At 62.1% G+C, this 57,671-nt stretch carries 40 protein-coding genes (2 of these 40 only partly in view); 21 read left to right on the forward strand and 19 right to left on the reverse strand.

What is annotated here, in order from left to right:
• The 7 genes in view from ablA to PLU72_02270 are tightly spaced (at most 32 nt apart) and all read right to left on the reverse strand, a layout consistent with a single transcriptional unit that may run on beyond the window.
• Positions 1-96, reverse strand: the start of a protein-coding gene (gene ablA, locus PLU72_02240; protein ID HOT26978.1) for a lysine 2,3-aminomutase. The gene continues 1,173 nt to the left of window position 1, outside the view; 96 of the gene's 1,269 nt are visible here — the first part of the coding sequence; the start codon lies at positions 94-96; the stop codon falls past the left edge of the window.
• Positions 97-109: 13 nt separating this feature from the next.
• Entirely contained in the window at positions 110-1,150 is a 1,041-nt protein-coding gene (locus PLU72_02245; protein ID HOT26979.1) for an L-erythro-3,5-diaminohexanoate dehydrogenase, read from the reverse strand.
• A gap of 32 nt (positions 1,151-1,182) precedes the next feature.
• Positions 1,183-1,848 (reverse strand): 3-oxoacid CoA-transferase subunit B, encoded by a 666-nt coding sequence (locus PLU72_02250; protein HOT26980.1) that lies wholly within the window; start codon positions 1,846-1,848, stop codon positions 1,183-1,185.
• The gene (locus tag PLU72_02255; protein ID HOT26981.1) at positions 1,845-2,504 is read right to left on the reverse strand and encodes a CoA transferase subunit A; all 660 of its coding nucleotides are present in this window, start codon (positions 2,502-2,504) and stop codon (positions 1,845-1,847) included. The genes PLU72_02250 and PLU72_02255 overlap by 4 nt, the downstream gene beginning before the upstream one ends.
• Positions 2,501-3,331 carry a 3-keto-5-aminohexanoate cleavage protein gene (locus tag PLU72_02260; GenBank protein ID HOT26982.1) on the reverse strand — a complete coding sequence of 277 codons (831 nt, stop codon included), beginning with the start codon at positions 3,329-3,331 and terminating at the stop codon, positions 2,501-2,503. The genes PLU72_02255 and PLU72_02260 overlap by 4 nt, the downstream gene beginning before the upstream one ends.
• 25 nt (positions 3,332-3,356) lie before the next feature.
• The gene (locus tag PLU72_02265; GenBank protein HOT26983.1) at positions 3,357-4,607 is read right to left on the reverse strand and encodes an aminotransferase class III-fold pyridoxal phosphate-dependent enzyme; all 1,251 of its coding nucleotides are present in this window, start codon (positions 4,605-4,607) and stop codon (positions 3,357-3,359) included.
• Positions 4,608-4,629: 22 nt separating this feature from the next.
• Entirely contained in the window at positions 4,630-5,814 is a 1,185-nt protein-coding gene (locus PLU72_02270; GenBank protein HOT26984.1) for an acetyl-CoA C-acetyltransferase, read from the reverse strand.
• Between the two features lie 267 nt (positions 5,815-6,081).
• Here PLU72_02270 and PLU72_02275 point away from each other — a divergent pair, with 267 nt between their 5' ends.
• From PLU72_02275 to hisS, 8 genes are all read left to right on the forward strand, one after another.
• Entirely contained in the window at positions 6,082-7,086 is a 1,005-nt protein-coding gene (locus PLU72_02275) for a L,D-transpeptidase family protein (GenBank protein HOT26985.1), read from the forward strand.
• 21 nt (positions 7,087-7,107) lie between these two features.
• On the forward strand, positions 7,108-7,932 hold the full coding sequence (locus tag PLU72_02280) for a tetratricopeptide repeat protein (GenBank protein ID HOT26986.1): 825 nt from the start codon (positions 7,108-7,110) through the stop codon (positions 7,930-7,932).
• A 242-nt stretch (positions 7,933-8,174) separates the two neighbouring features.
• Positions 8,175-10,382 (forward strand): alpha-amylase family glycosyl hydrolase, encoded by a 2,208-nt coding sequence (locus PLU72_02285; protein HOT26987.1) that lies wholly within the window; start codon positions 8,175-8,177, stop codon positions 10,380-10,382.
• A 166-nt stretch (positions 10,383-10,548) separates the two neighbouring features.
• Positions 10,549-10,869, forward strand: a complete 321-nt coding sequence (locus PLU72_02290; protein HOT26988.1) for a hypothetical protein — start codon at positions 10,549-10,551, stop codon at positions 10,867-10,869.
• A 125-nt stretch (positions 10,870-10,994) separates the two neighbouring features.
• On the forward strand, positions 10,995-11,882 hold the full coding sequence (locus PLU72_02295) for a hypothetical protein (GenBank protein ID HOT26989.1): 888 nt from the start codon (positions 10,995-10,997) through the stop codon (positions 11,880-11,882).
• Positions 11,879-12,160 carry a glutaredoxin family protein gene (locus PLU72_02300; protein HOT26990.1) on the forward strand — a complete coding sequence of 94 codons (282 nt, stop codon included), beginning with the start codon at positions 11,879-11,881 and terminating at the stop codon, positions 12,158-12,160. The genes PLU72_02295 and PLU72_02300 overlap by 4 nt, the downstream gene beginning before the upstream one ends.
• A 131-nt stretch (positions 12,161-12,291) precedes the next feature.
• The gene (locus PLU72_02305; protein HOT26991.1) at positions 12,292-12,426 is read left to right on the forward strand and encodes a hypothetical protein; all 135 of its coding nucleotides are present in this window, start codon (positions 12,292-12,294) and stop codon (positions 12,424-12,426) included.
• Positions 12,427-12,453: 27 nt separating this feature from the next.
• Positions 12,454-13,815, forward strand: a complete 1,362-nt coding sequence (gene hisS / locus PLU72_02310) for a histidine--tRNA ligase (GenBank protein ID HOT26992.1) — start codon at positions 12,454-12,456, stop codon at positions 13,813-13,815.
• A 130-nt stretch (positions 13,816-13,945) separates the two neighbouring features.
• On the opposite strand, the gene PLU72_02315 is transcribed toward hisS, so the two are convergent.
• From PLU72_02315 to PLU72_02325, 3 genes are read right to left on the reverse strand one after another with little or no spacing between them, the layout of a single operon-like run.
• A complete protein-coding gene (locus PLU72_02315; GenBank protein ID HOT26993.1) occupies positions 13,946-14,422 on the reverse strand; it encodes a GNAT family N-acetyltransferase in 477 nt (158 codons plus the stop codon).
• Positions 14,419-15,411: an ATP-grasp domain-containing protein gene (locus PLU72_02320; protein HOT26994.1), complete on the reverse strand. Its 993-nt coding sequence runs from the start codon at positions 15,409-15,411 to the stop codon at positions 14,419-14,421. The genes PLU72_02315 and PLU72_02320 overlap by 4 nt, the downstream gene beginning before the upstream one ends.
• On the reverse strand, positions 15,399-16,418 hold the full coding sequence (locus tag PLU72_02325; GenBank protein ID HOT26995.1) for a D-alanine--D-alanine ligase: 1,020 nt from the start codon (positions 16,416-16,418) through the stop codon (positions 15,399-15,401). Before PLU72_02325 ends, PLU72_02320 begins: the two co-directional genes overlap by 13 nt.
• A 785-nt stretch (positions 16,419-17,203) precedes the next feature.
• Between PLU72_02325 and PLU72_02330 the strand changes: the two genes are divergently transcribed.
• On the forward strand, positions 17,204-17,734 hold the full coding sequence (locus PLU72_02330; GenBank protein ID HOT26996.1) for a hypothetical protein: 531 nt from the start codon (positions 17,204-17,206) through the stop codon (positions 17,732-17,734).
• A 182-nt stretch (positions 17,735-17,916) separates the two neighbouring features.
• On the opposite strand, the gene PLU72_02335 is transcribed toward PLU72_02330, so the two are convergent.
• The 3 genes from PLU72_02335 to PLU72_02345 form a co-directional block, all read right to left on the reverse strand.
• Positions 17,917-18,372 carry a protein disulfide isomerase family protein gene (locus PLU72_02335; protein ID HOT26997.1) on the reverse strand — a complete coding sequence of 152 codons (456 nt, stop codon included), beginning with the start codon at positions 18,370-18,372 and terminating at the stop codon, positions 17,917-17,919.
• 330 nt (positions 18,373-18,702) lie between these two features.
• Complete coding sequence (yhbY, locus tag PLU72_02340; protein HOT26998.1) at positions 18,703-19,020, reverse strand: ribosome assembly RNA-binding protein YhbY; 318 nt, start codon at positions 19,018-19,020, stop codon at positions 18,703-18,705.
• Between the two features lie 66 nt (positions 19,021-19,086).
• Entirely contained in the window at positions 19,087-19,941 is an 855-nt protein-coding gene (locus PLU72_02345) for a DUF2877 domain-containing protein (protein ID HOT26999.1), read from the reverse strand.
• 183 nt (positions 19,942-20,124) lie between these two features.
• Here PLU72_02345 and PLU72_02350 point away from each other — a divergent pair, with 183 nt between their 5' ends.
• The 11 genes from PLU72_02350 to PLU72_02400 all read left to right on the forward strand — a co-directional run bounded on the left by PLU72_02350 (position 20,125) and on the right by PLU72_02400 (position 50,559).
• Complete coding sequence (locus PLU72_02350) at positions 20,125-31,941, forward strand: Ig-like domain-containing protein (GenBank protein ID HOT27000.1); 11,817 nt, start codon at positions 20,125-20,127, stop codon at positions 31,939-31,941.
• Between the two features lie 26 nt (positions 31,942-31,967).
• Positions 31,968-32,735, forward strand: a complete 768-nt coding sequence (locus PLU72_02355; protein ID HOT27001.1) for a hypothetical protein — start codon at positions 31,968-31,970, stop codon at positions 32,733-32,735.
• 374 nt (positions 32,736-33,109) lie between these two features.
• A complete protein-coding gene (locus PLU72_02360; protein ID HOT27002.1) occupies positions 33,110-43,012 on the forward strand; it encodes a hypothetical protein in 9,903 nt (3,300 codons plus the stop codon).
• A 14-nt stretch (positions 43,013-43,026) separates the two neighbouring features.
• Complete coding sequence (locus PLU72_02365; GenBank protein ID HOT27003.1) at positions 43,027-43,719, forward strand: hypothetical protein; 693 nt, start codon at positions 43,027-43,029, stop codon at positions 43,717-43,719.
• Between the two features lie 231 nt (positions 43,720-43,950).
• A complete protein-coding gene (locus PLU72_02370) occupies positions 43,951-44,904 on the forward strand; it encodes a PorV/PorQ family protein (protein HOT27004.1) in 954 nt (317 codons plus the stop codon).
• Positions 44,905-45,132: 228 nt separating this feature from the next.
• Complete coding sequence (locus PLU72_02375) at positions 45,133-45,477, forward strand: STAS domain-containing protein (protein HOT27005.1); 345 nt, start codon at positions 45,133-45,135, stop codon at positions 45,475-45,477.
• A gap of 41 nt (positions 45,478-45,518) precedes the next feature.
• The gene (locus PLU72_02380; GenBank protein ID HOT27006.1) at positions 45,519-46,355 is read left to right on the forward strand and encodes a shikimate dehydrogenase; all 837 of its coding nucleotides are present in this window, start codon (positions 45,519-45,521) and stop codon (positions 46,353-46,355) included.
• A 15-nt stretch (positions 46,356-46,370) separates the two neighbouring features.
• Positions 46,371-48,125, forward strand: a complete 1,755-nt coding sequence (pilB, locus tag PLU72_02385) for a type IV-A pilus assembly ATPase PilB (GenBank protein ID HOT27007.1) — start codon at positions 46,371-46,373, stop codon at positions 48,123-48,125.
• A gap of 64 nt (positions 48,126-48,189) precedes the next feature.
• Complete coding sequence (locus tag PLU72_02390; GenBank protein ID HOT27008.1) at positions 48,190-49,248, forward strand: type IV pilus twitching motility protein PilT; 1,059 nt, start codon at positions 48,190-48,192, stop codon at positions 49,246-49,248.
• Positions 49,249-49,348: 100 nt separating this feature from the next.
• Positions 49,349-49,702 (forward strand): prepilin-type N-terminal cleavage/methylation domain-containing protein, encoded by a 354-nt coding sequence (locus PLU72_02395; GenBank protein ID HOT27009.1) that lies wholly within the window; start codon positions 49,349-49,351, stop codon positions 49,700-49,702.
• A gap of 104 nt (positions 49,703-49,806) precedes the next feature.
• Positions 49,807-50,559 (forward strand): prepilin peptidase, encoded by a 753-nt coding sequence (locus tag PLU72_02400; protein ID HOT27010.1) that lies wholly within the window; start codon positions 49,807-49,809, stop codon positions 50,557-50,559.
• Here the strand turns inward: PLU72_02400 and PLU72_02405 are convergent, their stop codons facing one another.
• Positions 50,560-51,219, reverse strand: coding sequence for a HEAT repeat domain-containing protein (locus PLU72_02405; GenBank protein HOT27011.1), 660 nt, complete (start codon positions 51,217-51,219; stop codon positions 50,560-50,562).
• A gap of 195 nt (positions 51,220-51,414) precedes the next feature.
• On the opposite strand from PLU72_02405, the gene aroC reads away from it, so the two are divergent.
• The gene (gene aroC / locus PLU72_02410; protein HOT27012.1) at positions 51,415-52,491 is read left to right on the forward strand and encodes a chorismate synthase; all 1,077 of its coding nucleotides are present in this window, start codon (positions 51,415-51,417) and stop codon (positions 52,489-52,491) included.
• Positions 52,492-52,657: 166 nt separating this feature from the next.
• On the opposite strand, the gene PLU72_02415 is transcribed toward aroC, so the two are convergent.
• The 5 genes from PLU72_02415 to rlmN form a co-directional block, all read right to left on the reverse strand.
• Positions 52,658-54,007, reverse strand: a complete 1,350-nt coding sequence (locus tag PLU72_02415) for a tetratricopeptide repeat protein (GenBank protein ID HOT27013.1) — start codon at positions 54,005-54,007, stop codon at positions 52,658-52,660.
• Positions 54,008-54,082: 75 nt separating this feature from the next.
• On the reverse strand, positions 54,083-54,745 hold the full coding sequence (rpe, locus tag PLU72_02420; GenBank protein HOT27014.1) for a ribulose-phosphate 3-epimerase: 663 nt from the start codon (positions 54,743-54,745) through the stop codon (positions 54,083-54,085).
• A 7-nt stretch (positions 54,746-54,752) separates the two neighbouring features.
• Positions 54,753-56,102: a protein kinase gene (locus tag PLU72_02425; protein ID HOT27015.1), complete on the reverse strand. Its 1,350-nt coding sequence runs from the start codon at positions 56,100-56,102 to the stop codon at positions 54,753-54,755.
• Between the two features lie 48 nt (positions 56,103-56,150).
• Positions 56,151-57,374 (reverse strand): PASTA domain-containing protein, encoded by a 1,224-nt coding sequence (locus PLU72_02430; protein HOT27016.1) that lies wholly within the window; start codon positions 57,372-57,374, stop codon positions 56,151-56,153.
• A 3-nt stretch (positions 57,375-57,377) separates the two neighbouring features.
• Positions 57,378-57,671 carry the 3' portion of a 23S rRNA (adenine(2503)-C(2))-methyltransferase RlmN gene (rlmN, locus tag PLU72_02435; protein HOT27017.1) on the reverse strand. Its footprint extends 744 nt past the window's final position, so only the last 294 of its 1,038 coding nucleotides appear in the window; the start codon falls outside the window, past its right edge; the stop codon is at positions 57,378-57,380.

The following is a 57,671-nucleotide window of genomic DNA, read 5'->3' on the forward strand; positions in this document are numbered from 1 at the left end:
GACATCCGTCACCCGGTTCGCGAGTTGCCAGCGCCAGTCGTTCCACTGTTCGTCGGTAACGTCCTTGAACAGGATGTTTCTGCGGTTCACAGCCATGCGTCGCTCCCCGTCAGGCCGTGTAGGATTCGCAGAAGAGCTTCATCAAGGCCGGGCACTCGCGCAGGAGCTGGAGCGTGATCTCGGCGTGGTCCTTCGTGTAGCCGTTGCCGATGATCATGTCGACGTCCTTGCCGACGCCTTCCGCGCCGAGGGCGGCCTTCGTGAAGCTGGTCGCCATCGAGAAGAAGTAGACGATGCCGCCGTCGCGCACCGGCAGAATGCAGGACATCTCGGCGTTCGGCACGTTGAGGCAGTTGATCGTGATGTCGTATTCCGCGCCGCCCGAGGCTTCCATGGCCTTCGTCAGCACGTCGATCGGGTCCTGGGCGTTCGCCTTGATGACGTGGTGGCAGAAGCCGAGATCCTTGAGGCGCTGGATGTTCTTCTCGCTCTGTCCGACGCCGACGACGAGGCCGGTCGGGCCGACGCGCTTGCGGGCTTCGTAGGCGCAAAGGATGCCGGACTTGCCGGTTCCGCCGAGGATCAGGACCTTCTGGCCGGGCCGGACCAGCTTCGCCGCCTGGGCCGGGGCGCCGGCGACGTCGAGAGCGGCCATCGCGGCAGCTTCCGGTATATCGGTCGGTATTTTTGCATAGATGCCGGTCTCGAACAGGATCGCCTGGCCCTTGATGTCGACGCGGTCGATCTTCATGTGGACCCTGTCGATCGAATCGATGCGAAGCGGCGTCTGGGAAAGCGAAACCAGCGTCACGATCTTGTCGCCGACCTTGACCGGGATCTTCCCTTCCAGTTTGGGGCCGATCTTGGCGATCTTGCCGATCAGCACGCCGCCCGAGCCGGTGACCGGGTTTTTCATCTTGCCCTTCTGGCGCACGATCTCGCAGATGCTCGCCTTGAGCTTCTCCTCGTCGCCGCCCGCGGCTTCCTTCAGTTGGTGGAAACTGGCGGAATCGATATTCAACGCCTCGACATCGATCAGAATCTCGTTGTCGAAGATATTCATGTCATTGGAGACGACATCCGCCGCCTGCGGCAGAACGCCCTTGGGCTCGATCACGCGATGGGTCCCGAACTTGCAGCCTGTCTTCATAATCTCTCCTTATCCTGATGTCTGGCGCGCCGTCAGAGCGCCATGGGTTTGATGTGCTCGGAAATGATCAGGTCGGCTTCGGTCAGCGACCTGATCTCCTCGATCGTCACGTCGGGGTGGTGTTCGCGGAGGACCAGGCCGCTCGGCCGCACGTCCATGACGCCGAGCTCCGTAACGATCATATTGACCTCGTGATGCGCGGTCAAGGGCAGTTTGCACTTCTTCAGGATCTTCGGCCGCCCCTTCTCGGTATGCACCGTCGCGACGATCACCAGCTTCGCGCCGGACACGAGATCCATCGCTCCGCCCATGCCCGGAACCTTCTTACCCGGGATGATCCAGTTCGCGAGGTTGCCCTCCTGATCGACCTCGAGCGTGCCGAGAATCGTGGCGTCGACGTGGCCGCCGCGGATCAGCGAGAACGAGGTCAGGCTGTCGAAGAACGAGCCCCCCGGCAGGATCGAAACGATCTGGCCGCCCGCGTTCTGGATCAGCGGGTTCTCCTTGCCCGGCTCGGGAACGGGCCCCATGCCGGTCATGCCGTTCTCGGCCTGGAACGTTACGTGCACGCCTTCTGGAATATAGTTCGCGACAAGCGTGGGAAGCCCGATGCCGAGATTCACCAGCCAGCCGTCCTTCAGTTCGGCCGCGATGCGCTTCGCGATGATGGTTTTCGCCTGTTCGGGATTCGGAATCATTTCGAGCCTCCCTTCGCCACGACGTAATCGACGAGCACGCCGGGGGTCATCGCGTCTTCGGGCGCCATCTGCCCGATCTCGACGACCTCGTCGGCCTCGCAGACGACGGTCGCGCCGGCCATCGCCATGACAGGGTTGAAGTTACGAGTCGTGCCCTTGTAATACACGTTTCCGGCCTTGTCGGCCCGGCTGGCATACAGCAGGGTCACGTCGGCCTTCAGGGGAAGCTCCAGCAGGTATTCGTGGCCGTCCACGACGATCTTCTGCTTCTCCTCTTCGACGATCGTACCGACGCCGACGTGCGTCAGGATGCCGCCCAGGCCGGCGCCGCCGGCCCGGATCCGCTCAGCCAGCGTTCCCTGCGGCACGAGCTGGACTTCCATGACGCCGTCGTTCATCTGCTGGCCCGCTTCGGGGTTCAGGCCGATGTGCGATGCGATCAGCTTCTTGACCTGGTTGTTCTTCAGCAGTTTGCCGACGCCCTTCCCGGGAAGGCCGGCGTCGTTGCAGACGATCGTCAGGTCGCGCACGTTCATCTCCACCAGCAGGTCGACCAGCCCCTCGGGGGTGCCGCAGGTCATGAACCCGCCGACCATGATGGTCTGGCCGTCCCTGAACAGGTGCTTCAGATCGTTTTTCTGAGCGAGCTTGTTCATGCGTTTCCTCCGGTCAGGCCGAGGATCGCACGCGCCTCGGCCGGGGTCGCGACCTCGCGGCCCAGCTCATGGGCGATGCGGACGACCTTCGCGACGAGCTCCCCGTTCGACTTCGCGGGAACGCCCTTCGCGAGGTTCACGTTGTCCTCGAATCCCACGCGCACGTGACCGCCCAGCACGATCGAGACGGCCGCCGTCGTGAACGCGTTGCGCCCGATGCCGCTCGCCGTGAAGGTGCTGCCGGCCGGAATGCTCTGCGCCATGTAGAGCAGGTCGCGCGGCTCGGCGGCGATGGCACACGAGGTTCCGAGAACGAAGTTGAAGTGCATCGGGCCGGGAATGTGGCCCTTGCGGTTCAAGCGTATAGCGAGATCTATCATTCCCTTGTCGAACACCTCGATCTCGGGCTTGATATTGCTCGCCTTCATGCGCGCCGCGAACTCGATGATCGTGTTCTCGGTGTTGACGAAGATCTCGTCGCCGCCGAAGTTCACGGTGCCGCAGTCGAGCGTGGCCATCTCGGGCTTCAGCTGGAGCGGCTGCATGCGTTCCTCGTTCGTCATGCCGACCGCTCCGCCCGTCGAAGGCTGAATGATCACGTCGGGACAGACTTCGCGGATCGCCTTGATGGCGGCCTCGAACCGTTTCGCCGACTGGGTCGGCTTGCCGTCGTCCTCGCGCACGTGCAGGTGGATGATCGACGCGCCGGCGTCGCGGGCCGATTTGGCTTCGCGTGCGATCTCGGCGATCGTGTACGGCACGGCCGGGTTGTGTTTCTTGGTCACTTCCGCGCCGCAGATGGCGGCGGTGATGATCAGCTTATCCATATTTTTACGCTCTACCTCCACGCGCTCAGTATTTCGCCCGCACGTATGCGAGCGACTCGGCGATCATGTCGATGGTGTGCCTGAGGTCGGCCTCGGAGTGCCGGTGACAGATGTAACCATGATGATACGGCTGCATGAACACGCCGCGCCGGATCAACTGGGCGTAGAAGTCCTGGCGCTTCTTCTTGTAGGCGCCCGTCGCATCCTTGGCGAACGTAATGAACTGCATCATCGGAATGCCGGACACTTCCGCGCCGCAGTCTGCGTCGGCGACGACCTTGCGCATGTCGGCGATGAATTTCTCGCCCTTCTTCCACATCACGTCGAGAACCTTGTCGCGCTGCATGATCTCGATCGTCTTGAGAGCCGCGACCATGGCCAGGCTGTTCGGGAAGAACGTCGAGGAAACGAACGCCTCCTTCTCGAGCTTCTTCATGAACTGGGCCTTGCCGACGAGCGCGCTGATCTCGTAACCGTTCGCGAGCGCCTTTCCGAAGCAGGAAAGGTCGGGCGTGACGCCGTAGTGTTTCTGCGCGCCGCCGATCGAGACGCGGAAGCCGGAGCGGATTTCGTCGAAGATCAATACGCACCCATATGTATCGGCCAGCTTGCGGACGCTCTGCAGGAAGCCCGGTTTGGGTTCCTGGAGCGGCAGGGCGAGGGGGTGGCCGAACGGCGTGATGATGATCCCGGCGGTGTCGCCGCCGTGCTGTTTCAGCAGGGCCTCGAGCTCTTCGAGGTTGTTGTAGTGGAACTCGTGGATGTCCTCGTACAGTTTCTCGGGAATGCCGCCCTTTACCTCGACGCACCAGTCGTGCCAGCCGTGATACCCGCACCGCAGAATCTTCTTGCGACCGGTGTAGCATCGGGCGACGCGCGTGGCGAGGGTCGTCGCGTCGGAGCCGGTCTTCACGAACGCGGCCATCTCGCAGCTCGGGATAACCTCGCGCAGTTTCTCGACGAGCTTGTTCTGGATCGGCTGGGTCAGCGAGAAACAGAAACCGTGCTCCTGGATTTGCCGGATGACGGCGTCGTCGACCTCCTTCTCACGATACCCGAGGATGATCGGGCCGTAGGCGCACAGGTAGTCGATGTACTCGTTCCCGTCGACGTCGCGCACGCGGCAGCCCTGGCCGTCAGTGAAGTAGATCGGATACTCGCCCTCGACAAAGTTGTAGGGGCGCCGGATCCCCGCGACGCCGCCCGGAACGAGGGTCTTCGCCAGTTCGAACTCGGCGAGGCTCTTGTCGAGTTTCAGATGAGGTGCTTCTTTCATGACAATTCTCCTGTCGTCCGGTTCAGATGTTCGCGTTCTCGACGAGCATCGCGATACCCATGCCCGTGCCGATGCACAACGAGGCGATGCCGAGCTTTCTGTTGCTCCGCTTCATCTCGTACATGAGCGAGATCAGGATGCGGGCGCCGCTGGCGCCGATCGGATGGCCGAGGGCGATCGCGCCGCCGTTCACGTTCACCTTGTCGAGGCTGATGCCGAGCTCTTTGCGAACCGCGATCGACTGGGAGGCGAACGCCTCGTTCAGCTCGAACAGGTCAATGTCGGCAACCGCCAGTTTCTGCGCTTCGAGCAGTTTGCGGACCGCATAGACGGGGCCCATCCCCATGATCTCGGGGCGCAGGCCGACCAGGCTGTATCCGCGAATGTATGCCATCGGCGCCAGGTTGAGGGCCTTGCATTTTTCGTCGGAGGCGACGAGCATCGCGGCGGCGCCGTCGTTGAGACCGGAGGCGTTGCCGGCCGTGACGGTTCCGTCCTTTTTGAACGCAGGCTTGAGGCCCGCGAGTTTTTCGAGAGCCGTATCGGCCCTGATGTATTCGTCGTCCTTGAAGGTGACGTCGCCCTTCCTGTTTTTTATTATAACAGGCACTATTTCATCGGCGAACCGGCCGGCCTGGCGGGCGGCGGCGGCGCGCTGCTGGCTCAGCAGGGCGAACTCGTCCTGTTCCTGCCGCGAGACCTTGAACTCCTCGGCGACGTTCTCGGCGGTAATGCCCATGTGATAATTGTTGAACGGGCAGGTGAGACCGTCCAGCACCATGGTGTCGAGAATCTCGCCGTGGCCGAGACGCAGCCCGTTGCGGGCGCCCTTCATCGCGTAAGGAGCGTTCGACATGCTCTCCATGCCTCCCGCGAGCGCAAGTCCGATCTGCCCCGCGCGAATCGCGTTGAACGCGAGCCCAACCGCGTGCAGTCCCGATCCGCAGACGGTGTTGATCGTGGTCGCCGGAATCTGCTGCGGGATTCCGCCCTTCATCGCCGCCTGGCGGGCCGGGTTCTGGCCGTTGGTCGACTGCAGGACGTTGCCCATATAGACTTCTTCGATCGCGTCGGCGCCGATGCCGCTGCGCTCGAGCACGGCCTCGACGACTTTCGCGCCGATCTCGACGCACGACAGGGGCGCGAGGGCTCCTCCGAAGGAGCCGATGGGCGTCCGAACCGGAGTGGCAATTGCCACGTTGTTCATGATCTGCAACCTCCATTCCCTGGTAGTAGTTCCCCGTGCTGTTTCTCTGGGGTACGGCCGGGTCTTCCCGGTCATCAGGCATTATACGACTCCCGGGAAATTTTGCACCCCAAAATTTCGAAATGTCTCAGCACCCGCGAACCGGTGACGGACGATCTCCGATTTTCCCGCATCCGGATCATTGACACTCTTCTCCTCCGTCAATACTATTTATAAAAGGCATTGTGTACAGTCCATGAAGCGAATTGTGCCTCAGGAGGCTCCTCCATGAAACGGACCCGCCGGATACGCGTTTTGCTGGCCATCTGTCTTATCGCCGCCCTGTCCGCGTCTCTGTTCGCCCAGGCACGTTCGCCGTTCGGCGGTCAGAACGTAACGACCGGCCAGGACAACGCCGCGACCCCGACCGGAGAATCCCGCGCACAACCAACGCCAGCGGAGAAACCCGATACGGGCGCCGTCGCCTGGATACGCCAGGACATGGTCCGACAGAGCGGTTCGACCGTCGTCGTCATCAAGGACAACGTCAATGCGCGTTCGGGCCCCGCTACGACGTATCAGGTCGTCACCATGGCCGCCCTGGGCGCGACTTTCCCTCTTCTCGGAACACAGAACGGCTGGTACAAGGTTTCCCTGCAGGCCCCTGCACCCCAGCCGGCTGCGACTCCGGAACAGATCGAGGCCGCCCAGAATGAATTTCTGGCCGCCTACAAGGTCTACACCCAGGCCGCGCTGAAGGGCGGCCGCAACGGCGCAGCCGCCCAGAAGGCCCTCGCCGGATTCAAGTCGACCTATGCGACATACAAAGCCCTGGCCCAGACAAGCCAGGACCTGAAAAATATCCGCGCCGGCAAAGCAACCGTGGACAAAGTCGTCATCAGCAAAACGGATTTCACCTCGACCGTGTATTCCAACGGCAAGATCGTGCGGGTGTTCCCGATCGCCTACGGCGCCAACCCGGACGGGCTCAACAAGAAAGGGGAAGGCGATTCTCGCACCCCTGAGGGAACCTTCAAGATCGCCAACAAGGCCAAAAACCCGGCCTACAAGAACATCCCCGGCGGCGTTCCGTCCAACCCCCTCGGCACCCGCTGGATGGGCCTGAACACGTGGGGCGGCAGCATTGGCATGCACGGAACCTCGGCGCCGGCGTCGATCGGCTCGCGCGCGTCGCACGGGTGCGTTCGCATGTATACGGCCGATGCCGAAGAACTGTTCGATCTCGTCCGCGTCGGCACCCCCGTCATCATCGAGCCGGTCAAGAGCAACTGACCCTGAGCCAAGGAGTTCCCCATGCGCCGCAACCTGTTGCCTGCCCTGTTTCTGTTCGCGAACCTGATGTCAGTCGGCCTGGCGGCTCCCGCCCAGACCGCTTCTCCCGATGCATTGAAGGCACGCGCTCTCGCCCCGCAGACGACCTCCGTCGCCGCGATCAATGAAGGCGCCAAGCTCCTTTCGGCAGGCCGCTCACTCGAGGCGGAAGAGGCGCTGCAGAAAGCCGTCGCAGCCAATCCCGCATCCGCCGAGGGGTTCTACAACCTCGGCCTCGCACTGGCCTTCAATGGAAAGCACGGCGATGCGCTTGAAGCCTACAAAAAGGCCCTCAGCCTGCGCGCCGATTTTCCCGAAGCGTCTCTGGGCCTCGGAACCACCTTGCTCACCCTCGGTCAGCCGCAACCGGCTCTCGAAGCGTTCGAAGCCGTGCTGGCGCGCACCCCCGATTCTCCCGTCGGGCAAGCCGCCCTCTTCAACAAGGGAACCGCTCTCGGCCATCTGAAGCGCTACACCGAGGCTGAACTCGCCCTCTCGGAAGCCCTGGCCGCGAATCCCGACGATCCCTCGCCGGCGTTCCAGATCGGCAGACTGAAGATGGAACAGCAGAAATGGAAGGATGCGCTCGGCTGGCTCGAAACCACCGCGGCCGCCTTTCCCCTCGAAGCCAACCTGCTCAGCGGAAAGGCCCATATCCAGCTGAAGGACGGAGCCGCCGCCGAAAAATCGCTGAAACTCGCCGCCGACAGCCTGGCCGCCGCCGCCATCGCAGATGACGCCAGGGCCCGATTGTCCGGGGAAATCGCGCGCCTTCGCCAGGAAGCCGCCCAGCTCGCCCCAAAATAATCAGCCTTCATTCCGAGCGGCCCCGGAGAATCACCTTCCCGGGGCCGCTCGCGCCACCGGAATATTACATTTCATGATATTCATCATCTTCGGGACCGGCCAAAGGCAACGTGTTTCGAGTTGGAAGCGGCGCACGCCGCCTGTATAATCTGGAACGGACGACCGGCCGCGCAAGGTGCCGTCACAGGCATTCGTACGGCGACCGGAAGCGAAGTCCGAATCGGTATCGAGGAGTTCGGCACATGACGAAACGTTCCCGGAAGATGCGGACCCTGGCGACGGGACTTCTGGCCCTCGGCGTCTGGTGCGGGGCGTCGGACGGCACGGACGGGCGCGCCTCTCGCGCGCCCCTCTCCTGGCGGCAGATCGACGAGCGATATGCATACGACGGGAACGATCTCGGCTGCACCCTGAAAAACGGCCAGGCCAATCTCGCGCTCTGGGCTCCGCTCGCGACGAAGGTCGATGTCATCATCTTCGACAAGCGCGACCAAACCCGGGAGGTGGCCCGCCTCCCGCTGCATCGCGGCGATCGGGGCGTCTGGCGCTGCACCGTCGCGCCGGCGGACCTTCCGGCGCCCTCGCCCGCCAATGTGCGCGGCTATTATTACCAGTTCGAGGTTGCCAATCCCGGTCTGCCCGCGAAACGCGTGCTCGACCCCTACGCCCGCTCGATGGCGCCGGTCACGATACATCCGTCGGGCGCCTCCGCCGGATCGAGCCGGGACATGGTCGGCAAGGCGGCGTTCGTCGACCCCGGCCTGGCCGGCACAACGCCGGCGCCAGGATATATTACCAACTATACGAAACGGGAGGATGCCGTCATTTACGAGGTGCATGTGCGCGACTTCACGGCCGATCCCGGAATTGCCGGCGATCTCGAGGCGCGCTGGGGAACGTTCAAAGCGTTCAGGGAACGGCTCCCCTACATCAAAGAGTTGGGCGTGACGCACATCCAGCTCCTGCCCGTCATGGCGTGGTATTTCGGTGACGAGACGCGCATGTACGAGCGCGAACTCGCGTGGTCGACCCAAAACAACCAGTACAACTGGGGCTACGACCCCCACTCGTATTTCTCGCCCGACGGCGCGTATTCCGAACGCCCCGAAGACCCCGAACGCCGCATCGCCGAACTGAAAGAGCTGGTCGATGCCGTTCACGCCGCCGGCATGGGCGTCATCCTCGACGTGGTCTACACGCACATGGCGAAGGCCGAGTTCCTGAACGACATCGTTCCCGACTACTACTTTTTCAGGGATCCCCAAGGAAACCTGCTGGGGGATTTCGGCAACAACCTTGCCACCAACCGCAGGATGACCACCAAACTGCTGACCGACTCGGTGTCCTACTGGTTCCGCGAGTACGGCATCGACGGCATGCGCTGGGACATGATGGGCGACGCCACGCAGGATGCGGTCCAGCGAGCGTTCGACGCGGCCGTCGCGATCAATCCCCGGGCCATCTTCATCGGCGAGGGGTGGCGCACGTTCAAGGGACACATCGAAGACCCGGCCCTCGCCGGAAAAGGCGCAGACCAGGACTGGATGGCCGTCACGGACAGCGTCGGCGTGTTTTCGGACGAGTTCCGCAACGAGCTGAAATCGGGCTTCGGCTGTGAAGGCGAGCCCAGGTTCCTGACCGGCGGCCCGCGCAACGTCAGAAAATTGTTCGCCGCGATCAAGGCCCAACCCTCGAACACTCCGGCGACGACGCCCGGCGATATGGTCCAATATATCGAGGCCCATGACAATCTGCCGCTGCACGACGTCATCGCCCAGGCGATCAAGAAGGACCCCTGGATTCCCGAGAACGAGGCAGAGATTCTCCGGCGTATCCGGCTCGGCAACGCCATTCTCCTGACGTCCCAGGGAACCGCCTTTCTCCACGCCGGCCAGGAGTTCGGCCGCACCAAGCAGTGGCTCGGCGCGGGAAAGCCCGAGCACAAGTTCCACGAGCTCACCGACGCCTCGGGAAAGCCCTTCCGGCATCCGTATTTCATTCATGATTCGTATGATTCATCCGACGCCGTCAACCTGTTCGACTGGGCCCGCGCCACGGATGCGAAGCGGTTTCCCGAGCATCACCTGACGCGCGAGTTCACCCGCGGCCTGATCGCCCTGCGCCGCTCGACGGATGCGTTTCGTCTCGGCAGCCGGGAACTCGTCGACAAAAACGTCGTCCTGATCGAGGCGCCCGAGGTCGAAGCGGAGGATCTCGTCATCGCGTGGCGCTCCACGGCGACCGGCGGAGAAACCTTCCGGATCTTCGTCAACGCCGACCATCGGCCGCGCACCCTGACCCTCCCGCCGGGAGACGCTCTCACGGACCACGATGTGCTCGTCGACGCCACCCGGGCCGGCACGACGCCCCTGTCCGATCCCGCCGGGTTCGTTCTCGATGCCGGCCGGATCACGCTCGATCCCCTCACCGTCGTTATCTTCCGCGAATGAGCGCGGTGATGTCAATTTTTCGGCACGCCGGATGCCGAAAACCCGGCAAGGTTCACCGGCTCATTTCGGGGAAACCACCGTTTTCATCGCTCTTTGAACACCTGGTACGCCTATTGCGTTTGACCTTCACATCAAAATGACCGAATCACATCAGGAGGATAGATCAGTGAACGTTTCGACCAGACTGGTTCTCGGTGCTCTCGTGCTCGGCCTGGTGATCTCTGCCCCCGCTTCCTTCGCCATGCAAGACGACGGTTTCAATCAGATGCTCGCGAAGAAGCACACATCCTCCACGATGCCCGACAACTGCGATCCCGACAATCCGGATGATGACGGCGGCTGCGGTGGCGGCGGCGGTCACGACAACGGCAACGGTGGCCCCGACGACACGCATGACGACGGCGGCTGCGGCGGCGGCGGAAGTTCCGACGGCGGCTACAGCGGCGGCAGCGACCCCGACGGCTCCGGCGGCGGCCTTCCCTTCTGATCACCTGTGTCTCCCAACCGGGCGCTCCACGGAGCGCCCGGTTTTCATCTGCGTCATCTGCTGATAAACGTGTATACTGACAGGCGAACGTCATTCGAAAACGAGAATCGGGAGGCCACGCACAGATGCTGATTTGGAACAAGTCCGAAGCCGGCACGATCCGCGATTCGAACCAGGAGCGGTGGCACCTGGAAGAGGATCTCGGGCTTCTGATCATGGCCGACGGAGACGGCCCGGCCGGCAGCGACCTCGCCGACCTCGCGATCGCGTCTCTCGGGCGAGGCGCCCGGCGACTCGGGTCACGACCGACCCGCCTGGCGGGAATTCCCGCGGATTCTCGCATCCCGCGGGCTGAAGACCCCGGCACGCCGCTTTCGGAAATCCTCGAATCAACGTGGCAGGAAATCGAGCTTGCCCGGGTCTCGTTAGCCGGCGGAGGCGCTTCGAGTCTTCATCTCGCCGTTGCCTGGATCCGGCAGGGCTGCCTGTACGCCGCCACCCTCGGAAATGCAGGACTCATCGCGAGCGTCGGCAACACCATCCATCGTCTCGAGCCGGCCGGCCTACCCTCTCTGGCCGTCGCCGCTGGCATGTCCGGGGGACCATCGGCAGCCAGGGCCGCAGCCCCGAGCCCCGTCATGGGTCCCGCGTATCTCGCTCCGATTCCCGTCACCGTCGGCGACTGGGTCATGATGATCTCCCAGGGTCTGCTGATATCCCAACCCATCGACGAGATCGTGCCCGTGACGCAACTCGTCCATGATGATCCCGAACGGCTCACCGACGGCCTGTTCCGGAAGGCGTCGGCCCGATACGACGGCGATGACCGGACGCTCGTCCTGGCCCGATTCCTCCCCTCGGATATCGCCAGGACGATCATGTCGGATGCCGTCATCAGCACCGATTTCGACCGGAAATTCCGCGTTCCGCTGTGGGTTCCGCTCGTGGTTTCCGCTCTCCTGGCGGTGCTGGCGGCCGTGATCGGAAGATTCACCGGAAGGAGCGACGAATGACGGCGCAGTCCGTTCCCGCAACCCGCCCTCCTGTCCGCATCTACACCGTCACCTGGTGCCCCCATTGCATCCGGTTCAAAGAATGGCTCGACGCAGAGGGCATCGTCTACCTCGACCACGACGTCGATACCGACGACGCCTCGTGGCAGGAGGCGCTCGCGCTGACGGGCGGATACGACATCGTCCCCGTCGCCGAGATCGACGGCAAGGCGGTCTGGGGCGCCTTCAACGAAGCCTTCAAGGACAAGATCCGCCACCTCCTCGCCCGCCCCGCCTGACGAGCTTTTCGCAACGGCTGAACCCGGACAGAGGACAATCCGGGTTGGTGGGTTGTCATGAATCGACTTATGAAGCGGCAGGTTTCGGTCGATGGGTACAGTAGAACACCGACATCCGGCAGGAGAAACCTATGAATACGGTACGCCCCCCCTTCATCATGGCCCCCGACGGTTCGCTTCAGTGCGTCGACCCCTCCTCGGATCCGCACCTCCGCACCAGAGGCACGCGGCCGGACGCCCGCGCCGGATGGGTTCGCGCCCGCTGACCGGCAGCATCCGGGACAACTGACGTCATGGCCATCAGCACTCTTCCCCCCAGCGGGATGCGCGATTTTTTGCCGGCCGAGCTGACTCGCAGACGGCATGTCGAAAGCGTCATCAGGCGCGTTTACGAATCGTTCGGCTTCGTTCCGATCGAAACCCCGACCGTCGAAAACCTTTCGACCCTCCTCGGAAAATACGGGGAAGAAGGCGATCAACTCCTGTTTCGCATCCTTCACCGGCGCGACAAACTCGCTCGGGCCCTCCAGCAGCCTTCCGTCACGGAAAAGGATCTCGCGGAGATGGGTCTGCGCTACGACCTGACCGTTCCCCTCGCCCGCCTCATCGCGAACAGCAAGGATCTACCGAGGTTTTTCAAACGCTACCAGATCCAGCTCGTCTGGCGCGCCGACCGGCCCGGCCGCGGCCGTTTCCGCGAGTTCCAGCAGTGCGACGTCGACATCACCGGCACCACCTCGCTGATCGCCGAGGCCGAAGTCTGTTCCGCCGTCGCCACGGTGCTGAGCGAGCTTGGATTCAAGGATTTCCACATCCATCTCAACCATCGGCAGCTCCTCCGCTGTCTGATCTCGGCCGCCGGTTTGCGGCCCGATCAGGAGGAAACCGCCCTCGTCGCCGTCGACAAGATGGACAAGATCGGCGAAGCAGGCGTTCTGAAGGAACTCCAGGCGCGCGGCATCACCGATGCGTCCGCGTCTCTGCTCCTCGAGATGCTCCGCCGCCCCGAAGGCCTCGACGAAGCCGGCGAGCTCGCCCGTCTCGAATCGCGCCTGAGCGGCATCGAGGGGGCATCCGCCCATATCGCCCAGCTCCGCGAACTGCTCGCCATCTCGGCCCACACGCCGGCCGGCAGCCACCTGCGCATCGACGCGACCCTGGCCCGCGGTCTCGGCTACTATACCGGCCCGATCTTCGAGATCCGCTCGCCGCTCGCCAGCGGCAGTCTCGGCGGCGGCGGACGGTATGATAATCTCATCGGCATGTTCCGCGGCCAGACCATCCCTGCCGTGGGCTTCTCGATCGGCTTCGAGCGGCTCGTAATGGTGATGGAGGAAAAAGGCCTGTTCGGCGAACTCGCCGTCGGCCCGGACGTCATGCTCTGCCGCTTCGACGACGTCGCTCCGGCCGACGTCCTCAAAGCCGCCACCGCGCTCCGCACCGCGGGCGTGAAGGTGGAAGTCTACCCGGAAACCCCGAAACTCGGAAAACAGCTCGCCTACGCCGAGTCGGCAGGCGCGCGTGTCGCGGCCATTCTCGGCTTGTCGGAAGTCCAAACGGGAAGCATCACGCTCAAACACCTGTCGACGGGAGAGCAACTGACGCTGCCTGCCGGCGAAGCTCCAGCTAAAATCAGGGGCTGGCTGCATCCCTGACCGACGTTCATTCGCACGCTTCGGCGGCCCGCTCGCACCCGATCGGGCCGCCGTTGCATCTCGAGTCCCGCCGTCACCCGTTTTCCCGGATCTCGTCGAAGAGCGGGAGGAACGATACCGCCAAAGCGGTTCAAAACCTCTTGATATACATCACAAGATCGTCGCCGGGCTTGTAGAAGTCGCGAATGCGCGCATCCTCGGTGTAGCCACGGCCAAGATAAAACTTCCTCGTCGGGTCATACAGGGGCTTGCCTGACGTTTCGCAGACCAGCATGCGCGCGCCGCGTTTTCTGACGTCGTTTTCGCTCCATTCGAGCAGGGCCTTGCCGGCTCCGGTGCGCTGCACGCGGGGATCGACGACGATCCAGTACAGATCCCAGGTGCCCTCGGTCAGGGGGCGAAGACCGTGGCAGGCGTAGCCGACCGCCTGGCCGTCCAGGTCGGCGACGGCGAAATAATAGTCCGTCTGGCCGGGCTGGGCCAGCGCAACATCGACCAGTTCCAGCGCAACGACGATCTCCTCTTCGGAGAAGAAACCCGTGGCGCGCACCATGGCCTCGATGGCGGGCCGGTCGGCCGGCCGGAGTTCGCGAATCAGCGGTTTCATTTCGATTTCAGGGCCATGCGGGCGATCTGCTCGATCGCATCGTCATAGCCGAGCCCCATCTGCGGGAGAGATTTGACGAACCCGGTTCCGGGACCGATATCGGGGTTCGGGTTCAGCTCGAGAATCCACGGTTTGCCGTCCGCATCGATACGAAGGTCGAGACGAGCGTAGCCCCGGAGATCGAGAGCCGAGAAGGCGGTCGCGGCCAGGCTGCGCACTTCCGCATCGAGCGCCGGTTCCAGAACGGCGGGGGCTTTGACCGGGGTTTTCATGAACTCTTCCGATTCTTCGCTCCACTTGGCGTCGTACGTCAGGATCTTCGGCCGGTCGGAGGGAAGTTCGGAGTAATCGATCTCGTTGATGCCGAAGCGGAGGCCGTCCTCCGTCGCGAGAATGGCGACGTTCAACTCGCGGCCGTCGATATACCGCTCGATCAGCACCGGAAGGCCGAACCGGTCGAACAGGAGCTCGAACCGGTCTTTCGCGGCCTCGACGTCGGAAACGACGCTTCCGACGTCAATGCCGAGCGAGGCGTCTTCGGTCGAGGGCTTGAGGATGGCCGGCCAGTCCCCCCACCCGTCGAGGCCGCGTACGTCGTAGAGTGCGGCGAACGGCGGAGTCGGCAGCCCGACGTCGCGCAGGAGTCGCTTGGTGCAGATCTTGTCGAGCAGCAGGACGAGCGCTTCGGGGGTATTGCCCGTGCAGGGCACCTTCAGCCATCGCAGAAGAAACGGGACGGCCGCTTCGAGCCGGCTGTTCCCGCCGATCGTCTCGCACAGATTGAACACCGCATCGGGCTTGAACTCGTGGACGGCGCGGAGCAGCGGTCCCGGGTCGGCCCCCACGAGCAGGGGCACGACCTGGTGGCCGCGGCGTTCCAGAGCCGACCGGACCGCGGTGGCGGCGTGTTCGACACCGCGGTCCGACGCGGCCTCGCCTTCCCAGCGTTCGACGATGGCCGGGGCGTTGACGAGGATCAGGACGCGCATTTGAGCTCGGCGCGCTGCTGCATCAGCAGGCCCTGCCGGGCAAACGACACGTCGAGAATCTCGCCGATCAGCTCGCGGTAGGTCATTCCCGTCGCCTTGGCCAGGATGACGAGGTCGCCCTTCACCGGAGACAGGCCCGGCAGCGGGTTGCACTCGATGAAGCGCGGCTTGCCCATGGCGTCGAGCCGCACGTCGACGCGTGCGAAATCGCGGCACTCGAGGGCCTTGTAGGCTTCGATCGCGACTTTATATATCTGCTTCAATGTTTCCGGGGAAACGCGGGGCGGAATGTGGTAATCGACCTGGTTGAGGTAGTCGCGCTTCGTTTCGAGCGAGTAGACGAACTCCTCGAGCGGAACGTTGCGCGGCGCGATCTCCATGGCGCCGATGACGCGCGGCATCTCGTTCCCGACGACGCCGACGGTGCACTCGAGCCCCGGCAGGAACTCCTCGGCCAGGACCGGACCGTTATACGCATCGATCAGCGCAGCGATACGCTCTTTCGCGCCTTCCGGGTCGGTGATGCGCGACGTGTTCCGGATGCCCTTGCTCGAGCCTTCGGCGTTCGGCTTCACCAGGATCGGAAAACTCAGCCCGGTCAGGTCAATCTTGCGCGGGTTTTTGAACAACCGTCCGTTGGCCATCGGAACGCGGCCGCTCGCGACGCGCTTGGCGAGTTCCTTGTCGAGGGTGACGCCGAGCGTGATCGCATCCGAGCCCGAGTAGGCCACGCCGAGCATCTCGGCGACGGCCGGCACTTGGGACTCGCGGCATCTTCCGCGGAGCCCCTCGGCGATATTGAACACGAAATCGTATTTTCCGCGGGCCAGGATCTCGGGGAACGTGCTGTCCGCCTCGAGCACGTCGACCGTGTGGCCGAAACTTTCTATCGTATTCGCTATGGCAGCTGCCGTCTCGGGGGAGTCGAATTCTTCGTATTCGTCCTCGGGACCGCCGAATCCGCTCTGATACCTGTCGCTTCTGTTCACCGCAAGTGCCACTCTCATCACAGCACCTCCGCCCTGATCTTGTTTCCGCCGGTCTGCGCCGGGGCGTCGGAGGTCGTATCGAGCTTCAGCGATCCTGCGAACATACTCCCAGGGGTTTCTTGATCCATTTCGTTTTTGTTTCTTAGGCCGGCCTCCCGACCGACCCTCCGCTCACCCTCGCCGGGTGCCACGGAGTCCTCATGAGCCATACGGCTCCCGCGCACATCGTGAAATGCCCCTACGCCGCTTGGCCTCCCTGGGTTACCGCCTGGCCACGGGATTCCGGGCAAATAAAAAAGCCTCCCACGATGGGGAAGCGTGAAATCACGATTCTAACCGGAACCAGTTCGCGGCGTCGCCTCAATCGATGACGCCACGAGATGAGTGATGAAGGGTCTTCACCTGTCATGGAACTGCCGTTTGCCTGCCTTTTCGTTTTCTGCGCTTCTCTTGTCTCGGCTCGCCCGATGCTCCTGTTCGAGATGCATCAGAAGGTCTCCTTCACGAGCGTCAACTCCTTATAGCATCAGGAATCTCATCCCACAAGGGGAGTCCTGAAAAATGTATAAAAATTTCGCATGATGTTGATTCGGCATCGCAGATTGCTGTGTTTAAGGCATTATCAGCAGGTGACCGGCAATGGCGTTTCATATTTTTTTCTGGACTCACAGATACGCGGTTTTTTCCCCGCATTTCGACGCATGCGACGTGCGCATCGACGTCGAAAAATCCCGCTCATGGATGAGCCGCATTCAGCCGATATGCCTTATGGGACAGAAAAATGCTTTTTCCGGAGGCTTGAAATGAATGTCGGTACCGTTACCACCCGTTCACAGCAGTACGATACGCCCCGCTCCCGCAACAGAAGCGCCGAGCCGGCAATCACCTTCGACAGCACCGAACGCCGCATGGAACACTCGTCATTCCGGAGTTCCGACATTCTCCAGGATTTCTGGAACCTGACCCAGCGGATGTCGCGCCAGGACCAGATGTCGCTCGCCGCGACCGTCCTGGCGTCGCAGTCGAACCAGAACGGCATTTCGAGCGAAACCCGCTCTTTTATCGCCAATCTCAAGACCCGGTTCAACCCGTCCGAGATCGAGACGATCCGTGGCATGTTCGAGAAACATGCCTCTCTCAAAAGCAAATCGGAAGCCCAGATACAGGATCTCTGGAGCCAGATCCAGCAGGTTCTGTCCGGCAACGCCGCGGAGGAGACGGGAGACAGTCTCACCGAAAACGGCACGCGCCCGGTTCCCAGAACGCCCGAGGAGCTCTATTTCCAGACCACTCTCAATACGATCGATCGCGTGAACAAGGTTCTGGCTCTCTAAGTTTTTGTTCTCCGTTCTCTCGTCCTCTCTCTACCCCTTTTTGAAATCCTCCTTTTACTTTCTCCCCCTCTTCCCGCACGAAGAGGGGGCTTTTTTTTCATCTGCCGTCCTCTTTCTCAGTCAGATGAAAAGCGCGGCGCCGGGATGCCGACGCCGCGCGGGTCATTGTACTGTTGTTACAACTATTTTTTCTCGGTCTGCTCTTCGGTTGCCGCCGGTTTCTGAGCGGAAGCCGCGGGAAGCTTCGAAATCTCTTCGAGGAATCCCTGCAGGTCCCTGAAGCCGACGATCCGGTTCACTTCGCGGCCGTCGGTGTCGAGGAACAGAATGGTCGGGAACCCTTCGACCTTGTATTTGTCGACCAACTCGCGGTTCTTGTCGGCATCGATCGCGACGAGGACCAGCTTTTCGCCGGCAGCCTTCTTGAACTCGTCGGTCGAGAACACTTCGTCCTTCAGCTTGGTACACCACCCGCACCAGGTGGCCGTGAAGTCGACCATCACGATCTTCGACTCGGCTCCGCCCTGCGTGAGACCTTCGTCGATGCTTTCGAGCCACCCCTCTTCGGCGGCCGAAACCATCAGCGGCAACGCGACAAGAGCCAGGAAGGCAAACAGGGTCACAACCAGTTTTTTCATGCGTTCTTCACCCCAGTTCGATATCGGAGATTCATTCTCCCGCCCAATGGTAATCTCCCCGTCCCCATAACGCAAGTCACCCCGGCTCACCACGCTCAAGGCCGAGACGCGGATGCGCAGAGATCATTTTCCTGCGAGAAACCCAAACACCAGTATACGATTGATACCCGGATATTGCGATTTCGGCCCCATATCGGCTGCAGGGGCGGGTTTGAAACCCGCCCCTACGTTGCAACAATGCGAATATCAGACCCAGCGTTCCGCAGAAATGATATTTCCCTGCGTCTCTGTGGCGCGTTGCCCGAACTCAGAAATATCCCGCACTATCGATCAGTCGGAATCGCGATCGGCAGGGAGGACAATGCGGCGTTTCTTTTCCTCGTCCTTGGGGCGGAACAGGATCAGCACGCGGCCGATGATCCGCACCAGGGTGCAGTTCGCGTGTTCGACGAGCACGTCGGCGACCTCGTCCTTCTCGACGCTCGCGTTGTCGAGGATCTTGACCTTGACGAGTTCCTGGGCTTTCAGGCTGTCGATGACGCTCTGGATGACGGTCGGCGTGACGCCGCCCTTGCCGATCCTGACCATCGGCTCGAGGTCATGGGCCAGGGTCTCGAGATATTTGCGCTGTTTCGAAGAGAGTTTCATAAAGTCTCCTGGCCGCGGTGCGGAAGTTCGAAGAGTGTCGTCTGAAAAGATACACAATGGTAAATATTATGAAGTTCGATATTTTACAATGCCCGACTGGCGAAGATCGGCGTTGACGAGATCGAGGGCGGCCGCGACGCCCGTGAGAAAGGGGATTCCCGGGATCGAGGGATCACGCATCATTTCATCGACCGCGACGTCGGCCGCGGTCTCGACGTCGCGACTCATGGCGTCGAACAGGCGTTCCTGGAATGCGTCGGTCCGCCCTTCGAGGGCGAAACGCAGCCAGGCGATCGCGAACGGCGTCGTGCGGTGAAGGAAGCGGCGGACCTCCATGGCCAGCCGTCCGTGCCAGTCGGCGCGAAGCCGCCCCCCCAGCTCGCACGCCCGGCCCGTCAGCAGGAAGCCGCACATCGCCGCGTCCCCGTCGGGGAACACCCCCATGCCACGGCCGACGATGGACAGAACGGGCCGTTCGGCGGCTTCGACGTGGGATTCCTTCAGGCTTCGCGACAGGTCCGCGAGAGCGCTTTCGAGCGGCGGCGGACTCCCGCGAAGCGCTCGGCCGAGAGAACTTCGCAGGTGGCCGGGGAAATCCCGGACGGCCGCGAGCATGTTCGAAGGCTGGGACGGCGCTTCCTGCAGGTTCAGCATGCCATGTCCCGGAACGATCAGCTTTCCCCCGGCGATGGACCAGTTGTCAGCCGCAAGCTCGAGGTCAGGCCGTGGAAGCCGTTCGAGAACGATTGCGTCGGGGCCTCGGCCTCGAGCAGCCGTGACGAGCGAGACCATCCGCCCCTCGGAAGTGAAAAAAACGAGAGCGTCGTCGGCCCGCAGGCGAAGACTCAGCCCCCCGACGGCCGTGTCATCCGCCAGGCGCGGATCGACGCCGAGAACGCGCCCGAACAAACTTTCTTTCACCTTCATCGCCTCGGATTGTATCACCCCGCAATGTTTTTTTCACTAACCGCTCAACCCCGTTACGCCGATAGATGAGATCAGACCGTATTCTGCCCAAAGCCGTCATTGGGAGACAAGAAGATGTCCAGGAGCAAACATATCCGCATTGGGAGCCTTTTTGCTTTCATTCTGGCGTTCCTCTGCATGTTCATATTTCCCATCCACACCGCTCATGCTGCAATCCCGACGCAGGTGGCGGCCAGTCTGATTCTGACGACGGATCTCAACGGCGACGGCATTGCCGCCATCGGCGACACGGTCGAAGCACGCATCGAGTTCATCGCCTCCCCTTCGTATTCCGGCGCCAGCATCAGCTTCGTCTCCGTGGGCGGCCCGGCATCCCCCCTTGCCATTACGACGCTCGACTCCGTCCAGGGGCGGTATTACGGGACTTGCGCCTGGACGGTCGTCGCGGGAAGTTTTTCCGGGGCGGCCAATCTCCCGGTCACGATCACCAACGCCGACGGTTCTCTTTCCTCGAGCGTTGCCGGAACATTCGATACCAAGCCGCCGGTTCGCAGTTCGAAAATGTCGGCAACACCCAATCCGGGAAAAAAAGGGAACACGGTCACCTTCACTCAGATCCTGCTCGCCCCCGACAACGTGGCAGGCTCCGCCGGTGAATTGAATCTTTCCAGCATCGGTCTTGCAGCAGCAGAGCCGATGAGCGGAGTTCCCCTGACGGCCGCTGTCCCGTTACCGGGAAATCTCGACGGAAACTACGCATTTCCGATCACCGTCTACGACGTGGCCAGAAACTCCAATTCCTACAACGATTTTTCGATGAATATCGACACGAAAGCGCCGAGCATCGTCTCGGCGAGCGTCGTCAACCAGGCTGGCGCGACGCTTCCGGCACTTCCCGGCCACGTCATCAAGTTTACCGTGAATCTCCAGGAATACGACGGAGACCTCGTCACGGCGGATCTTTCGACATTCAGCACGACCCTTTCTCTGACGCAAACATCCCCGCCCGGAGGGACGACATTCGAAGGCACGTTCACCCTTCCCCAGAAAGACGGGGTCGAAGGAACCAATTATCCGTTCACCATCAACGTCACCGACAACGCCGGCAACACGTCGTCGACCACCGTGTATCTCGCGGCCATCAGCCTCGATCCGCCGGTCCAGACGACGGCGGTCGTCCAGGTGCTCAACCAGGACATGACTCCCTCGCCGAACACGCAACTGGCGAGCATCGGCATGCACCTGTCCTTCGGCTCGAACATCTCCTCGACGCTCGAGGCCAGCGTCACGGTCGATCTCTCGGCCATCGGCGGAGACGCGAACACCGTGATGACGAGAGTCTCGTCGCCCTTCGTCGCGAACTCGCCGATGCTATATATGGCAACATATACGATTCCCGTCGGCGCGATCGAAAACGTCTCTCTCTATACGTTCCAGGTGACGGCGCGTGATTCGGGCGGGAACACGGTCTATCGTTCGACGACTCCGTCGATACGGATCGACAACAACCCGCCGGTCATATCCGCCATCTCGGTGACGAGCAGCGGCGGAGGGGCCGTCATTCATCTCGGCGATCAGATCACGATCGATGCCACCGTGACCGGGGTCGAGACGGGGTCGGTGTCGGCCGATCTCCGCGTTCTCGACGGAACGGCCGCCCGGAGAACCTTTTCGAACATTTCAGGCAACACGTGGCGAACCGTCTTCACGGTCGCGACGAGCACGGGCATGCTCGACACGGCGGCTTTCGCCGTCAAGATCCTCGTCACCGACGACGTGACGAACGTCGCCTCGATGGAGTCCGCTCTCCTGACGGTCGACAACGATCCACCCGTATTCGTCAGTTCGGCATGGAGCGTCACTCCGCCTCTCGACGTCTCGCATCCGTATATCCGGGTCGGCGACCAGCTGACGCTGGACGTCATCACGGGGCCCGCCGTTGACCCGCTTACGGTGAAAGTCGATCTGACGAGCATAGGGTCGTCCTCCGCGCAGATGAGCCTTTTCGCTGCCAACCAGTATCGTCTCATCTTCACCGTTCCGGAAGGCCCCCAGAATCTTGGAGCAACTCTTCCAATCAGCATTACCGACGACGCAGGAAACGTCGCCTATCTGAGTGGACCTACCGTTCCGGCAAACGCATCCTACTCACTTCCGATGTTTGACCAGCTGTTGCCGCAGCCCAGCGGCAGACTGAACCTCTCCGTGACGAGAATCGACCCGACTCTCGATTCGCTCGGGCTGAACGTCATCAACCTGAACAGGCGACTTTCCTTCGGCTGGCCGGTGAGTTCGACGGGACGCGACGCCCCGGGCGAGTGCCGGATCGATCTTTCGCTCGTCGGAAGCACATCGACGGAACTGATGACCTGGGCGGCCCTTCCGGTCGCCTCCTATGGCTATTTTATGAACGCGGCCTCGCTCGGGGTGGCGATCGAGGATCCCGCCTACACGTTTATCGCCACGATGACCGACAAGGCCGGCAACACGATCGCGACGACGACGGCTCTCTCGTATATCGTAGACTGTATTCCACCCGTTATTAATTCTCTCAGCGCCGAGGTCGTCGGCGGCGGCATCGCCACGATCGGGCGTCAGATCCTGTTTCGGGCGAACGTCAGTCTGGCCGACGGAAACGCGCCCACGGTCAACCTCGCCACGCTCGGCGGCAATGCCGCCCAGCAGATGACGTCGGCCGGCGGCGGCGATTACACATGGACGGTAACGGTTCCCGCCGGTGCCTGGGAATCGACGTCGGCCTCCTGGCCGATCTCGATCTACGATTCCCGCGGCAACCTCGTCTCGAGTTTCACGAACATGCTCACGATCGATAACAAGCCGCCGCTGGCCGGTCCCCTCCAGGTGAGCTGGGTCGACGTTCCCGCGGACGGCAGAATCCGGCTCGGCGATGCCGCATCGTTCACGATCGCGATTTCCGACCCGGCGAACGCCGGCACGGCAACGGTCGACCTGACGGCGATCGGCCGGGGAAGTTCCGAGCAGATGCTGTACGGCAACGGCAGTTTTTCCCTTGCACTGTCAAGCCTTGCGGCGAACGCCGAGTATGCCAATTACGTGTTTACGGCCCTCGTCACGGATGCGAAAGGCAACCCGGTGACCGTCACCTCGACGGCCGTCACCGAAGTCGACTGTCTCGCTCCCGGCTTCGCCAGTTGCGGCATCTACATTTCGCAGGACAACGGGGACAATCCCATCGCCGGTATCGCAAACACCGGCGATATCGTGACGGTGTATGCCAGCATCACGAGCTACATCGACGCGGTCGCGTCCGCCTCGATCTCCTCAGGAAGTATATCTCTTGCTACAGGAACGATGACCTACGTGCCGGCGCGGAACCGGCACGAGGTGAACTTCACGATTCCCGCCGGGAGCGGGATCTGGAATCTCAGCTACACGCCGCTCACGTTCCAGGCGACCGCGACGGACAACGTCGGCAACAGCTCGTGGACCGTTTCGGCGCAGTCGGATTTCACGGTCAAGAATAAACTGCCGGAAATCGACACGGTGACGTTCTCCCTTTCGCCGAACCAGAACCTGACGAGTCTCGGCGGCATCCCCGTGCTGAACATCGGTTCCGGAACGACGGACAAGCTGACCGCGACCGCTTCATTGAAGTTCGGGGAAGCGGTCACCACCGGCGTTCTCGATCTTTCGCAGGTGCCCGGCGCGCCTTCCGCCCTGGCGCTCGTCGTCGCGGGCAATTCCGGTGGCACGAGCAGCGTCGATCTGTCGAAGTATCCGCTGACCGACTGGCGCTCGGCCACCTTCACGATCACCCTGCGCGATCAGGCGGGAAACCCCGTAAGCACCGGCACGCAATTCTTCGTCGACACCATCCGGCCGACCCTGACCGGTGCGACGTTCGACGGAACGACCTTCAACATCCGGATTTCCGAGGAATACGAGAACTCGAGCGTCGCCTCGCAGGGGGCCGAATGGAGGCTGATCGGCAGTTCTTCCGCCGGGCTGCTCGCCTCCATGTCGCTCTCGGTCGGAACCTTCTCGACCCTGGGATGGAACGACTTCGACATCCAGCTCGGCCTCGATGTCCGAAAGACGCTTTCCTCCTGGGCCTCGACGCCTCTCTATCTCGAGGTGACGTCGGTCGCGACGGCGCCCCTGACGGATACCGCCGGCAACTGGCTGCCGGGGTATTCCCGCTATCCCGTCACGATCACCGACTCCACCTGGCGCGAGCCTGCAAAGCTGACGAACTTCATCGTCGACACCTCGAACTGGCCGGCGTCGATCAGCCTCGATCTCGTGTTCGACCGGGCGATGGCGAGTGAAACGCTCGTCGCGTCGAACGCCGTTCTGCTCGTCTCGCCGATCGGCTACGAATTCGCGAACATCGACTATACCATCGGATATGTTTTCCAGGCATCCGACACGGTCTCCTGGCCGGCTGCAAACCAGCTCCATATCGAACTCTGCGACCATGCCCGCGACTGGTTCGCCCGCAAACTGGGTTCGGGCACCTCCGTCCTGCGTTTCGCCAACCGCACCTCCAGCAGAGTGTTCGTCCGGGACCAGCTCGCGAAGGCCGCGACGACCTACACGACCTCGGCCCCGTTCGCCTCGTCGGCGATCGCCCGGCCGCCCGCCTCGGGCTTCGCCGTGAAGGATCCGCCCGGCAACATCACCCTTGTCGTCGGCAGCGGCACGCTCGACATCAATCTTTCAGAGCAGGCGCTTCTGTATTCGAACGATTTCAACGATATCGACGGCACGACCCCGACGATGGGAATGCCGGTTCCGACCACCGCGAAGCGCACCACCCGGTTCCATTCGAAGCTCATCCTGCACGACATCGGCGCAGATCCGGCGACGTTCACCCGGCTGACGCTCCAGTCGCTCGATCTCGCGAAAAACCCGCAGGTGGCCACGACGACGGTTCACCTGGTCCTGACCGATGCCGATATCGCGAACGTCATCGCGATGTTCCGGAACAACGCCTCGCCCATCTGGCGGATGCGGGTCGACGAAGGCGCGTTCGGCAACTGGTGGGATCAGCCCAGCCAGCTGTATCTGCCCTCGGGCAACCCGGGAGCGATGACCCTGACCCCGCCGACCTCGACCGGCACGGCTCGTTTCGTCGCAGCCGCGATCTCCGACCCGCCGCCCACGAAAAATGCGGTCGCCGGCACGCTGTTCTTCGAGTTCGACTTCGAGCCGAACTTCATCGGCAACACTCCCGTTCCGCTCTCCTCCGCGGCCCCGACGGCCCGCATCGCGAGCACGACAGGCGAAACGCTCGCCACCGGAACGTTCGTCAACTGGACGACCCGCACCGTGGCGGGAAAAACCCGCTACACCGCTCGGTTCTCGAACGACGTCGCCCTTCCCGCCAACGTTCAGAAGATCGACGGCAGGCTCGAGATCTGGGGCGTCAGCGATATATTCGGAAACAGCCTGTATTCGCAGGCCGTTCCGGCGGCCACGACGACCGTCTACGATCTGAACCTGCGGAGCACGACGGATGCACGGGGTTTCTCGAGCGGAACCAGCCAGCTCGTGTTCGACACTCTGGCGCCCACCCTCACATCGATCACCCCGACGACGATCTCCCGACTGGGTGTCGGCGCCGGCGTGTTCACCGTCACGTTCAGCGAGCCGATGAACACCTCGGCCGGCACGCCGCAGCTCAGGCTCTCGACGGGCACGACGACGCTGACGTTCACCCATCGCGGCTGGAGCGCCGACGGAACCATCGCGACCTACTCGAACGACACGGCGTTCACCGAGTCGCTCGCCCAGGGCATCTGGAACTACTCCCTCACGGCGGCCGGCGCCGACCTCGCCGCAAACGCCTTCTCCGCCACGACCCAGGCGGCCGAAGTCCGCACCCAGGCGCCGTCGATCAGTTCGATCAGACTCACCGAGACGAGAACGCTGCTTTCCCCGACGGCCGTGACCGACCTGCCCCAGAACCTGCCGTACAGCCCGGCAAACGGCATCGCCACCGTCAGCATCGCGTATGCGGCAACGGCGATGAATCCAGCCCACACCCTCCGGCTCGTCTCCGGCGCCTCCTCCTGGACGACAACCATCGCGCTCGACGCGGGCCGCATGAACGGCACCGCGACGATCGACGCCGCCCTCTTCGGAACGCCCGGCGCCACAGGCCCGGCCTCGTATCTTGCACAGATTTACGACACGCAGGGAAACACGAGCGACGTCGCCACCTTCGTCTACGATTTCCTCGGCGCCAATCTCGACGCGTTCGCCCTCACCGGCGTCGGCAGCTACGTCGGAAACGTCTATTATGCCGCGACCTCCACCCTGATGACCGTTTCGGCTCATGCGACAAATGCCACGGACACGCAGGTTCTCACCGTGAAGCCTTCTGGCGGCGCTACATCGACGTTGTCGCTGAACCAGCAGACGCCGGGGAATTACACCAATCAGATCGCAAGTTCGTTCCCGGAAGGCGATTACCTCCTCGGCCTCAGCGACTTGGGGGGCAATGCCCACACCGGCCTCGCGGCCATCGCCCTGCGCATCGACCGGACCGCGCCCACCGTCACGGCGATCGCCCCGAGCGGTTCGCAGATCGGCACCACGCCGGCCGGCACGGGCATCTTCGACGTGGTCTTCAGCGAGCCGATGAACGGCGATCCGCTGTATGTCCCGACGGCGCGCCTCGCGACGACGACCCCGATCTCGGCGCCACCGGCCTGTTCGAGCAACACGGTTTTCCTGGCCTTCACGGGTTGGATATCGAGCACGACCGCCCGGTTCACCAACGTCGCGAACATCGACAGCGCGTATCGCCCCGGCAATTACGCCTACACGGTCTCCAACGGCCGCGACCTGGCCGGGAACGTGACGAACTTCACCCCCGGAGCCGTTCTCGACATCCAGGGCCAGGGGCCTGCGGCCGGCATCGCCGTCTATACGCAGCACAATAGAATTTCCACGACCGTCATGCTGAAGGACCACCCGCTCAGCGCCACGGCCGATCCAGGCATCGCGACGATCAGCATCGCCTACGGCAGCGCCACCCCGCCCAATCCCCAGCACTCGCTGGTCATCTTCAACAGTGTCGGCGCACAGGTCGCCAGTTACGCCATTCCGACCGGCCAGCAGTATGCCTCCGTCACCGTCGACGTTTCCGACTGGGGCGTCGGCTCGTCCCCCGTCGATCCGGTTGCGTCGGCCACCTACCGATTCAGGCTCGTGGACGGCCTCGGCAACATGTCGGACATCAATCCGACCGTCTTCCTGTATGATTCGCTCGCGGCAACGTCGACGGCCGTCGCGTTTTCGGGCATCACGGGGATCGCCTCGGGCGGATTCCAGTATTACTCGCCCATTATGGGCAATTTCACCTTGACGATGGCCACCACGGGCGCGACCGACACGCAGCAACTCGTCATCTTGAACGAGGCGTCGCTCGCGACGTCGAGCGTCCTGATGACGGCGAATTCGCCTTCGACGACCAATCATTCCGTCACGACCGGCGCCTCTCTCGTGACCGGGCAATACACCTTCTCGTTCGCCGATCTGGCCGGCAACTTCGCCGGCGGCACGGCATCGACCGTACGCGTCATCGCCGATTCGACCGCCCCGACCGTCGCGAGCGCGACGCCGATTTCGATGGGCGCGGTGGCCGCGGGAGGAGCGACATTCACGATCACTTTCTCCGAGCCGATGAACCCGGATCTATCATATATTCCGGCCGTTTCGATCGCCACGACGACGGTGGGCGGCACCACCCGCATCACACTCGCCCCCACGCCGCTCTCGGCCGACTGCTGGATCAGCTCGACGACCTGCCGGTTCACGAACACGACCGCCATCACCGCGGGAATCACGCCCCAGGGCGCGTGGGACTACGTCGTCTCCGGCGCGCGCGATTACGCGGGGAACCAAAACGCGGTCCCTGCTTCCGGATCGCTTCAGGTCAGCCTCTACTCGCAGGCCCCCTCGGCCACCCTGAACGTCTGGACGCAGCAGCCGCTCCTGACGGGTGCGACCTGGCTCGCGAACCAGCCCTTCAGTTCCCCGGCCAACAACGGCGCAGCCAGCCTGACGATCGCCTACGCCGTCGGCCCATTCAACACGCCGCACACGCTCCAGATGTATAACAGCTCGAATATTCAGGTCGCTACATATTCCCTGCCGGCGGCCGCGGTGACGGACATTCCCCTGACCCTCGACGCCGCTTCCTGGACCTCGGCGCCCGGCCTCGCCGAAGCCGTCGGCCCGAACACCTACAGGTTCAGAATCGTCGACAACCTGAACAATCTGACAGGCGAACTCAACGCGGCGGCGGGCATCATCGCCTCGCTCACCTACGACAGCAGGCCAGCCTCGATCACCGGGTTCGTGTTCGGCGACACCGGCATCGCGAGCGGCGGCATCAAGTATTACTCGCCCGCCGTCTCGGGCAACACGACGATCACGCTTTCCACCAATGCCACGGATCCGCAGCGGCTGATCATCGTCGACGTGGACACGCCCGCGACCTGGATCGTTCCCTTGACGCAGAGTGCGCCGACCTCGACCACGCACACCGTCGCGACGGGCAGCGGGCTCGCCGAAGGACTCTACGCGTTCACGGCCGCCGATCTGGCAGGGAACTTCGCTTCCGGGCCGGAGTATCTGAAGTTCGTCCAGGTCGACGTCTCGCAACCCGTCGTGATCGGCATCACGCCTTCGACCGTCACGAGCGGCTCGCCGATTCACACCCTCGCCGCGGGCGCCGGCATTTTCGATGTGACGTTCTCCGAGCCGATGAGTTCGGCGACGATCCCAGTCGTCTCACTCTCCAACGGTGCGTTCTCGACCTCTCTCGTCGCTTCTCCGACCAGCTCCGACTGCTGGATCAGCTCGACCACCTGCCGTTTCGTCAACGCATCGGCCATCGTCGCGACCTTCCCGCAGGGCCTTTACTCCTACAACATCAGCGGCGCCCGCGATTACGCGGGAAACACGTCCATCACGTCGAACGGCGCATTCCAGCTCGAGATTCAGGCGCGCGGCCCAACCGTTCTTTCGTTTGTCACGCGCTCGCAGCAGTTCACGACGGGAACGGAAACCTTCACAGGCCAGCCGTTCAGCCATCTCGTCGCACCGAACGCGGCAACGCTGACCGTCACACTCTCCACGGCGTCCGGAAGCGGAACGTTCCTGCACTTCATCCAGAACAACGTCACCGTCGCGTCCGTCACGCTTGCGTGGGACGGCACGAACACGATTGGCACCTTCACCTGGGATGTCGCTACCGGTCCCGTGCCGGCGAACGGTAATCCCTACACCCTGCGGTTGTTCGATCAGTTCGGCAACCCGTCGCTGGAAACGACCACCTGGACGATGGACGCGACGGCTCCGGTCATCCTGAGCGCGCCGTCGGTGTTCGGCGGAAGGACCGCCACGGGCACCACGTATACGAACGCCCCGCTGACCTTCCGATTCCAGGCCGCCGAGGCGCAGGCTCCGAGACTGCGGGTCTGGACGGATATATCTTCAGATACATATTCAATGGTTGCAACCTCCGGAACGACCATGTGGAGCAGTTCCTGGAATCTGTATGAGAGTCGCAACACGATGCAGAAGGCGACCGACGGCGTCTATCTCGTCGATATCGTCGACGCCGCCGGCAACGTCGGAACGCCGACGGCCGGCCTCGCCACCTGGTCGTGCCGCGTCGTCATCGACTCGACCGCGCCGGACGTTGCCACGTATGCCCTGAAACTGAACGGGAACCCCGTCACCCGCTTCGCCCCCGCCATCGGGAGTCTGACGATCGAGGTCACCGCCACGACGGAAACCCTGACCGAGACGGGCATCTGGCAGGTCGACGTCCTCGACCGCTGGAGCCGGCTGATCAGGCGGCTCCCCCTGATCGCCTCGGGAACCATTTTCGAGGCGACGTGGGACGGCATGAACAGTTCGGGCAAGCCGGTCACCGACGACAATTATATTCTTGTTGCTACAGATTATGCCGGCAACCGCGCGGCACAGTCGGTCACGGTTTACGTCACGACGGCCGGATTCCGCGTCATCAGCGCGACCGAAATCACGAGCGGCACCGTCGACCTGTTGTTCAGCCTGCCGTTCGACCAGGCCGGCATCCAGAACGCCGACTTCTCGGTCCCGCACGGTCTCTCGGTCGCGACGTTCTCGGTCAGAACCGCGACGCTCCTGCGGCTCACGTTCGACTCGGGCATGCCGCACGGCGCGGACGTTCCTATCACTGTCAACGTGGGATCGATCACCAGCGACGAACTCGTTCCCATCGCGGCTCCAGGCAACGTCGCAACGGTCACCGCCGTTGATGCGCGGGGCCCGGTCCTCTCGGACATCAAACTCACCGGCCTTGCCGGTCCGAACTGGTTCAAGGCCGTCTTCGACGAGCAATTGGCCAAAGCGACGGCCGAGACTGCCTCGAACTACGCGCTGACGACGTCGGGGCGAACGCTCACCCTGTCGCACCTCCAACTCCAGGCCGACGGGTTATCGGTAACAGCGTCCGCCTCAGAGACGCTCGCAGAAGGCACCTCCTACACCCTCACCGTCAACGGCGTCGAAGACCGCTTCCAGAATCGAAGCACGGGCGACCTCGCCTCGTTCACCTTCCGCGGGGCCGACGTGACGCCGCCGGTCATCACGCTCGCAGCGTTCTCGAATCCCGGCAACGAACGCGACATCATCATCGCGGTCAAGACGAACGAGACGCTCCTCAACGGCGGCTCTCCGGCCCTCACGGTCACGCCGAGCACGGGAACCGCGGTGTCGGTGGCCCTCACCCAGGCACAGCCTCTCACCTGGACGGCCGGATACCATCTGAACTCGAACGTCGGCTACGTTGTTCTGTCCGTCACCGCGACAGATGCGGCCGGCAATTCCAGCACGAAGAGCCTGACGTTCTCGATCGCCACCGTCAACGCGAACGTCGCGGCAAGTCTCTCGTCGGCCGACGGGCTGATGACGGCCGTTTTCGGCAGAACGAGCCTCAAGAGCCAGACCTTCGTGAAGATCCTCCCGCACGAGCTTGAATATATCGCATCACATACATCAATCACGGCAGGCATCAAGCCGAAATTGTCGGCATCCCTGCGGCGATCCGCGACGGCATCGCCGGAGAAACTGGCAAGCCAGGCATCGGAACTCGTTCCGATCGGTCTCGCGTACGAGATCAGCATGTCCCGAGCCTCGGTCGGAAGCGGTTTCAGCGTGACGGCTGCACTGCCCCCGGGAATCGCCAAACCCGGCATCGCGCTCTTCCGCCAGGCTGATGACCAGTCATGGCAGGCCGTCGGAAGGCGCGAATCGAGCGGCACGATCGGATCGGACGGGAACGTCCCCGGCACGTTTGCCCTCCTGCGCGACACCTTGGCTCCGCGCCTCTCGATCACGACGAAACTCTTTGCCGATAAACCCCTGACGGCGGCGAGACCGCGCTTCGAAGGCAGGGTCGAGGAATACGGTTCAGGCCTGAACCTTGATTCCCTGGTCGCGCGGATCGACGGCGAGTCCCCCCAGCCCGTAACGCTCCTCGAAGACGGAACGTTCGTCTTCATTCCGCTCGAGGAACTAACGGGCGGCAGCCACGAACTCGTCTTCGAGGCGGAAGACGCGGCCGGCAACAAAACCGTCACGCAGGCCGTCAAATTCGACGTCCTGGTTCCGCTGTCCATCAGTGAGATATCGATCTACCCGAACCCGGCGAGAATCCGGTCGACGATCAGGATCAGCGCCAACAGGCGAGACGTCGACCCCGACCTGGTCGACATCGACATCTACGACACGGCCGGCCATCGGGTGCGCACACTGTCTGGCGTCAGCCCGGTCCGTGAAGCGGCCGGAGCGTCGGCGCGGTTCCTCTACGACCTGGTCTGGGACCTCAGGAACGACGACGACGAAACCGTTGCGAACGGCGTGTATCTGGCCCGCGTCACGGTCCGCGATCCGGACAACCCGGACCGCAAGGTGAGGAAGATCCACAAGATCGCGGTCTTGCGCTGACGGCCCGCCCATCCAGGAGATCACACATGAGCAGAAACGCAGGTTCAGGCAAATTTGGGCGGGAAGACATCACTGCCCGCCGGTTCAATATCCAGCTGTTCGTCCTCACGATCATCGCCACCAGCCTCCTCATCTCGGCCGGCTGCGGCGGAGGCGGAGGCGGAGGCCGGCAGGTGCTTCCCGGCGAGAATCCGCTCGGTCCCGGCATCGGCACCGGAACGGGCACAGGCACGGGAACGGCAACCGGCACGACGCCCGTCGTGCCTCCCACCCCTGAAGAGAATCTTTCCGACGGATGGGTGGACATGGGATATACGAACTTCACGAGCGCCGCGGACAAGTTCCAGGCCGTCATCAACTCCGCATCATCGACCGCCGCCCAGGTTGCCGAGGCCTATAACGGACTCGGATGGGCCCGGGCCAAGAACTACGGCATGAGTTCGGGCATCAGCGAGTTCCAGCAGGCGGGAAATCTGCCCGAGGCGCTGGTCGGCTTGGCCTTCGCCTATGTCCAGCTGTCGACCGGCGCCGGTTACACGCAGTCGCTGACCTATTTCTCGCGGGCCGGCGCCGATGTGCCGACGACCGTGATCACGCTTCAGCACTCGTCTCTCGGCATCACCAACGGCGAGATCCACGCGATGTACGCCTACGCGCTCGCCATGACGGGGAACAACGCGTCAGCCGCGGCCCAGATCAACGCGGTCTGGACGTCGTCGACGCCCGCCGGCTCGCCGGTCGGCCAGATTCATGCCCTGCTCGTCTCCCTCGGCATCCCCGGCGTCAACCAGTAATACAGGGAAGACACGACAGCCTTACTCCTCGTCTTATAAGGAAAACGACTTTCACCCGCATACTCGATACCGTTCGTGCTGAGCTTGTCGAAGCACGAATGCACTCGCCCTTCGACAAGCTCAGGGCGAACGGTTGGCTTCGTTCCCCAAGACTCAACAGCACAAAAAACACGAAGGCACGAGGACTTCACAGAGATAGCTTTTTCTAAAAATGTTTTCTCTGTGAAAACTCTGTGAGGTCTGTGTTCTCTTTGATGAAGCTGGTGTGTTTTCTCTTTTTTCTCTCCGGCCACTCTACGTTTCCCTTGAAGATGCCGATGATTTGACCCGGATCATTCTATTTTCGCGGTTTCTTACCGTGGAGGGGCTGGAATATGAGAATTCACAGACGGGGCAAAACATCCAACAGGTGGGTGCCGGCGCTGCTGGCCCTGCTGGCCGTGGCCGGCACGGTCTTCGGCACGCCGACGAACCCGACCCTTACCCTCACGTCGGATGTCAACGGCGACGGGATCGCGGGCGTCGGCGACACGATCACCATGTCCTGCCGCAGTTCCAACGTGACCGCGGGCGACACCCCCTATGTCGACGCAGGCACCCTCGGGAACTCTCATTTCACCCTCGCGAATGTCGTGTCGACGTTTTACAGCTCCATCTACGGCCCCCTCGCCAAAGGCAGTCTCGACACGGCCTCGTTCAGACCCCGTTTTTTCGATGACACCGGCTTTCTCGATTCGAGTAACGGCATCGCCGTCGATGTCCAGCCCCCGAACTGCCCCCTCGGAATCACGATTCCCAGCTCGTATGCCCATGGCCCCGGCGGCATCTACAAGAAGGGGGACACCCTGTATTTCACCCTTCAATTCGACGATCAGGACGGTATCGCCGGCGGCAACCGCATGCGCGTGTATGCCGACCTAACGACGATCGGCCTCGGCACCAACGTTCCTCTCTCCGGGCCGACTGGGGTCGGCGTCTATACGTTCAACCAAGTGCTTCCTTCGGGCCGCGAACGGATCGCCGACACCCTTTCCGTCCTGGCGGTCGACGACGCCGGCAACAGGTCGACCTACGCCGCGGCGATCAGTTACGACACCCGCGAACCCGAGATCGAATCGGTCACGGCGGTGAACGTTTCCGGAAATCCCGTCGTGAAGATCGGCGACCAGGTCAAGCTGACGGTCGTCATCTCGAACTACGATAACGACAAGGTCACCGCTTCCCAGAGCATCCTGTTCGGCACCTCGAAGCCGGTTCTCACCAAGAAGAGCGGTTCCGTCGGCTCGTCGGCGACCTTCGAATACCAGTTCACCGTCACGGCCGGCACGAACCTCGAAGACACGAACTGGCTCCAGTTCCAGGTCTACGCGAAAGACGACGCGGACAACGAGGTCGAGGGCTGGTCGAATGCCCTCGCCTACGACACGATCGCCCCGGGGTTCCAGAGCGCGATGGTGTCCATCATCGACAAGAATGGGGACGTCAAGCCCTCGAACGTCGCCGTCATCGACGACATGATCCGCTTTTCCGGTGATCTGCAGACCCTGCCCACCGATGTGACGCTCACCGTCGACGTGTCGGGAATCGGCGGCGTCACCAACCAGATCATTCCGACGTCTCCGGCGACGACCACGTTCGGACTCGACTTCAAGATTTTCCAGGGGACCTCGGAGGATTACACCCCGCGGGCCTTCACGATCACCGCAAAAGATAACGGCGGAAATATCGTCTACCAGATCACCATGCCGGTCATCTACGTCGACAACCTGCCGCCGGTTCTTTCCAGTCCGCAGTTGACGAAGATCTCGAGCGGTCTGGCGACGGCAAAGCTGAACGACACCATCGCGATCCAAGTGAACGTCGCGAACGCGGACGGCGGGGAGGTCTGGGTCGACTTCCGGAACATCGGCGGCCTGGCTTCAGATACGCTCAGCAGTGCCGGAGGCTCGACGTATCGTCTTGAAAAGACGGTTCTGGCACCCGTCTCCGGGTATTCTGTCATCGACTCGAGCCGCTCGTTCGTCATATGGGCAAAGGACAACGCGGGAAATGTCGTGCAGATCAATTCTCCCTCCCTGTCCATCGACAACGATCCTCCCGCCTTCACTCTTGCCACCTACACGGTCCAGCCGGACCTGTCGAGCACCCACCCCTACGTCCGGGCGAACGACGTTCTCACGTTCAAGGCGACGCTTGCCGGCTCGACGCTCACGACGCCCCATGATTCCGAAACGGTGACGGTGAACCTGACCGCTCTGGGCGGGAGCGCCAACCAGGCTTTGACGTTCGACGGCGGGGAATACACCTACCAGATGACCGTTCCCGCCGGAACCGTGAACAACACGCGTTCGTTCTCCTTCACCGCAACGGATAACGCCGCGAACACCGACGGACGGAACGTCAGTATCCCGATCGACAACTACAGTCCCGTCGTCGGGCCGATGACGATCACGACGCTCACCGACGTGAACAAGGTCGGGGTGATGAACGTCGGCGACACCTACGCATTCGGCGTTCCGGTCGACGATCCCGACGGCGGAACCTGCACCATCGATCTGTCGATGCTCGGCAGCTCCTCCGTCTCGATCATGACCTACGACCCTGCCCTCAAGCGGTATTACACCACCGTGAACGCCACCGGCACCTCGCTCGAGCAGGCCGGCTACGTCTTCAAAGCCCTCGTGACGGACAAGGCCGGCAACACGATGAGCTCTCTCTCGTCGGCGGCGACGGTAGACTGCGTCATGCCGGTGATCTACTCGGCCAACGCCACGTTCCAGGACCTCGTCGGCAGTTCGACCTGCGCCAACATCGGCGACAAGGTAACTATTACTGCCAATATAGAATTGACCCGTCTCGACAACGGCACGCCGAAGGTGAATCTCACGTCGCTCGGCGGCGCGGCCGCACAGACCCTGTATGACGACGGCGTTCACGACGACGGCGGCGCGGGCGACGGCCTGTTCGGCTATACGCACACGGTCGCGGCCGGCACCACAAACGGCGCCTGGACGACGTTCACCGTCGAGCTGACGGACGACGCCGGAAACCGCGCCCAGATGACCGCTCCCGAGACCATCTACGTCGACAACCAGCCGCTGACGATCACCTCGTTCATCGCGTCCCAGACGTTCGATAACAATGCGAATACGATCGTCGACCTCGACGGCGTGTATACGACGTATCCGATCGTTTCGACCGACTCAGTGCGGCTTACCGTGAGGGTGACCGGCGCCGCGAACGATCTGGGCACCCTGACCGTCGACCTGACGCCGCTCGGCATTCAGAACACCGAGTTTCAGATGACGCCGACCGCCGTGACGGGGGGCTGGACGTTCACGCAGGAGTTCATGCCAATCCCCGGCACGACCAACAGGCAGTCGGTGAATTTTTCCATCAAGCTTACCGACCGGAACGGGAACGAGATCACGACCCAGAGTTCGCCGGCCATCATGGTCGACAACCTGCCGCCGACCCTGATCGTCTACCCGATCAGCTTCGTCGTCGACAACGGGAGGCTCAACGAGGCCAACGAAGGTGACGTCCTGAGAATCAAGGTTCGCGTCAACAACCACGACGGCATTCTGCCGATGATCGACTTCACGAACCTGTATTACGACAACGGCCTGACGCCGCCATCGCCGACCCTCTTCCCGCCGACGGGCGGCCCGAACGAGTATTCCTACGACTGGACCGTTCCGTCGGGCCTTGGCACGACGGCATCGCTGACGATCCTGGCATACGACAGTTCGGCCAACATGACCTACGGCTACACCAACAGCGTGCGGTTCCTTTCGCGCGTGCCCACGTTCAAATCGTATCCGTCGACGCGCGTCGAACTCTCCCAGGACCGCATTCCAACGGGGTATCCAAACAGGATCGCGAACCCGCCGAACGGTTACAATGCGCCGACCGGCGATGAACTGACCTTCACGGCGGTTCTCGGCACGGTCTACAACACGGCCAATTCGCCGCCGGCGACGGTCCTCGTCGATATCCGCTCCATCGTCAGCAGCACGGATGACGATTTTGACCTTGCCTACGCCGACGGCGACATCAACACCTACTGGTATCCGCTGACCTACCGTTCTTCCATCAGCGGAGGCGGCAACTATGTCTATAGCGCATCATATACTGTCGAAGCCGGCAGTTTCGACATCCCGACGGCCAGCTTCGCCGTCCGGGTTCTGCACCCCGACGTCAACTCGATCGTCATGGCCTCGGCCACGATGCAGTGTAACCCCCTCTCGAAGTTCGGCATCGACACCCAGATCCCGACCATCCAGAGCCAGGGTCTCGATATCGTGAGCGAAAACGGCGACAACGTCGCCTCCGGCCTCGTGAACATCGGCGATATCCTGAGCGTCTGGGCGGAGATCAACAATTTCCCGGACTATTATTCGCCGGCCTCCGTAACGGCGAAGATCGCCCTCACCGGGAACCCGAACCCGTTCCTGTCCGTTCCGCTGACCCGCGTCGGCACATCCCAGATCTGGTCCGCGAACTTCAGCGTCGCGACAGCGACGATGCAGAACTGGCCGGAAGTGGGCGGTTTCATCGACGCGACGGTCATCGTCAACGACGATGCGGCGAACTACGCGGCCCGGACCCAGCCATCGACGTTCACCGTCGACAACACCCCGCCGGTCATCGAATCGGCCGCCATCACGGTGAACAACACCAGCCCGTTCGCGAGCCCCGACCAGCCGGAAGTCAGATATGCGAACGTCGGCGACGGGTATGAAACTTCAGGCGACGGCATCCCGGCCGACCGTCTGATCGCATCGGTCACCATGTCGCCGACGGCCATGGGCGACATGGCCTGGATCGACCTGTCACCCATTCAGGGGACATCGACCTACAGCCTTTCCTCCCTCGCCGGCACATTCAATAACATTCGTTATACTACTCTGCCGGGCTACTCGATCGCGACCGCCGTGATGGATCTCGCGACGCTGACGTTCAACATCCACGTCCGCGACAACGCCGGCAACAGGGCGCAGACGACCGCCGACGTGGCGATCGACACAACGAGGCCGCGCCTCATGGAAGCGACGTATGACGGATTCCTGCTGTCGCTGAGGTTCAGCGAGACCATCAAGCTGAATCCGACCACGTTCAACCCGACCTTCATTCGCGTGGGAAAAACGGGCAACCTGACCCAGGCGAACACCGTCGGCAACAATCCGAGCGCGCTGAATCTCACGGCGGACGACCTGGTCTCGACCATGAACGACTCGAACATCATCGACATTTTCGTGTCCTCCTCGACGCAGGCGAAAATCGCGGACTGGGGCAGTACGACGCTCTACATCGCCATGGGCCATCTCGAGGACACGGTTTCCGGGGAAGCTCCGGAAGGCGCGCGTGACGCGTTTATCGGCCGCGACCTGGCCGGCAACTGGATCGTGCCTCTACCGCGCGCATCCACGACCCGCATCACCATTCCCAGCACCTATACGACCAGGCCGAAACTGGTCGGCGGTTCGTGCGTCATCAATTCGGAAACGGATGCCACCCTCGCCCTGAATTTCGACAAGGACATGAACCTCAACACGATCGATACGACCACCCTGGAACAGCTCGCCATCTGGCGAAACCGCGGTTTCAACCAGGAGGATTACGCGAACCGGTACCGGTTCCGCCAGTCCGTAAGCAGTGAAACGATCAACATGGACTTCTCGACGTCCCGGGTCGTCACCCTGAAACTCGCTCCGGAAACGATCGACTGGCTCGCACTCCAGTATACGAAGACGGCGGGGTTCATCAACCTGGCCGTCAACGATCCGCTGCCCACCAACACGAACTTCAACATTCCGAACACGGTTCCGCCGCTGATCCGAGATCAGGAAGGAAACCGCATTCAGGGGATCGCGCCGTCCGTCGCAACCATGGCCGTGATGACGCCGCTCAACTCGATGTTCTCGATCAACACCGCCTCGCTCACCTCGAGCGGGACGCAGACCCTGCTGAAGATCGATTTCAACGCGGCGACCTCGCGCCGGGCACGCCTCTACACCGACAACTTCACGTCGGACGCGAATCGCGTCATCCTGCCCTGCACCTCGCCCGTCAGCTTCCAGAAGATCTATCTCGCGAAGAACGCCAATCTCACCGGCGGCTCTTTCCCGCTGACGTCCGCCTACGTCGACTATGCCCAGTTCAACGGATTGAATCCGCAGTATGCCTCGACGACGGTAGCGATCCCTCTCAACGAAAGCGCTCTGCAGACCATCCTTTCCTGGGGGAACAGGCAGTTGTATATCGCCTGCGAGCAGGGCTCCTTCGTCGACCTGTGGGGGAACGAATCAGCCAGTTATAAAAATGCCGACAACACGGCCAAGCCGATCACCTTCGACCCGACCGGCACGTCGGCGCAACCGCCCAGGATCTTCTCCGTCGCGGTGGCGCCGGTCGTGGCGAACCATCCGAGCAATACCAACATCCAGCTCGTGAAGGGCCCGGTCGCGGGCGGCCTGACCTATGAAGTCGCGTTCGAAACCGCGACGATCAGCAACAACCTGCGCCTTCCGATCGACCAGAGCATCACGCCGAAACTCGAACTGCGCGATCCGTCGAACGGCCTGATCGATCAGGCGACCTTCATCGGCTGGACGACGCATCAGATGGATGCCATCTCGCGGACGGTCGCCAAGTTCCAGAACTCGAACGCGTTCGCCAACGGCGCCCTGCAGCGCGCATCCTGCACCGTCGTGGTCTCGAACTTCCGCGATCTCTTCGAACCGACCGGTGTCACCCATACCGAAAACGCGACCCAGGTCTTCGATCTGTCGATGAAATCGACCTCGGCCGACGGCTTCGCGGGAACCGCAAGCCGGACGTTCGTAGTCGACAACCAGCCGCCGAAGCTCGCCCAGATCGATCCGAACAACGCCACCCTCGGCATCACAGCCGCCGAAGCGGCCTCCTTCACGCTGACATTCGACGAGGCGATGAACGCCGAAGTCGGGTATCTCCCCAGCGCCTACCTCAAGAGCGGCGGCTCCTCGATCACCCTGAAGTGCACCGGGGCCGTCGATGGACCCGCGAACCGCTCGTTCCGGTTCGTGAACGCGCAGGCCATCAGCGGCATCGAAGGCACCTTCCAGTTCTACGTCTCATCGGCCCTCGACGAGGCCGGCAACGCCTACGCAACCACCAGCACGGGAACCGGAACCGTCACGATCAGGGCAAAAGGCCCCGTCCTCGCCAAGTATGAGGTCAGATCATCGCAGGAAACAACCGGGAAGAGCGGCATCGGCTTGGATTACAGCCCCTTTGCGACCCTGACCGGTCAGGCCGGCAACCTCGCGACAATCAGTGTCTTCTTCTCGACCGGAACCGCAGGCGATCCCTACTGGCTGCACCTGGTCCAGAACGGCGTCACCGTGGCCAGCCGGTCGTTCACGCCCACCGTCACGGGCGACGGACTCGTCGGCGTGGTGACCTGGGACGGCCGCCAGAAGACGACCGATGCCCAGCCGATCGACGGTCGGTATACCTACGAACTGCGCGTCTACGACAATTTCTTCAATGAAGCCAGCATCAGAGGCACACTCGTCTACGACTCGAAGGCTCCCCAGATGTCGCAGTGGAAGATCAGTCACGGAGGTCCCGCACGCACCGGCGACACGATGACCTTCTTCAATCCGCAGATTCATTCATATGTGAAAATCGACGCCATCGGTGCGGTCGACGGAGGCGCCGTCTATCTGCGCACGATTCCGCTGGATGCCGCCCAGAGCACCGCCACCCAGACGTATGCGATGTCGCCCCTGAGTCCGAGCGGAAAAACCCTCTCGTTCAGCGGACGCACGACCGACAACAGCGCCTTCCTGCTCGACGGCGAATACTGGCTGCACCTCGCAGATGCCGCCGGCAACATTCTCGCCACGCCATTTACGCGCCTGTTCATCGATACCGTCGGGCCGAACATCGCCAGCATCAGCATGGCCCTGACGGGCGGCCAGCCCGTGACAAACAGGTATAATCCCCGCGTTGACAGCCTGGTCATATTCCTGACGACGGATGACGTTCCCGACGTCAGCAGCGGTCCGGCCTATATACGCATCAAGCAAGGTTCGACGATCATTCGCGATCTCGAGCTGCCTCCTCCGACCGGCGCCAATTACAGCGTCACGTGGGACGGCAAGAAGGCCCCGCCCAGTTCGGAATATGTCGGCGAAGGCCAGTATCAGATCACGGTGATCGACAGGGCCGAAAACCAGGGCGTGAACGGCGGAACGGTCTATTCCGTTCCTCTCGACGTCATCACGTCGGACTTCAAGTTCACAGCCGTGAAGCAGACCAGTCCGACGACCCTCCTGCTGACATTCTCGCACGACGTCGATCCGACGCGGGCCGAAACGGCAAATAATGGGCAGTATGTTCTCTCGACGAATCCCGGAGTCGATCCCGGTGTGTATCCGACGTCGGCCAATGCCAACGGGAAGACGGTCACCCTCACCTTCGGATCGGTTTTCACACATAGCACAACCTATACAATGATTGTCGCAAGCGCCACGAGTCTCGACGGATACCAGTTCGAGACGCCGCAGAGCCTCACGTTCACCGCCGACGGCCGGGGTCCGCAGCTGTCACAGGTGACGTTCGACGGCGTGGCCAACGCCCAGGAGTTCAACGTCGTGTTCGACGAGGTCGTGAACGCGACCACGGCGACCACGTTGTCGAACTACACGCTGACGGCATCGGGGGCGACGGTCGATCTCGACCCGAGCCGGATCTTCGTGCGGGCCGACAACCGGTCGGTGCGCCTGAAAGCCCTCTCTACCGCGCATATCAAGGAAGGAATCCTGTATTCGCTGACGGCCCGGAACATCAGCGACACGATCGGAAACGTCGTCACGACCCAGTCCGTCGAGTTTGAGGGCCGCGACGTGACTCCGCCGGCGATCCGCGACAACATCTTCGTCTTCAGCAACCCGGCGAACCCGCTCGACATCACGATCGTGGTCCAGAGCAACGAGACGCTGTCGGAAGCGCCGACGGCGGCGGTCAGCCAGGACGGCGGTACGGCCCAGACGATCAAGCTCCAGGGCAGCAGCAGCAATCCGAAACTGTACATGGGCGGCGTCCACCTCGCCAAGGCCGGCACGGCCTCGATCAAGGTCACGGCGACCGACATGTCCGGCAACAAGGCGGTCGAGACCGTCAGCTTCGCCACAGCCTACGTCAACGCAAACGTTCTCGCCTCGGTCAGCACGCCGGACAAGGCGTTCACAGCCGAGTTCGCGCCGGGCAGTCTGAAGGCAGACAGCATCGTCGCCGTCATCCCGACGCCGCTCTCGAAGCAGGCCGCGACGGCTTCGGTCCGCGGCGGCATCCGTCCGTCGTTCCTGGCGGGCATGCCGACGGCCGACAAGCAATCGCTGAGATTCGCAACGGTCGGCGGGGAGGCTTCCGAAGAGCTGAGCCCGGTGCAGGTCGGCTACACGGTAACGATCCCGACAGGTCGGCTCTCCAGTTCCTATAAGGTTTCCATGGCATTACCCGGCGGCGTCCTTCCGGCCGGTTCGGGACTGTATAAAGCCTCCGACGACGGGAAATGGGCGGCGGTGGAGGCGGTCGTGAAGAACGGTCGCATCGACGCTTCCGTTTCCAGCGCCGGCACCTTTGCCCTGTTGCGCGACACGATGGCCCCGCGCGCAAGCATGCTGACGAAGATCGAGCAGGGAACGGCGCTCCGCAGCGAACGACCGACGTTCGAATGGAGCATCGTCGAGGAGGGCTCGGGCATCACCGACGCCGGCGTGAAGGTCTTCATCGATGAGATCGAGACATCCGGCCGGATCACCCTGGATGCCGGGAAGGCCTCGTTCACGCCGTTCGACCGGCTGATCGACGGCGAACACACGATCGTGTTGAAGGCGAAGGACATCGCCGGAAACGAGCGCGTGCTGCCCGCCGTGCGGTTCCAGGTCCAGCCGGCGCTGCAGGTGTTCGAGATCGTCCAGTATCCGAACCCGGCCCGCAGCCGCGCGACTCTGCGCGTCGCCACGAACCGCAACGACATCGACACGGACGATCTCGAAGTGGTCATCTACGACATCTCGGGCGACCGCGTCGCGGGCGAGGGCGAGTTGAGCGTCGTGAAGCGCCTCGACGGCGCGCGCCGGGTCGTCGACATGGCCTGGGACCTGCGGAACCGCGACGGCCGGAAGGTCGGAAACGGGGTTTATATCGCCAAGATCAAGCTTCGCGATCCTGACACGGGCAAGACCACCAAGGTCACCCACAAGATCGCGGTGTTGAGGTAGAACGGAGAACCGCCATGAACAGAAAATTCCTGGTTCTGATGATCATCGGCAGTATCATTCTCGTCGCCAGCGGCTGCGGCGGCGGGGGCGGAGGGAGCGGTCGCTACACCCTTCCCGGCGAGATCCCGACACCGGGAACTGGCGGTGGAGGCGGCGGGGGCGGAGGAACGACGGAAACCGATCCCGACTCGCTGATCGCCTCGGCCTGGGAAGATTACAAATACGGCGCCTACAGCAGCGCCATCGGCAAGTTCAACCAGGTGCTCTCACTGACCGGCGTCACCGAAAGTCAGAAGGCGGAGGCCTATAACGGCCTCGGCTGGTCGCTGACGAAGTCATCGGGCGTCAGTTCGGCCATCTCGGCGTTCACGCAGGGTGCCTCGCTGAGCAACGAGTCGAAAATCGGTCTCGCAGCCGCGCTCATTCAGCGCGGGGAGGCCAACAGTCTTCCGAACGCAATTCAGGCGATCCGCAACGCGGGCATCGTGAGCACGAGTTCGAAGTTCACGCCCCGGGTCGATCATCCGATCGGGATCAGCAACGCGGAGGTTCATGCCATGCTCGCGTTCTGCTACTTCTGGACCGGGGACAAGACGAGCGCGGCCTCGCACCTGACCCAGGCCCACCAGGAAGACCCGGCTTCCGGCAGCCCGACCGACCAGATTTACCAGACGCTCGTCCGGCTCGGGGTATATGCTACCGATTGATATACACTAATTACTACACAAATGCGCCCAGGCAATGCCGGGGCGTTTTTCTTTTCGGCCGGTGACGGGGCGGGGTTCAACCCCGCCCCTGCAACATGCAGGGAATACCGAATTGAACCGGAGTTGAGCGATTTTGAAAATATTTTCGAAAAAGCATTCGGGAAACGACGGTTTTGGCCGAAAGGGGTTGATGAGCAGTCTCATCGTTTGCCAAGGGGGAATCATATGAGTATGATCCGCAAACTTCTCCTCCTCACGGCGCTGGCCGCAGTGACAACCGCGCCGGCGTTCGCAGAATCGGCCGGTCGGGCCGGAGCGTTTCTCAAGATGGGCGTCGGCGCCCGCGCGCTCGGCATGGGCAGCGCTTTCACGGCGATCGCCGACGACTCGACGGCGGCGTTCTGGAACCCCGCCGGCCTCGCGACGCTCGAAAAGTCCGAAGCGTCCTTCATGCACGCCAAGCTGACGCTCGACCGCACGTACAACTTCCTCAACTACGCCCATGTCATGAAGGACAAGGACGGGAAGAAGAAATACACGGTCGCCCTGTCGCACATCCGGTTCGGTATCGACGGCATTCCTGAAACGCGTCTGGCGCTCGACGGCCGCGGGAACCCCGACACGACCGGAACGGGCGTCTACGTTCCCGGCAATCCTGTGTATATCTACAGTTATTTTGATGACACCGAGTCGGCCACGTTCGGCACATACGCCCGCAAACTCTCCGACAAGCTGTACGGCGGCGTGAACGTGAAACGGCTGAACCAGGACCTGTTCACCAATTCGGCCGACAGCTGGGGCATCGATCTCGGCTTCCTGTACAAGGCCACCGACAAGGGTACCGTTGGTCTTTCGATCCGTGACATCGGCGAAAGCCTCAAATGGGACACCGACAGCGGTCATTCCGACACCGTTCCGATCACCACCACGATCGGCGGCGCCTACAAGACGTCCGACCGCATGACGGTCGCCGTCGACCTGAACAAGGTCGAGGACCTCGACGCGAAGTTCCGGGCTGGCACCGAGTATTGGCTGAACGACAATGCCGCGGTCCGTATGGGCACCCAGGCAGGAGACTTGACGCTGGGCGCCAGCTTCAAGCTGGATACGTGGCGGTTCGACTACTCGTACGTCGACGAGACGCTCGGCGAGGCGCACCGTATGTCGGCCTCGAAACAGTTCTGAGGCGGAAACCGGATTCAACGATTTTTTCAAGGACGATCGGGAACAATCCCGGTCGTCCTTGGTTCGTCTTGGGCAAAATATCTCAAGGGGGCGACTCTGGGCGGGTTTGAAACCCGTCCCTAGATCATCTTTCTCGGGTTTCAACTTCGAACTTCTTCGAAGTTGCATCTTCGAAGAAAATGCTGTAAGGTGGTCACGCTCGGAGTTGAGCATCCCGGGAGGAAACGTATGGAATTGAAAATCGACTTAAAGCCCAAGGCTGACGGCGTCATGCTTATCGTACTTCGCGGCGAGATCGGTACCGAAACGGTCAACGATTTCAAGGACAAGATCGACCAGATCGTCGCCGAGGGGCAATCCAAGCTGATCATGGATTTCCAGGAAGTGAACTACCTGAACAGCATGGGGCTCGGCGTCGTCGCGGCAACCCTAAAGAAGGTCAAAAAGTCCAAGGGCGACCTCAAGCTGATCCGTCTCTCCCCGGCGGTCCAGGAACTCTTCGAGCTGACCCGGCTCACCAAGGTCTTCGAGATTTTCGAAACCGAGGAAGAAGCGGTAAAAAGCTTCTCCTAAGCATCCCACCGGCCCCGGCACCCGCCGGGGCCTTCGTGTCAATGGACATCACCTCCCGCACGCGATTATTCGGGCTCCTCGGAGATCCGGTCGGTCATTCCATCAGCCCGGCCCTTTGGAACGCCGCCTTCGCGGCATCGGGAATCGATGCCGCGTATCTCGCCTTCACCGTTACCGCCGACCGTCTCGAGTCGGCCGTGCATGGTCTCCGGGACATCGGCGCCGGCGGCTTGAACGTCACCAGGCCTCACAAGGAAACCGCCTTCCGCCTCTGCACCCGTTATCACGGGGCTGCGGCCGCGATCGGGGCCGTCAACACCCTCTGGTTTCCCGACGAGAGAGAAATCATGGGGGCCAATACGGATGCGGACTCCTTTTTCGATCTGCTTGAAAACGGGCTTCCCCCGTTCGAACGGGCGCTTCTTCTCGGGGCCGGCGGGGCTGCCAGGGCGGTTCTCTGGGCCTTTTGCCAAAGAGCGATTCCCGTGGTATATTGGGCCAACCGGACCCGATCGCGCCTGAAAACGTGTTTCCCGACCGGAACAACCGACGTGGTCCCCACGTCCTGGGAGGAAAGATCCCTATCGGATGCCGTTCATTGTGCCGATATTATTGTGAATGCCACCCCTCTCGGCTGGCATCATGATGATCACCTTGATGTGCTGAACGAAATCGACGGAGCCAGAACCGTGTACATCGACCTGAACTACGAGCCCTCCTCCCGCCTGCTGAAAGCCGCGCGGGATACCGGGGCCCGCGTCATCGACGGTTCCGAGATACTGATTCGTCAGGGTGCGGCGGCATACAAACTCGTCACGGGGCAGCCGGCCCCCGAGTCTGTCATGCGGCGCGCCGTCATGAACCTCATCCGCGGATAGGAAGGAACTGCAGGAATGACTGACATCCAGCATGCGGCGAAGAAGATGCGCCTGGGCGATGCGCTCATCTCCGAAGGCCTCATCAACGAAGAACAGCTGCAACAGGCCCTCGCGCTCCAGAAGAAGAGCGGCAAGCGCCTGGGCGCCGTGCTGGTCGAAATGCATCTCGTCACCGAGCATGACATCGTCCAGATTCTTTCCAAGCAGCTCAAGATTCCGTATATCGACCTTTCGAACTACCTGATCGACCCGGTCATCGCGAAGCTCGTTCCCGAGCACATCGCCAAGCGGCACATGCTGATCCCGATCAACAAGGTCGGAAACAAGCTGACCGTGGCGATGGTCGACCCGCTGAACATCATCGCGATCGACGACATCCAGCTGATGACGGGCCTGATGGTGAAGCCGGTCGTCGCGACCCAGAGCGACATCAACAAGGCCCTGCAGGACGCCTACGGCGCCGTCGCCCAGCAGGACAAACTGATGGGCGAACTCGACGATATCGGCAAGGAAGGCGACGCGGGCGGCGGCGGCGGCGACGATCTCGATCAGCTCGGCGAGCTCGGCGAGAACGACGCCCCGATCATCCGCCTCTGCAACCTCGTCATCTCGCAGGCCGTCCAGAACGGCGTTTCCGACATTCACATCGAACCGTTCGAAAAAGAACTCCGCATCCGCTACCGTCAGGACGGCGTCCTGTTCACGGCGATGTCGCCGCCCAAGAAGGCGACCGCGGCCATCACGTCGCGCATCAAGATCATGTCGTCGCTGAACATCGCCGAAAAGCGCCTTCCCCAGGACGGCCGCATCAAGATCAAGGTGGCGAACCGCATGATCGACCTTCGCGTCTCGATCCTGCCGGTCATCTGGGGCGAGAAGATCGTCATGCGCATTCTCGACCAGACGTCGTTGCGCGTGAACCTCGAGGATCTCGGCTTCGAGCCCGAGACGCTGAAGCGGTTCAAGGCAGGCATCTCCTCTCCCTACGGCATCGCGCTGGTCACCGGCCCCACGGGCTCGGGAAAAACGACGACGCTGTATTCGGCACTCACGTCGCTGAATACGATAGACCGCAATATCATGACGGCCGAAGATCCGGTCGAATACATGCTGCCCGGCATCAACCAGGTGCAGTGCAAACCCGAGATCGGCCTGAACTTCGCGGCCGCCCTGCGCTCCTTCCTCCGCCAGGATCCGAACATCATCATGGTCGGCGAGATCCGCGACTTCGAAACGGCGGAAATCGCGATCAAGGCGTCGATGACGGGCCATCTGGTTCTTTCGACCCTGCACACGAACGATGCCCCTTCGACGATCGGTCGTATCACGAACATGGGTATCGAGCCGTTCATGGTCACCACGTCCGTGCTTCTCGTCCAGGCTCAGCGTCTCGTCCGCAAGATCTGCAAGGACTGCAAATACGAGATCAAGCCGCGCGCGGAACAGATCTCCCAGTTCGGCATCACGCCCGAACTGATGCGCCGCCTCGAACTGCCCCACATCAACGAGAAGAACATGCTGTTCTACAAGGGCAAGGGCTGCGAGACCTGCAACAATTCGGGGAACAAGGGCCGCGTCGGCGTATACGAGGTCATGATCATGTCGGAACGTCTGCGCGACATCATTCTCAACGGCGGTTCCACCGACGATATCCGCAAGCAGGCGATCGACGAGGGCATGCTGTCCCTCCGCGAATCGGCTCTCCGCAAGGCTCTGCTGGGCACCACCTCGATCGAGGAAGTCGTCCGCGTCACGATGGGCGAGCACTGACCGTCCGCATTTTCTATCTTTGATTCTATAGCAAAGAAGTCCTCTCATATAGGAGCATCAGGGAATGTTCGTCCTCAACGATCTTCTGAATCTGGTCATAGAAAACGAGGCCTCGGATCTTCATATCACGGTAGGCACGCCGCCCGTCATCCGAGTCGACGGCGAGCTCGTTCCCACCGACCTGGACGTGCTGACCCCTATGGACACGAGGTCGCTCATCTACAACATGCTGACGGCCGAGCAGCAGAAGGAGTTCGAGGAGAAACTCGAACTCGACCTTTCCTACTCGGTTCACGGGTTCGGCCGGTTCCGCGTCAACGTCTACAAGCAGCGCGGCTGCATCGGGGCGGCGTTCCGCGTCATTCCCACCAAGATTCCGACCATTGAGGAGCTGCGTCTTCCGGCGAAGATCCGCGAGTTCACCAAGCTCCATAAAGGGCTTGTTCTGTTCACGGGCCCTACCGGCTCGGGCAAATCGACGTCGCTCGCCTCCCTGATCAACATCATCAACGAAGAGCAGCGGTGCCACATCATCACGGTCGAAGATCCGATCGAGTATCTGCATTACCACAAGCGGTCGGTCGTCAACCAGCGCGAGCTGGGCATCGACACTCACTCGTTCGGCGAAGCGCTGCGGCACATCCTTCGCGAAGATCCTGACGTCATTCTCGTCGGCGAAATGCGCGATCTCGAAACCGTGAGCACGGCGCTGACGATGGCCGAAACGGGCCACCTCGTCTTCGGCACCCTGCACACCACCGATGCGGCCCAGACCATCAACCGCATCATCGACATCTTCCCGCCGCACCAACAGCCGCAGATCCGCTCGCAGCTGTCGTTCACGCTGCGCGCCGTCGTCGCCCAGCAGCTGCTTCCGATCGCCAGCGGCAAGGGGCGCGTGGTCTGCTGCGAGGTCCTGACAGGCAACCCGGCCGTCGCGAACTGCATCCGCGAACAGAAGATATCGGGGCTGTACACAATCATGCAGACGAGTCAGAACGAAGGGATGATCACCTTCGAGCAATCCCTGCGCGACCTGTACATGCGCGGAGACATCACGCTCGAAGAAGCGATGATCCACACCATGCATCCGAAGGAACTCGAGCGCATGCTGAAGGGATGATCTCCGCTTCTGCCGCGTGTTTATGACGTACCTTGACATCCAGGCGTTCCATTTGTACGCTTAGGTTGGATGAAGTAGAAAAAGAAAGGAGGTGAAAACTATGATGAAGCGACGCGGTTTCACCCTGATTGAACTTATGATCGTTATTGCCATTATCGGTATTCTGGCGGCTATCGCTATCCCGAACTTCCGGAAAGCCCGCGAACAGGCTCGCGAAAAGGCGTGTTACGCGAATATGCGCGTTCTCCTGGGTGCCATCGAAATGTACAACATGGATACCCCGAATATGGAAACGGGCATGTCCGACACCATTATCAACAAGCTTTCCAGCGCGAACTACCTGAAGGGCGGCATCAGCAAGCCCGAGGCTGGTTGCAGCTACGGCGCGTCCGGCGATCTCACCGGCGCAGGCAAGATCAAGTGCAACGTTCACGGCCAGATCGAAGCCAAATGATCCTGTTCGACAAAAAAGGGCGAAAGAAATTTCGCCCTTTTTTTCATGTCGATTTTCCCTCACCGCCCTTTCAAACACGGCGTCCTCTGTGCTAGCCTTTGCACATGCCGGAAATCACCCATGCTGCTCCAGACCTGCTGTTCCCCTTCCTCACGTTTTTCTTTGCGCTGTTCGGCAGCCTGCTCGGCAGCTTCAGCAACGTAGTTATCCTGCGGATGGCCGAAGGGCGGTCGGTCGTGTTTCCACCGTCGTCCTGCCCCCATTGCAAACATCAACTGTCGCCCCTCGATCTCATTCCCGTGTTCGGCTGGCTGCTGCTGCTCGGGAAATGCCGGTACTGCAAAGCGCCGATTTCGTGGCAGTATCCGCTGGTCGAAGCTTCCGCGGCAGCCATCGTTGGAAGCACGTTTGCGGCAAACGGCCTGAACGCCGCGTTTGTCGTGGGCGCTGCATGGTCGATGATCTGGTTCATCGTATCGATCCTGCATCTGCGGCGGGAATGCACCGCACCGGCCCCCTTTCTCTGGCCACTTGCGTACCGACTCGCCCTCGGATACGCCGTTGCTCCCATTCAGCCCCTTGTCTGGGCAGCGGCACTCGGCGGCGGTGCCGTCATGGGGGCCATCATGCGATACCGGCATCCGGCGTCGTCGGCAGTGGCCTGGTTCGGAATAACCGTCGTGAATCTTCTCTCCACGCAGAAGCTCGGAATGGGCTACCTGGCCGCGTTGCCAATCATACTAGTTCTCGCCGCCAGATCCGACGAATCCGCCGTCAGACAGTCGACATACGCGATGTTCGTGTGGAACGTCGCAGGCATCGCCGCCTGCGCATGGTCCGGAAATCCGGGCTGGTGATCAGACCGATATACTCTTGGCTATATATTCCGTCTCGCGCGGTGCGAGATTCTTCTTCAGCCGGCGCATGACATCGCGTCCCCGTTCTCCGGATCGGACAAGGCAGACGAGGGCCGCCTCGCGCACTTCGGTGTCCCGTTCCGAAGCGAGCACCCGCTCCCATGCGCTCGTGCCGCGGTCACCGATGCTGATGTAAACGGCTTCCACGGCACATTTACGCACATAGGGGTCTGGATCATCGAGCCCCCGGAGGATGATCTGGCCGATCCCGTCGCAGCGACACTCACCCAGCCGCAGCAATGCCAAACCTCTGATCCGCGGGTCCCCGTCCTGCACGGCCTGGAACAGCATGTCGGGTTCGCCGATCGCCTGGGGTGATCCGATGCGGACGAGAATGCGGAAAAACGTCTCGTTGTCGGGGCGGGCCGCGCGTGCGATCCGCCGCTTCAGACCTTCCTCCTGTGCGATGAGACACTCTTGGATGAACTCGATCTCGCCGGGAACGGCAGCGATCGACTCGAGCAGCCAACTGGGCCAGTCGCTTGGCTGGAGCGTCGCGAACAGGTCTCTAATGAGCGTACGAGCATCCGGGGAAAACCGGCCGGTCCGGGTCGCATGCTCGACCGCTTTTATGACGGCCTGTTCGATGTCGCTCTTCATGTCGGCTCTTCCGTATTTCGGGACTCGTCTGTTACAATCAACCCTGCGATTTTACCATGAGCCCGGCCCGGGCGCATGAGGCAGCCTCCGTATTCATCGAGACGGCCGCTTGCTGGAAACGTCCGTCGTCGCGGAAAGGGATTGCACGACATCGCGGATAGCCGACGCGATGCAGGCATGGAGAGGACTGAAACGATGTCGAACAGCTTTGGAACGCTTTTTCGGGTGACCACCTGGGGAGAATCACACGGCCCTGCCCTCGGAGCCGTTATCGACGGCTGTCCGGCCGGCATGCCGCTTGATCCGTCGGATCTTCGCGCCCAACTGGAACGGGATGTGCCCGATCGCGAACTCGGAACACCCCGCGGAGAAAGCAACCGTTTCGAGATCCTGTCGGGTGTGTTCGAGGGAAAAACACTCGGCACGCCGATCTCGATCATCATCCGGAACGACGACGCCCGTCCGCTCTCCTACGAAGCCGGCCGGGACACCCTCCGGCCCGGCCACGCCGACTTCACGTGGCTGTGCCGATTCGGTCACACCGACTACCGCGGCGGCTCCCGTTCGTCGGGCCGCGAGTGCATCGCTCGCCTGGCGGCCGGCGCGGTGGCGCGGAAGCTGATCGGCAGCGTGGGCGTCGGATTTTCCGGCTCGATCACGGAACTTGCCGGAGAGCCCGTGACCGACGATGCAAGCCTTTCCCGGGCCCGAGCCAGGGCCCTCGCCCTCGGCGAGCAGGGAGAAAGCACCGGCGGCGTCATCGAAATACGCATCCGGGGCGTTCCCGCCGGCATCGGCCGGCCGGTTTTCGGGAAACTACAGGCCGACCTCGCCCGGGCCTTTCTCTCGATCGGCGGCGTCAAGGGGCTCGAGACGGGCCGCGGCTTCGAGGCCGCCGGCATCACGGGCAGCGAGCACAACGACCCGTTCTTCTTCGACGACAACGGGCATATATATATCGATGGAAATAATTGCGGAGGGATTCTCGGTGGTGTCACGACCGGAACCGAGATCGTCTTCCGGCTCGCCGTCAAGCCAACGCCGACGGTCCAGAAACCTCAGAAGACCGTGAACGTCGCGAGGCACGAAGCAGTGACCATGTCCTATCAGGGCAGGTTCGACAGGAATTTCACACCGCGGGTGATCCCGATCGCCGAAGCGATGGCGTCCTGCGTCCTGGCCGATCATTTCCTTATGTCGGGGGTGCTGCACCCGTGCCGTTTCGATCAGACGACAACGAGCAAAACATCCGGCGGGAACGAGTCCTGTTGATTCCTGCGCACCAAAAGCCAATGTTGCGTTTCCGTTCCTGCCGAGCCGCCTGTCGAAGCACGAAAAGTTCTCACCCTCTTCGGCAGGCTCTGAAAAGACTTCGACAAGCTCAGAGCGAACGGCTGATTTTCATTCTGCAGGAGTCAATCCCAGGAAGCGACACGCATCAGGCCGCTTTGGTATTGTGGCGGATATAATATTCCGCTTCACGGGCGAGATCGGTTTCCGGGGCCAGTTCCGACACGCGGCGGAACCGTTCGAGGCTCGTCGGCATCCCGAGCTCGCGCTCCAACTGACCGAGCCTGAAAAGATCCGTCGGAAGCGGGGCGCCGCAGGCCAGCAGTCTGCTCAGCATCTCGAACTCCCCCTTCGTGTCGCCCAGGGCGCGCAGGACGGCGGCCGCCCCATGCAGGCCCGGCTCGAACGTCTCGATGACCATGAGCGTCTTGCGGTATTCCTCGAGGGCCGATTTCAGGCGGCCCCGTTCGAAGAGGATGTCACCCAGCAAGCGATGTCCCTCGAGATGGCCGGGATGATGCTTGAACATAGTTTCCAAGACGCTCGCCGCCTCGACATACCGACGCTCTTCCTTCAGAATCTCCGCAAGTTCCATCGCATACGAGGCGCGCTCCGGATGCCGGCGGGTAAGGCGGCAGTAGATGTCGCGCGCGGCATCGGCTTCACCGACCTGGCGATACAGCCGGCACATTTCCTCGAGAAGCTCAATGTTGTCGGGCTGGAGTTCGGAAAGGCGCTCCATCATGACCAGCGCCCGGTCAACATCGCCGAGCCGATGATGACAGCGTGCAAGAAGGAGCAGAACCGAGGGATGTTCAGGCAGGCCCCTCAGGGCGGATGTCAGTGAAACGGCGGCCAGCGCGTATTTTCCCTGGCGAAAGAGGCACTGGCCGAGATTGAAATGAGCGTCATGCGCGCTGGGATTCCGCGTCACGATCTGGCGGAACTGCTCCATCGCCTCGTTGAGACGGTCGCGGCGCATGTGAATGACGGCGAGGCCGAACCTGGCCGCTTCGAGATCGGGAGCGGCCTCGATCGCCTTTTCATACTGAGCGGCAGCACCGGCGAAATCCCCGTGACGGCGGAGCAGTTCGCCAAGAGCGAGGCGGATGTCGGCACGGTCGGGAGCGGCATTTGCCGCACGCATCATGAACGTGACCTGCTGCTCCTGGTTTCCCATGAGTTCATGGAGTTTGGCCAGGGCCAGAAAAACGGAGTGAGACTGAGGCTGAAGCTCCTGGGCACGTTCAAGCGCAAACCGCGCCTCGTCGTGATTTCCAAGGCGGGCGAGGCAGAGGCCGAGTTCGATCAGGGCGGCAATCTGTGACGCATCCTGGGCAAGAAGACGACGATATGTCCGGACGGCCTCGTTCAGGGCTCCCTGGCGAACATACAGGCGGCCGAGCTTCTGCAGCAGCCCCAGGTCTCCAGGCACGGCACGGCACTGCTCCTCCATCGAGGCGAGCAGTTCAGGCAAAGCCTTCGGCCGTTCGAGCATGGCACCTCCTCCACACACACGCCATCCGGACGTATTCCGGAACCTGGCGCACCGTGCGCGGGCATTTCGGGAGTCTCAGGTCCTGGGGGATGCGATATCCCGCACGAGCCCCGACTTGTCCGAATCACGGAAAAAAGCGGATCCCATAACCAATACATCGGCACCGGCGTCGATAATCTTTCGCGCTGATTTTCGGTCGACCCCTCCGTCGACCTCGATGAGGGTCTTCGCACCCCGCTCGTCGATGAGCCTGCGGAGCTTCGCGATTTTTTCGATGACCGGTTCGATCATCGCCTGGCCACCGAATCCCGGATTCACCGTCATGATCAGCACCTGATCGCAGACATCCAGCAGATACTCGAGCCCATCGATCGGCGTCTGCGGATTCAGGGAGATTCCAGACGCAGCGCCCAGCTCGCGAATCTGGGCGAGATACCGCTGAGAATGATGGCACGCCTCGAGATGGAACGTGATGCGGTCTGCGCCGGCCTGGCGATAGGCAGCCAGCCACTGGTGTGGGGCTTCGATCATCAGGTGCACGTCGAACGGGAGGCTTGAATGAGGGCGCAGGGCGGAAATCACCGGAGGACCGAACGTGAGATTCGGCACGAAATGGCCATCCATCACGTCGAGGTGCACCCAGTGGGCCCCCGATGCCTCAATGGCGGCAAGACCCTCGTGCAGACGGGAAAAATCGGCAGAAAGAACGGAAGGAGCGACTAAAATCTTGCGATTCATGCGCCGCTCACCAGAAAATCAGCAGGCTGACGAAGAGGGCGAGAAGAAAGCTGCCAATCCCGATCGCGGCATAGGGGTGCCGGATCCACGGCTGTTCCTCTACACCCTGCCAGATTTTTCCGGCCGAACGGCCCTGCGCTTTGTCGCGGCCGCCCTGAAGGAGACGCAGAACGGGTTTTGCCGCGGCCGCCATATCGCCCTGCAACTGCATTTCCTCGGCAGGACAAAGGGCCGAAGCGGGGGTTTCGACAGCATCGGAAGCCACGGCGAGAGCGGCAGTTCCGGCACAGCGGCCGACACGACCGGTCATCGATACCCCTCCAGGAATTGCCTTGAGCGGCACGGACGATACCCCTTCGTCCGCCGCCCGGCCGGCCGATGCACCGACGAAGGACACGGCTGCGCTCGCCGTCGCTGCAACGGACTGCCGGCCCTGCCCCGATGTTCCGGCCGCCATCGCTCCCGACCCGGCAGCTGCCGCAGTCACGGTGGCGGAAGCCCTCCGACCATTTATAGCATCAACTATTTCAGACGCCGTTGAAAGTTTGCGTCGCTTCATCTCGCGTTCGACACGTTCGGCATCACCGGATACGTGCATCAGGTCGGACAGACCTACGAGAAAGGCCGCGTGATCGACAAACCGGTTCCTGACAGTGCGGGTCAGGGTCTTCTCGACGAACTCGGCGACCATCTCGATCTGTTCCGGCGTCAGCTGGGAATGGCGGATCCGAAGAGCCTGGCGCAACTTGTCATCCCAGACTTCGTTGATCCCGCCACGTTTTCGCATCGGCGACTCCCCGGCGATCAGCTCGTATAGGGTCGTTCCGAGAAAGTAGAGATCCGACTGGATCCCGGCCGCCTCGTCCGCGCCCACGCCGACCAGTCGCAGGCGTGGCAGGGAGAAGGAAAGGACCTTGATGAGTCCAGTGTTGGTGCGGATGATGTTCGACAGTTTGATCGAGCGAACGGCAACCCGCTGGTCGCATGCATGCTGCAGAAGAACGGCGAGCTGCTGGACGGCGCGACAGGCATCGAAAAACGACAGGGGTTTCTCGGCGTGAATGCACTCGCGCAGGTCCGTTCCCTCGGTGAACTCGGTCACGGCGAAGGGGCGGCCCTCGTACAGATCGAAGTCGAGCACCGGGACGATCGACGGATGAGAGATGCCGGCGACGAGGCGCACTTCATCGCTGAACGCCTTCACCCGCTCCTGGTTTTCCGCCATTTCTCCGCGCATAAGTTTCACCGCCACGGGCATGCCCGTCTCGACCTCGAGAGCGGAGTAGACCTCGTACATGAGGCTTTCGGCAAGCGACTGACAAATTTCGTATTTTCCGTTTATGGTTTTTCCAATCATCTCTCTGTCTGCCTCCACGGGTCTGCTGGCTTCACATCGGGAAAACGGCTACTGAACGGGACGGTCCTCGATCGGCACATCGTTGATATAGATCTGGACCTTGCTCCCCGGAATACGGGGCACCTCCACCCTGATCTGGTCGAGGGGTTTGTGCGTGCCGGCGTAGACCTGGCGACGGCCCTGGGGCGATACCTGGAAGAATTTCACTTCCTTGGGCATGAAGCCGTCGGGCATGGCGAACATCACGGTTGCATTGTCTGCGGAGGGCGCTGCCGGTTTTTCGCTTTCAGGCCGGTCCGCAGAAGCCGGCGGCAGGGCCTCGGGCGGCACTTCCGGTTCGGGTTCGTCGGCCATGATGATGCGGGGCGGCGGCGGGGCATCCGGTGCCTTGGACGGTTTCGCTGCAGCAGCGGCGGGCTTGCCGGCCGGTTTCGCGGCCACAGGCTGCGCGGGAGCCGGTGCGAGGGAAGGAACGACGTCTGTGAGTTCGAACCGCTTGAACTCTTCCGGCGAGGATGTCTCGGGATCCGCGCCGTTCGAGACCAGCAAGTCAACGGCCATTCCCTCGGTCACCCCTTCATACGGAACCGGTTTGGTAGCGATGACCTGAAGCTTGGGCTTGTTCGGATCGCGTCTGAAGACGATCTTGCCTTCGCGCAAGCCCCAGCTCTGAAGGCTGGTTTTCGCATCGGCAAGCGTTTTTCCGGTCAGGTTGGGAAGCGGGACCCGGTTCTGGCCGGTTCCGAGGCTGATCAGCAGGTTGACGCCTCCCTGTGTTTCGCATTCATTCGAGGGAAGAGGGGACTGGGTGATGACCCGGTCGCGCCGGATCCTGGAGCTGGCCACGAACGAGCGGCTCCCCTCCTTGAGCTGGGCGTTGAGCAGGGCGAGTTCGGCTTCGCGAGGGCTCTTGTCGATGAGATCAGGCACGGCGACCATCTTGCTCCCCATCGATATGGTCAGCAGGATTTTCTTGTTCGGCTTCACACGGGTGCCGGGATCGGGATATTGGGCGATAACATAGTCCTTGGGATAGCGGGGATCGAACTTTTCATCGCGCTTCTCGATGATGAGATCGGCGGGTTTTTCCTTGAAGACAACCAACAGGTGTTTTCCCCGAAAATCCGGCACCTCGACGGTTTCGCCCCTGTTGAAGAACTCGTTCAGCCGGTCCTTCGCGTAGAAGAACCCCGCGATGAGGAAGGCCACGAGAAGACTCATCAGCAGGACCATTTTTACCAGAATGAGGAGGCAGGATTTTTTCTTGGCCATCTGTCACTTCTCCTGCTTTCCGGAAAGCTGCCCGCATGCGGCCAGAATCGTCGACCCGCGCGAGCGGCGCACCGTGACCGGCACACCCGCTTTCTTGAGCACTTTCCGAAACTCTTTTTCAGCGGCCTCGTCAGCCGGTCTGAACGGCGATCCGGGAAATGCGTTGAATCGAAGCAGGTTCACGTGGCACAACAACCCTTCGCAGAACGAGACGAGGTTCAACGCGTCGTTGAGTTGATCGTTCTCCTGCTTGAGCAGAACGACCTCGAACGTCACCCGTCTGCCTGTCCGCTCGAT

The organism is Candidatus Ozemobacteraceae bacterium (genome assembly GCA_035373905.1).
Classification (GTDB): domain Bacteria; phylum Muiribacteriota; class Ozemobacteria; order Ozemobacterales; family Ozemobacteraceae; genus MWAR01.

Excerpts from the sequence above, each read along its gene's own strand:
- PLU72_02250 (HOT26980.1), bottom strand. The coding sequence starts at position 1,848 with ATGATTCCGAATCCCGAACAGGCGAAAACCATCATCGCGAAGCGCATC.
- PLU72_02245 (HOT26979.1), bottom strand. The coding sequence starts at position 1,150 with ATGAAGACAGGCTGCAAGTTCGGGACCCATCGCGTGATCGAGCCCAAG.
- hisS (HOT26992.1), top strand. The coding sequence starts at position 12,454 with ATGGCCATCAGCACTCTTCCCCCCAGCGGGATGCGCGATTTTTTGCCG.
- PLU72_02285 (HOT26987.1), top strand. The coding sequence starts at position 8,175 with ATGACGAAACGTTCCCGGAAGATGCGGACCCTGGCGACGGGACTTCTG.
- PLU72_02375 (HOT27005.1), top strand. The coding sequence starts at position 45,133 with ATGGAATTGAAAATCGACTTAAAGCCCAAGGCTGACGGCGTCATGCTT.
- PLU72_02355 (HOT27001.1), top strand. The coding sequence starts at position 31,968 with ATGAGCAGAAACGCAGGTTCAGGCAAATTTGGGCGGGAAGACATCACT.
- PLU72_02260 (HOT26982.1), bottom strand. The coding sequence starts at position 3,331 with ATGGATAAGCTGATCATCACCGCCGCCATCTGCGGCGCGGAAGTGACC.
- PLU72_02365 (HOT27003.1), top strand. The coding sequence starts at position 43,027 with ATGAACAGAAAATTCCTGGTTCTGATGATCATCGGCAGTATCATTCTC.
- yhbY (HOT26998.1), bottom strand. The coding sequence starts at position 19,020 with ATGAAACTCTCTTCGAAACAGCGCAAATATCTCGAGACCCTGGCCCAT.
- PLU72_02320 (HOT26994.1), bottom strand. The coding sequence starts at position 15,411 with ATGCGCGTCCTGATCCTCGTCAACGCCCCGGCCATCGTCGAACGCTGG.
- PLU72_02270 (HOT26984.1), bottom strand. The coding sequence starts at position 5,814 with ATGAACAACGTGGCAATTGCCACTCCGGTTCGGACGCCCATCGGCTCC.
- PLU72_02360 (HOT27002.1), top strand. The coding sequence starts at position 33,110 with ATGAGAATTCACAGACGGGGCAAAACATCCAACAGGTGGGTGCCGGCG.
- rpe (HOT27014.1), bottom strand. The coding sequence starts at position 54,745 with ATGAATCGCAAGATTTTAGTCGCTCCTTCCGTTCTTTCTGCCGATTTT.
- PLU72_02295 (HOT26989.1), top strand. The coding sequence starts at position 10,995 with ATGCTGATTTGGAACAAGTCCGAAGCCGGCACGATCCGCGATTCGAAC.
- PLU72_02400 (HOT27010.1), top strand. The coding sequence starts at position 49,807 with ATGCCGGAAATCACCCATGCTGCTCCAGACCTGCTGTTCCCCTTCCTC.
- PLU72_02335 (HOT26997.1), bottom strand. The coding sequence starts at position 18,372 with ATGAAAAAACTGGTTGTGACCCTGTTTGCCTTCCTGGCTCTTGTCGCG.
- PLU72_02395 (HOT27009.1), top strand. The coding sequence starts at position 49,349 with ATGATGAAGCGACGCGGTTTCACCCTGATTGAACTTATGATCGTTATT.
- PLU72_02415 (HOT27013.1), bottom strand. The coding sequence starts at position 54,007 with ATGCTCGAACGGCCGAAGGCTTTGCCTGAACTGCTCGCCTCGATGGAG.
- pilB (HOT27007.1), top strand. The coding sequence starts at position 46,371 with ATGACTGACATCCAGCATGCGGCGAAGAAGATGCGCCTGGGCGATGCG.
- PLU72_02380 (HOT27006.1), top strand. The coding sequence starts at position 45,519 with ATGGACATCACCTCCCGCACGCGATTATTCGGGCTCCTCGGAGATCCG.
- PLU72_02390 (HOT27008.1), top strand. The coding sequence starts at position 48,190 with ATGTTCGTCCTCAACGATCTTCTGAATCTGGTCATAGAAAACGAGGCC.
- PLU72_02425 (HOT27015.1), bottom strand. The coding sequence starts at position 56,102 with ATGATTGGAAAAACCATAAACGGAAAATACGAAATTTGTCAGTCGCTT.
- PLU72_02430 (HOT27016.1), bottom strand. The coding sequence starts at position 57,374 with ATGGCCAAGAAAAAATCCTGCCTCCTCATTCTGGTAAAAATGGTCCTG.
- PLU72_02305 (HOT26991.1), top strand. The coding sequence starts at position 12,292 with ATGAATACGGTACGCCCCCCCTTCATCATGGCCCCCGACGGTTCGCTT.
- PLU72_02350 (HOT27000.1), top strand. The coding sequence starts at position 20,125 with ATGTTCATATTTCCCATCCACACCGCTCATGCTGCAATCCCGACGCAG.
- PLU72_02275 (HOT26985.1), top strand. The coding sequence starts at position 6,082 with ATGAAACGGACCCGCCGGATACGCGTTTTGCTGGCCATCTGTCTTATC.
- PLU72_02255 (HOT26981.1), bottom strand. The coding sequence starts at position 2,504 with ATGAACAAGCTCGCTCAGAAAAACGATCTGAAGCACCTGTTCAGGGAC.
- PLU72_02300 (HOT26990.1), top strand. The coding sequence starts at position 11,879 with ATGACGGCGCAGTCCGTTCCCGCAACCCGCCCTCCTGTCCGCATCTAC.
- PLU72_02280 (HOT26986.1), top strand. The coding sequence starts at position 7,108 with ATGCGCCGCAACCTGTTGCCTGCCCTGTTTCTGTTCGCGAACCTGATG.
- PLU72_02265 (HOT26983.1), bottom strand. The coding sequence starts at position 4,607 with ATGAAAGAAGCACCTCATCTGAAACTCGACAAGAGCCTCGCCGAGTTC.
- PLU72_02330 (HOT26996.1), top strand. The coding sequence starts at position 17,204 with ATGAATGTCGGTACCGTTACCACCCGTTCACAGCAGTACGATACGCCC.
- PLU72_02315 (HOT26993.1), bottom strand. The coding sequence starts at position 14,422 with ATGAAACCGCTGATTCGCGAACTCCGGCCGGCCGACCGGCCCGCCATC.
- aroC (HOT27012.1), top strand. The coding sequence starts at position 51,415 with ATGTCGAACAGCTTTGGAACGCTTTTTCGGGTGACCACCTGGGGAGAA.
- PLU72_02405 (HOT27011.1), bottom strand. The coding sequence starts at position 51,219 with ATGAAGAGCGACATCGAACAGGCCGTCATAAAAGCGGTCGAGCATGCG.
- PLU72_02370 (HOT27004.1), top strand. The coding sequence starts at position 43,951 with ATGATCCGCAAACTTCTCCTCCTCACGGCGCTGGCCGCAGTGACAACC.
- PLU72_02325 (HOT26995.1), bottom strand. The coding sequence starts at position 16,418 with ATGAGAGTGGCACTTGCGGTGAACAGAAGCGACAGGTATCAGAGCGGA.